The sequence below is a fragment of the Streptomyces sp. NPDC004134 genome, from assembly GCF_042874195.1.
Taxonomy (GTDB): domain Bacteria; phylum Actinomycetota; class Actinomycetes; order Streptomycetales; family Streptomycetaceae; genus Streptomyces.
In genome coordinates this window covers 57,672-115,342 of sequence record NZ_JBIAMS010000009.1, presented here as the reverse complement: position 1 = coordinate 115,342, position 57,671 = coordinate 57,672, and the positions used below count along the sequence as shown (strand labels likewise).

At 72.2% G+C, this 57,671-nt stretch carries 42 protein-coding genes, 1 tRNA gene and 1 pseudogene (2 of these 44 cut by a window edge); 21 read left to right on the top strand and 23 right to left on the bottom strand.

Annotated elements, in window-relative coordinates; genetic code table 11:
* The 6 genes from ACFYVJ_RS14490 to ACFYVJ_RS14465 form a co-directional block, all read left to right on the top strand.
* Window positions 1-582, top strand: the 3' portion of a protein-coding gene (locus tag ACFYVJ_RS14490) for a LacI family DNA-binding transcriptional regulator (protein WP_388890670.1). 429 nt of this gene lie to the left of the window's left edge; the window shows 582 of its 1,011 coding nt (coding positions 430-1,011); its start codon lies beyond the left edge, outside the window; it ends in the stop codon at window positions 580-582.
* A gap of 357 nt (window positions 583-939) precedes the next feature.
* On the top strand, window positions 940-2,091 hold the full coding sequence (locus tag ACFYVJ_RS14485) for a mandelate racemase/muconate lactonizing enzyme family protein (RefSeq protein ID WP_388890668.1): 1,152 nt from the start codon (window positions 940-942) through the stop codon (window positions 2,089-2,091).
* A 229-nt stretch (window positions 2,092-2,320) separates the two neighbouring features.
* Window positions 2,321-3,484 carry an aldose epimerase family protein gene (locus ACFYVJ_RS14480; RefSeq protein ID WP_388890666.1) on the top strand — a complete coding sequence of 388 codons (1,164 nt, stop codon included), beginning with the start codon at window positions 2,321-2,323 and terminating at the stop codon, window positions 3,482-3,484.
* Window positions 3,485-4,064: 580 nt separating this feature from the next.
* Window positions 4,065-5,489 carry an endo-1,4-beta-xylanase gene (locus tag ACFYVJ_RS14475; RefSeq protein ID WP_388890663.1) on the top strand — a complete coding sequence of 475 codons (1,425 nt, stop codon included), beginning with the start codon at window positions 4,065-4,067 and terminating at the stop codon, window positions 5,487-5,489.
* Between the two features lie 101 nt (window positions 5,490-5,590).
* Window positions 5,591-6,895, top strand: a complete 1,305-nt coding sequence (locus tag ACFYVJ_RS14470) for an RICIN domain-containing protein (protein WP_388890883.1) — start codon at window positions 5,591-5,593, stop codon at window positions 6,893-6,895.
* Window positions 6,896-7,084: 189 nt separating this feature from the next.
* A complete protein-coding gene (locus ACFYVJ_RS14465) occupies window positions 7,085-8,383 on the top strand; it encodes a sensor histidine kinase (protein ID WP_388890660.1) in 1,299 nt (432 codons plus the stop codon).
* Window positions 8,384-8,423: 40 nt separating this feature from the next.
* Here ACFYVJ_RS14465 and ACFYVJ_RS14460 read toward each other — a convergent pair whose 3' ends face one another.
* Window positions 8,424-9,098, bottom strand: a complete 675-nt coding sequence (locus ACFYVJ_RS14460) for a response regulator (protein WP_388890657.1) — start codon at window positions 9,096-9,098, stop codon at window positions 8,424-8,426.
* A gap of 376 nt (window positions 9,099-9,474) precedes the next feature.
* On the opposite strand from ACFYVJ_RS14460, the gene ACFYVJ_RS14455 reads away from it, so the two are divergent.
* The 3 genes from ACFYVJ_RS14455 (at window position 9,475) to ACFYVJ_RS14445 (ending at window position 12,861) form a co-directional block, all read left to right on the top strand.
* The gene (locus ACFYVJ_RS14455) at window positions 9,475-11,700 is read left to right on the top strand and encodes an MMPL family transporter (protein ID WP_388890654.1); all 2,226 of its coding nucleotides are present in this window, start codon (window positions 9,475-9,477) and stop codon (window positions 11,698-11,700) included.
* A 189-nt stretch (window positions 11,701-11,889) separates the two neighbouring features.
* Window positions 11,890-12,084, top strand: coding sequence for a hypothetical protein (locus ACFYVJ_RS14450; RefSeq protein WP_388890651.1), 195 nt, complete (start codon window positions 11,890-11,892; stop codon window positions 12,082-12,084).
* Window positions 12,085-12,564: 480 nt separating this feature from the next.
* Window positions 12,565-12,861, top strand: coding sequence for a hypothetical protein (locus ACFYVJ_RS14445; RefSeq protein ID WP_388890648.1), 297 nt, complete (start codon window positions 12,565-12,567; stop codon window positions 12,859-12,861).
* Here the strand turns inward: ACFYVJ_RS14445 and ACFYVJ_RS14440 are convergent.
* Together ACFYVJ_RS14440 and ACFYVJ_RS14435 are read right to left on the bottom strand one after the other, a co-directional pair.
* Window positions 12,848-13,930, bottom strand: coding sequence for a hypothetical protein (locus ACFYVJ_RS14440; protein WP_388890646.1), 1,083 nt, complete (start codon window positions 13,928-13,930; stop codon window positions 12,848-12,850). The two genes, ACFYVJ_RS14445 and ACFYVJ_RS14440, sit on opposite strands and share 14 nt — an antisense overlap.
* A gap of 537 nt (window positions 13,931-14,467) precedes the next feature.
* Complete coding sequence (locus ACFYVJ_RS14435; protein WP_388890644.1) at window positions 14,468-16,312, bottom strand: glycoside hydrolase family 15 protein; 1,845 nt, start codon at window positions 16,310-16,312, stop codon at window positions 14,468-14,470.
* A gap of 556 nt (window positions 16,313-16,868) precedes the next feature.
* Here ACFYVJ_RS14435 and ACFYVJ_RS14430 point away from each other — a divergent pair.
* The 4 genes from ACFYVJ_RS14430 (at window position 16,869) to ACFYVJ_RS14415 (ending at window position 24,132) form a co-directional block, all read left to right on the top strand.
* The gene (locus ACFYVJ_RS14430; RefSeq protein WP_388890642.1) at window positions 16,869-17,951 is read left to right on the top strand and encodes an FUSC family protein; all 1,083 of its coding nucleotides are present in this window, start codon (window positions 16,869-16,871) and stop codon (window positions 17,949-17,951) included.
* Window positions 17,952-18,189: 238 nt separating this feature from the next.
* Entirely contained in the window at window positions 18,190-20,694 is a 2,505-nt protein-coding gene (locus tag ACFYVJ_RS14425) for a glycoside hydrolase N-terminal domain-containing protein (RefSeq protein ID WP_388890639.1), read from the top strand.
* A gap of 470 nt (window positions 20,695-21,164) precedes the next feature.
* Window positions 21,165-22,574 (top strand): hypothetical protein, encoded by a 1,410-nt coding sequence (locus tag ACFYVJ_RS14420; RefSeq protein WP_388890636.1) that lies wholly within the window; start codon window positions 21,165-21,167, stop codon window positions 22,572-22,574.
* Window positions 22,575-22,818: 244 nt separating this feature from the next.
* The gene (locus tag ACFYVJ_RS14415) at window positions 22,819-24,132 is read left to right on the top strand and encodes a phytase (RefSeq protein WP_388890633.1); all 1,314 of its coding nucleotides are present in this window, start codon (window positions 22,819-22,821) and stop codon (window positions 24,130-24,132) included.
* A 248-nt stretch (window positions 24,133-24,380) separates the two neighbouring features.
* Here the strand turns inward: ACFYVJ_RS14415 and ACFYVJ_RS14410 are convergent, their stop codons facing one another.
* The 11 genes from ACFYVJ_RS14410 to selD all read right to left on the bottom strand — a co-directional run bounded on the left by ACFYVJ_RS14410 (window position 24,381) and on the right by selD (window position 35,198).
* Entirely contained in the window at window positions 24,381-25,595 is a 1,215-nt protein-coding gene (locus ACFYVJ_RS14410; protein ID WP_388890630.1) for an FAD-dependent monooxygenase, read from the bottom strand.
* Between the two features lie 151 nt (window positions 25,596-25,746).
* The gene (locus tag ACFYVJ_RS14405) at window positions 25,747-26,751 is read right to left on the bottom strand and encodes a UbiA family prenyltransferase (protein ID WP_388890628.1); all 1,005 of its coding nucleotides are present in this window, start codon (window positions 26,749-26,751) and stop codon (window positions 25,747-25,749) included.
* Between the two features lie 183 nt (window positions 26,752-26,934).
* Entirely contained in the window at window positions 26,935-28,557 is a 1,623-nt protein-coding gene (locus ACFYVJ_RS14400; protein WP_388890625.1) for a flavin-containing monooxygenase, read from the bottom strand.
* A gap of 283 nt (window positions 28,558-28,840) precedes the next feature.
* Window positions 28,841-30,010 (bottom strand): PhzF family phenazine biosynthesis protein, encoded by a 1,170-nt coding sequence (locus ACFYVJ_RS14395; protein ID WP_388890622.1) that lies wholly within the window; start codon window positions 30,008-30,010, stop codon window positions 28,841-28,843.
* A gap of 575 nt (window positions 30,011-30,585) precedes the next feature.
* Window positions 30,586-31,101, bottom strand: a complete 516-nt coding sequence (locus tag ACFYVJ_RS14390) for a hypothetical protein (RefSeq protein WP_388890619.1) — start codon at window positions 31,099-31,101, stop codon at window positions 30,586-30,588.
* 63 nt (window positions 31,102-31,164) lie between these two features.
* Window positions 31,165-31,341 carry a hypothetical protein gene (locus ACFYVJ_RS14385; protein WP_388890615.1) on the bottom strand — a complete coding sequence of 59 codons (177 nt, stop codon included), beginning with the start codon at window positions 31,339-31,341 and terminating at the stop codon, window positions 31,165-31,167.
* A 19-nt stretch (window positions 31,342-31,360) separates the two neighbouring features.
* Window positions 31,361-32,281, bottom strand: coding sequence for a peptidoglycan-binding protein (locus ACFYVJ_RS14380; protein WP_388890612.1), 921 nt, complete (start codon window positions 32,279-32,281; stop codon window positions 31,361-31,363).
* Entirely contained in the window at window positions 32,281-32,787 is a 507-nt protein-coding gene (locus ACFYVJ_RS14375) for a hypothetical protein (protein ID WP_388890609.1), read from the bottom strand. Before ACFYVJ_RS14375 ends, ACFYVJ_RS14380 begins: the two co-directional genes overlap by 1 nt.
* A gap of 2 nt (window positions 32,788-32,789) precedes the next feature.
* Window positions 32,790-33,374, bottom strand: a complete 585-nt coding sequence (locus tag ACFYVJ_RS14370) for a MauE/DoxX family redox-associated membrane protein (RefSeq protein WP_388890606.1) — start codon at window positions 33,372-33,374, stop codon at window positions 32,790-32,792.
* Window positions 33,371-34,075, bottom strand: coding sequence for a hypothetical protein (locus ACFYVJ_RS14365; protein WP_388890603.1), 705 nt, complete (start codon window positions 34,073-34,075; stop codon window positions 33,371-33,373). Before ACFYVJ_RS14365 ends, ACFYVJ_RS14370 begins: the two co-directional genes overlap by 4 nt.
* A 118-nt stretch (window positions 34,076-34,193) precedes the next feature.
* Window positions 34,194-35,198 carry a selenide, water dikinase SelD gene (gene selD, locus ACFYVJ_RS14360; protein WP_388890600.1) on the bottom strand — a complete coding sequence of 335 codons (1,005 nt, stop codon included), beginning with the start codon at window positions 35,196-35,198 and terminating at the stop codon, window positions 34,194-34,196.
* A 72-nt stretch (window positions 35,199-35,270) separates the two neighbouring features.
* Between selD and ACFYVJ_RS14355 the strand changes: the two genes are divergently transcribed.
* The 3 genes from ACFYVJ_RS14355 to ACFYVJ_RS14345 all read left to right on the top strand — a co-directional run bounded on the left by ACFYVJ_RS14355 (window position 35,271) and on the right by ACFYVJ_RS14345 (window position 38,512).
* Window positions 35,271-35,366: transfer RNA gene (locus ACFYVJ_RS14355), tRNA-Sec, on the top strand.
* A 42-nt stretch (window positions 35,367-35,408) separates the two neighbouring features.
* On the top strand, window positions 35,409-36,719 hold the full coding sequence (selA, locus tag ACFYVJ_RS14350) for an L-seryl-tRNA(Sec) selenium transferase (RefSeq protein WP_388890597.1): 1,311 nt from the start codon (window positions 35,409-35,411) through the stop codon (window positions 36,717-36,719).
* Window positions 36,716-38,512, top strand: coding sequence for a SelB C-terminal domain-containing protein (locus ACFYVJ_RS14345; protein WP_388890594.1), 1,797 nt, complete (start codon window positions 36,716-36,718; stop codon window positions 38,510-38,512). Before selA ends, ACFYVJ_RS14345 begins: the two co-directional genes overlap by 4 nt.
* A gap of 64 nt (window positions 38,513-38,576) precedes the next feature.
* On the opposite strand, the gene ACFYVJ_RS14340 is transcribed toward ACFYVJ_RS14345, so the two are convergent.
* The 4 genes from ACFYVJ_RS14340 to ACFYVJ_RS14325 form a co-directional block, all read right to left on the bottom strand.
* Complete coding sequence (locus ACFYVJ_RS14340) at window positions 38,577-39,305, bottom strand: MFS transporter (RefSeq protein WP_388890591.1); 729 nt, start codon at window positions 39,303-39,305, stop codon at window positions 38,577-38,579.
* Window positions 39,306-39,312: 7 nt separating this feature from the next.
* The gene (locus ACFYVJ_RS14335) at window positions 39,313-40,290 is read right to left on the bottom strand and encodes a hypothetical protein (RefSeq protein WP_388890588.1); all 978 of its coding nucleotides are present in this window, start codon (window positions 40,288-40,290) and stop codon (window positions 39,313-39,315) included.
* A gap of 88 nt (window positions 40,291-40,378) precedes the next feature.
* The gene (locus ACFYVJ_RS14330) at window positions 40,379-40,921 is read right to left on the bottom strand and encodes an RNA polymerase sigma factor (RefSeq protein WP_388890585.1); all 543 of its coding nucleotides are present in this window, start codon (window positions 40,919-40,921) and stop codon (window positions 40,379-40,381) included.
* Between the two features lie 196 nt (window positions 40,922-41,117).
* On the bottom strand, window positions 41,118-42,026 hold the full coding sequence (locus ACFYVJ_RS14325) for an NAD(P)-dependent oxidoreductase (protein WP_388890582.1): 909 nt from the start codon (window positions 42,024-42,026) through the stop codon (window positions 41,118-41,120).
* Window positions 42,027-42,085: 59 nt separating this feature from the next.
* Here ACFYVJ_RS14325 and ACFYVJ_RS14320 point away from each other — a divergent pair, with 59 nt between their 5' ends.
* A complete protein-coding gene (locus tag ACFYVJ_RS14320) occupies window positions 42,086-42,487 on the top strand; it encodes a MerR family transcriptional regulator (RefSeq protein ID WP_388890579.1) in 402 nt (133 codons plus the stop codon).
* A gap of 68 nt (window positions 42,488-42,555) precedes the next feature.
* On the opposite strand, the gene ACFYVJ_RS14315 is transcribed toward ACFYVJ_RS14320, so the two are convergent.
* Window positions 42,556-43,581: an AraC family transcriptional regulator gene (locus ACFYVJ_RS14315; protein ID WP_388890577.1), complete on the bottom strand. Its 1,026-nt coding sequence runs from the start codon at window positions 43,579-43,581 to the stop codon at window positions 42,556-42,558.
* Window positions 43,582-43,687: 106 nt separating this feature from the next.
* Window positions 43,688-44,020, bottom strand: a complete 333-nt coding sequence (locus ACFYVJ_RS14310) for a winged helix-turn-helix transcriptional regulator (protein ID WP_388890575.1) — start codon at window positions 44,018-44,020, stop codon at window positions 43,688-43,690.
* Window positions 44,021-44,175: 155 nt separating this feature from the next.
* On the opposite strand from ACFYVJ_RS14310, the gene ACFYVJ_RS14305 reads away from it, so the two are divergent.
* The gene (locus tag ACFYVJ_RS14305; RefSeq protein ID WP_388890571.1) at window positions 44,176-45,066 is read left to right on the top strand and encodes an NAD(P)-dependent oxidoreductase; all 891 of its coding nucleotides are present in this window, start codon (window positions 44,176-44,178) and stop codon (window positions 45,064-45,066) included.
* Here the strand turns inward: ACFYVJ_RS14305 and ACFYVJ_RS14300 are convergent.
* Entirely contained in the window at window positions 45,041-46,519 is a 1,479-nt protein-coding gene (locus ACFYVJ_RS14300; protein ID WP_388890568.1) for a PLP-dependent aminotransferase family protein, read from the bottom strand. The genes ACFYVJ_RS14305 and ACFYVJ_RS14300 overlap by 26 nt on opposite strands.
* A gap of 46 nt (window positions 46,520-46,565) precedes the next feature.
* On the opposite strand from ACFYVJ_RS14300, the gene ACFYVJ_RS14295 reads away from it, so the two are divergent.
* Window positions 46,566-47,972, top strand: a complete 1,407-nt coding sequence (locus ACFYVJ_RS14295) for an FAD-binding oxidoreductase (RefSeq protein ID WP_388890565.1) — start codon at window positions 46,566-46,568, stop codon at window positions 47,970-47,972.
* Window positions 47,973-48,064: 92 nt separating this feature from the next.
* On the opposite strand, the gene ACFYVJ_RS14290 is transcribed toward ACFYVJ_RS14295, so the two are convergent.
* The gene (locus ACFYVJ_RS14290; protein ID WP_388890562.1) at window positions 48,065-49,888 is read right to left on the bottom strand and encodes a SpoIIE family protein phosphatase; all 1,824 of its coding nucleotides are present in this window, start codon (window positions 49,886-49,888) and stop codon (window positions 48,065-48,067) included.
* A gap of 176 nt (window positions 49,889-50,064) precedes the next feature.
* Between ACFYVJ_RS14290 and ACFYVJ_RS14285 the strand changes: the two genes are divergently transcribed.
* On the top strand, window positions 50,065-54,393 hold the full coding sequence (locus ACFYVJ_RS14285; protein WP_388890559.1) for a HAMP domain-containing protein: 4,329 nt from the start codon (window positions 50,065-50,067) through the stop codon (window positions 54,391-54,393).
* A pseudogene (locus ACFYVJ_RS14280) lies at window positions 54,390-55,076 on the top strand (two-component system response regulator); the annotation flags it as partial. The gene ACFYVJ_RS14285 and the pseudogene ACFYVJ_RS14280, both read left to right, overlap by 4 nt.
* Window positions 55,077-56,376: 1,300 nt before the next feature.
* On the opposite strand, the gene ACFYVJ_RS14275 reads toward ACFYVJ_RS14280, so the two are convergent.
* On the bottom strand, window positions 56,377-57,671 hold the end of the coding sequence (locus tag ACFYVJ_RS14275; protein ID WP_388890556.1) for an FAD-binding and (Fe-S)-binding domain-containing protein. 1,651 nt of this gene lie beyond the right edge of the window; 1,295 of the gene's 2,946 nt are visible here — the last part of the coding sequence; the start codon falls outside the window, past its right edge; it ends in the stop codon at window positions 56,377-56,379.

The window sequence follows — 57,671 nt, the reverse complement described above, 5'->3', positions numbered from 1 at the left end:
ATCGCCCGTGAGGCAGAGGTCCCCGTTGTCTTCGGGGGACGTCCGGCGGGTTTCGAGGCGCCGTGGTACGCGGACGTCGACAACGCCGGTGGCGCCCGCCAGGCGACAGAGCACCTGCTCGCCCGCGGGCGGAGGCGCGTGGGCATGATCTGCGGACTGCCGGACACCGAGGCGAGCCGTGCGCGCCATCGCGGCTACCGGGAGGCCCTGATCCTCGCCGGCCTGCGGCCTTTCCCCCCGGAACACGGGGACTTCACCGAACCCAGCGGCGCGGCCGCCATGGCGGCGCTCCTGAAGCGGCAGCCGGATGTGGACGGAGTGTTCGCCGCCAACGACAACATGGCGGCCGGCGCCCTGCGTACTCTGCGCCGCGCGGGGCGAGCGGTGCCCCGTGACGTCGCGGTCGTGGGCTTCGACGACCTCGGCATCGCGCAGATCGCCGAACCGCCGCTGAGCACGGTGCACCAGCCGATCCAGGCACTCGGCAACGAGATGGCGCGCATTCTGGTCGCGCGTATCGCCGGCGAGGAGCCCAGCTTCCTGATCCTCCCCACCCGCCTTGTCGCACGCTCCAGCACCTGAAACGCGGCCGCACCGACGCGGCCCGATTCCGCGCGCTGGGCCTCCGAGGGCTTCCGGATCGGTCCCAGCGGACCGTACGGCTCGCGCGGTTGGCGGACTCGGCCTTCGTGCCGCCGCTCCGGACGGCCGGCCCGGCACCGTACGACCGGATCGCCGGCCCGTGCACCGCGGCAGGGTGCGCACCGCAGGAGGTTCGGCACGCGGTGGAGTGGCAGACCGTGTGGTCCGCCCGCGCTTTCGGCCGGTCTGCGAGTTCGCCGTGCGCCGACCGTTGACAGCCGACGCGCACCTCCTTACTGTCTCGCCCGTATTTCGAACATGTGCCGAAATTTCGAACGGACGAAGGAGTCATCAGCCGTGCGCATCACGGGAATCAGCACGCATGTCGTCGGTACCCCCTGGCGGAACCTGACCTACGTCCAGGTGCACACCGACGCCGGCCTGACCGGGGTCGGCGAGACCCGGATGCTGGGCCGCACCGACGCCCTGGTCGGCTATCTCCGCGAAGCGGAGGTGAACCACGTCGCGGGCTCCGACCCGTTCGCGATCGAGGATCTCGTCCGCCGGATGAAGTACGGCGACTTCGGCCGGGCCGGCGAGATCGTGATGTCGGGGATCGCGTGCGTGGAGACGGCCTGCTGGGACATCAAGGGCAAGGCGCTTGGCGTGCCGGTGTGGCAGTTGCTCGGCGGGGCGGTGACCGACCGGGTCAAGGCGTACGCCAACGGCTGGTACACCACCGAGCGCACGCCCGAGGCGTACCACGAGGCCGCCCGGCGGGTGGTCGAGCGCGGCTACCGGGCGCTGAAGATCGACCCGTTCGGCGCGGGCCGCTTCGAGCTGGACCACGCCGAGTCCCGCTACGCGGTCTCCCTGATCGAGGCCGTGCGCGACGCCGTCGGCGACGAGACGGAGCTGATGCTGGAGATGCACGGCCGCTTCTCCCCGGCCACGGCGGTGCGGCTGGCGCGGGAGCTGGCGCCGTTCCGGCCGGCGTGGCTGGAGGAGCCGGTGCCGCCGGAGAACCTCAAGGCGCTGTCGAAGGTGGCCGGGCGGGTGGACATACCGGTGGCGACCGGGGAGCGGATCCACGACCGGATCGAGTTCCGGGAACTCTTCGAGAGCCAGGCCGCGGACATCGTGCAGCCGGACGTGGGGCACGTCGGCGGCATCCTGGAGACGCGCAAACTCGCCGCCACCGCCGAGACCCACTACGTCCTGCTCGCGCCGCACAACGTCGGGGGCCCGGTGCTGACCGCGGCCTCCCTCCAAGTCGGTTTCTCCACCCCGAACTTCAAGGTCCTGGAGCACTTCAACGACTTCGCCGACGCGGAGATCAAGAAAGTGGTCAAGGGCGCGCCCGAGGTGGTCGACGGCTACTTCACGCGCTCCGAGGCGCCGGGCCTGGGAGTAGAGCTGGACACCGACGCGGCGGCGGAGTTCCCCCAGCAGCGGGCGCACTTCGACCTGTGGGCGGAGGGCTGGGAGAAGAGGAACCCCGAGGGCTGAGTCCCAGCGCGCCGTCGCCGCTGCCGGGTCCTGGCGGGGCCGGGAGTGAAGGACAGGCAAGTCGCCTTCCCCGTCCTCGTCACCACGGGCGTGCTCGACGCGCGCCCGAACGCGGGGCCGGTGCTGCCGGCGCCGGTGGGCCGCGGCATCCGGAACGAGCGCGCAGCGGGGCGCGGGCCCCGACACGTACGACCCGATCCCGAACGTTCACCGACGAGGAGTTGACCGCATGACCCCGACCACGAGCAGACGCTCCATGCTGGCGGCCACGGCCGGCGGCCTGGCCGCCGCCGGGCTCGCCGCCCCGGCGGCCGCGCACACCCCGGGCCGGCCGGCCCGGCCCTTCCGCGAGCCGTTCGGCCGGCTGGCCGACGGCACCCGGGTGGACCGCTGGACGTTCGCCAACGGCGGCACCCGGATACGGGTGCTGTCCTACGGCGGCATCGTGCAGTCCCTGGAACTGCCCGACCGCCGCGGCGGGTACGCGAACGTGTCGCTCGGCTTCGGCGACCTCGACGACTACGTCGCCCTCAGCCCGTACTTCGGCGCGCTCATCGGCCGCTACGGCAACCGCATCGACGGCGGCCGCTTCACCCTCGACGGCCGGACGTACCAGTTACCGCTCAACGACGGGGACCACAGTCTGCACGGCGGCCACAAGGGCTTCGACAAACGGGTGTGGGACGTCGAGCCGTTCACCTCCGCGGCGGGCGTGGGCCTGACCCTGCGCTACGTCAGCGGCGACGGCGAGATGGGCTACCCCGGCGCGCTGGCCACCCGGGTCGACTACACCCTCACCGCAGAGGGCGACTGGCGGATCGACTACGCCGCCACCACCTCCGCGCCGACGGTCGTGAACCTCACCAGCCACGTGTACTTCAACCTCGCGGGCGAGGGCAGCGGCGACGTCTACGGCCACGAAATGAGGATCGCCGCAGCCCACTACACCCCCGTCGACCAGGGCCTCATCCCCACCGGCGAGCCGGCCCCGGTCGCGCACACCCCCTTCGACTTCCGCCGGCCGAAGGAGGTCGGCGCGGACCTGCGCGACGACCACGAGCAACTGCTGTACGGGAAGGGCATCGACCACAACTTCGTCCTGGACAAGGGCATCACCCGCGCCCCGGAGCAGGCCGTCACGGTCCGGGAGCCGTCCTCGGGCCGCACGATGACCATCAGGACCACCGAACCCGGCCTGCAGTTCTACAGCGGCAACTTCCTCGACGGGTCCTTCGCGGGCACCTCGGGCCGGGTCTACCGTCAGGGCGACGGCTTCTGCCTGGAGACCCAGCACTTCCCCGACTCGCCGAACCAGCCCTCGTTCCCCAGCACGGTCCTCCGCCCCGGCGACACCTACCGCTCCACCACGGTCCACTCCTTCGCGACGGACTGACCGGCCCCGGCCCCGCCCCGCGGCACTTCACGTCCCGCGGGGCGGGGCTTCGAAATTTTCGAATCAGGAGCGGAAACTTTTTCTGCCGGAAGTGTTGACGATGCGCCGTCGTCCCTCAATCATCCTCGTCTGAGGGGCTGACCATAGTTCGAGATGTCGAACGAGGCGGAGCTGAGCAACCTGCGCTGAACGGCAGATCTCCGCGTACCGCTGCACGACAGATCCGCGCACCAAAGCATCTGCGCCACCCCGTTTCGTACCGGTGAGGCCCGCCCAGTGCGTCCTGGCTCTCCGAGCAGTCGGAGAGGTACGCGACGCCGCGTGCCGGTCTCCCGGCTGAGCCGCTTCGGAGCACCCCCATGCCTCTGTCGAAACACCGCCGCCACCCGCCGCACGTCCCTTGCCGGCCGGGCGGATGCCGTCCCCGCCGGCGGCGAGGGTCACGGTCACCTGACGGCGGTGTCCGGTGATTCCGTGCCGTCCGATCGCGGCCGGCCCCGTCCGTCTGCCGAGTGGGCGACGACGGCGCATTCCCCCTTCGCTTCAGTCCTTCCGTGATCTCTACCTTGGAGGAACAGCCATGGGCTCGTACGCCCTACCCGGACTCGTCATCCGCCGAAAGGTCCGCGGCCTGCTGCTGGCGCTGATCGCCTGCGTCCTCGGTGCGGTCGCCACGCTGGCCGCGCCCCCGCCCGCCCACGCCGCCGAGAGCACGCTCGGCGCCGCGGCGGCACAGAGCGGCCGTTACTTCGGCACCGCCATCGCCTCGGGCAGGCTGGGCGACTCGGCGTACACGTCGATCGCCAACCGCGAGTTCAACTCGGTGACGGCCGAGAACGAGATGAAGATCGACGCCACCGAGCCGCAGCGGGGCCAGTTCAACTTCTCCGCCGGTGACCGCGTCTACAACTGGGCGGTGCAGAACGGAAAGGAGGTGCGCGGCCACACCCTGGCGTGGCACGCCCAGCAGCCCGGCTGGATGCAGAGCCTCAGCGGCAGCACGCTGCGCCAGGCGATGACCGACCACATCAACGGCGTGATGGGCCACTACAAGGGCAAGATCACTCAGTGGGACGTCGTGAACGAGGCGTTCGCAGACGGCAACTCGGGAGCGCGGCGCGACTCCAACCTGCAGCGCACCGGCAACGACTGGATCGAGGTCGCCTTCCGCACCGCGCGCGCCGCCGACCCCGCCGCCAAGCTCTGCTACAACGACTACAACATCGAGAACTGGACCTGGGCCAAGACCCAGGCCGTGTACTCGATGGTCCGGGACTTCAAGCAGCGCGGCGTACCGATCGACTGCGTCGGCTTCCAGTCGCACTTCAACAGCGGCAGCCCCTACAACAGCAACTTCCGCACCACCCTGCAGAGCTTCGCCGCCCTCGGCGTCGACGTGGCCATCACCGAACTCGACATCCAGGGCGCCTCGCCCACGACGTACGCCAACGTGACCAACGACTGCCTGGCCGTCCCGCGCTGCCTCGGCATCACCGTCTGGGGTGTGCGCGACACCGACTCCTGGCGGGCGCAGGACACGCCGCTGCTCTTCAACGGCGACGGCAGCAAGAAGCCCGCCTACACGGCCGTCCTCAACGCCCTCAACGGCGGCTCCACCACACCGCCCGGGGACTCCGGACAGATCAAGGGCGTCGCTTCGGGCCGCTGCCTGGACGTGCCGAACGCCAGTACCACCGACGGCATCCAGCTCCAGCTATGGGACTGCCACGGCGGCACCAACCAGCAGTGGGCCCCCACCGACGCCGGCGAGCTGAGGGTCTACGGCAACAAGTGCCTGGACGCCGCCGGCACCGGCAACGGCACCAAAGTCCAGATCTATAGCTGCTGGGGCGGCGACAACCAGAAATGGCGCCTCAACTCCGACGGATCCATCGTCGGCGTCCAGTCCGGCCTCTGCCTCGACGCCTCCGGAACCGCCAACGGCTCCCCGATCCAGCTCTACTCCTGCTCGAACGGCAGCAACCAGCGATGGACCCGCACCTGAGGGGACCTGCTCGAAGGAAGGGTGAACCGATGAAGACCTACGGTGCGGCGGCTTCCTCCGCCCCCTTACGCAGACACCGCTGGTGGTCCCGGATCGCCGCCCTGGTGGCGGCGGCCCTCGCGATCGGCACGCTCGCCGTGGCGAATCCGGCGCCCGCCGAGGCGGCGACGGTGGACACCGGTGCCTGGTACGCCCTGGTCAATCGCCACAGCGGCAAGGCGCTGGACGTCTCCGGCGTGTCCACCGCCGACGGCGCGCGGGTCAGCCAGTGGACGCGCCACGACGGAGCCAACCAGCAGTGGCAGTTCGTGGACTCCGGCGGCGGCTTCTACCGGCTCAAGGCCCGGCATTCGGGCAAGGTCCTCGACGTGTCCGGCACCTCCACCGCCGACGGTGCCGCGATCCAGCAGTGGGCCGACCACAACGGAGCCAATCAGCAGTTCCGCCTGGCGGACTCCGACGCGGGCCATGTCCGGCTGATCAACCGCAACAGCGGCAAGGCGGTGGAGGTGCAGGGCAGTTCCACCGCCGACGGAGCCAACGTCGTCCAGTACGCCGACTGGGGCGGCGCCAACCAGCAATGGCAGATGATCAAGCTGTCGTCCGGTGGCGGCGACGGTGGATGCGGCAGCACCCCGACCCTGACCAGCGGTACGCACACGATACAAAGCGGCGGCAAGAGCCGCAGCTTCATCCTCAGGGTCCCCGCCGGCTACGACAACAGCCATCCCTACCGGCTGATCTTCGCGTTCCACTGGCGGGGCGGAACCGCCGGCGACGTCGCCTCGGGCGGAACGAGCGGGACCGCCTGGTCCTACTACGGCCAGCAGGAACAGTCGGACGACAGCGCGATCCTCGTCGCCCCCCAGGGCCTCGGAAACGGCTGGGCCAACTCGGGCGGTGAGGACGTCGCTTTCGTCGACGACATGATCCGGCGAATCGAGGGCGACCTCTGCGTCGACACGGCGCAGCGCTTCGCCACCGGGTTCAGTTGGGGCGGCGGGATGAGCTATGCACTCGCGTGCAGCCGGGCGAACGTCTTCAGGGCCGTCGCGGTCATCTCCGGCGCCCAGATCAGCGGGTGCAGCGGCGGCACCCAGCCGATCGCCTACTTCGGAATCCACGGCATCGGCGACTCCGTCCTCAACATCTCGCAAGGACGGTCCCTGCGCGACACCTTCGTCGGCACCAACGGCTGCACCTCCCAGAGCCCGCGCGAGCCCGCACCGGGCAGCCGAACGCACATCACCACCACCTACGCGGGCTGCCGAGCCGGGTACCCCGTCCAATGGGCCGCGTTCGATGGCGGCCACATACCCGGTCCGGTCGACGGCTCCACCAACGAAAGCGGCGTCACCACCTGGACCAAGGCAGAGATCTGGAGGTTCTTCGCACAGTTCCAGTGACACCCCCGTCACGGAGTGGAGCCAGCACCGTACTGGCTCCACTCCGCACCTGCGAGCACGTCCCCCGCGTCGAGGGGGACGGGTGCGACCAGAGGTGTACTGCCCGCCCCGCGTACAGCCCGCGATGCATGCGGTGAACACGACCGTGACCTGACGAACCGGCACTCTCCCTATGCGTAGCCTGAGGGCGTGTCCGGCAACGCTCAAGCACGGCAGGTTCAGCGATTTCTGACGAGGCGACCGCACCCCCTGGTCCTCCTCGACTTCGCGCTCGCCGCCCTGCTGTGCGTCGCTCTGCTCTGGGCCGACGCCCGGACCGGCGCCCCCCATGGCGCCGGCGGCGAGTCCGCGCTGCGGACCGTCGGCGTCGTGTTCGCCGCTCTCCCCATCGCCGCCCGCCGGCTCTTTCCGCGCCTGTCGTTCGCCGTGGCGTCGCTCAGTGCCTTCATGGTCGCCGCGCTCGGCGGCGCGCCGCAGGTGTCGGTCTGCGTCGCCGTCACCGGCTACACCGTCGCGAAAACGGCGGAGTACGTGTGGTGGTGGGTCCCCCCGGGTGCCGCCGGCCTGCTGATGGCCGCCGGGGTCGGCATCGGGCGGGTCTCCCCGAGCTGGCAGGCCGTGCTCATCGCCAACGTCGCGATCGTCTGCGTCGGCTGGTTCGCCGGCCTTGCCGCCCGGGAGCGCCGGAACAGGATCACCGCCGCTGCCGAGCAAGAGGCCGAGCGCGAACGTCAGCACGCCGCCCGCATCCGCCGGGCCGCCATCGACGAACGCCTGGTCATCGCCCGCGAACTGCACGACATCGTCGCGCACTCGATGAGCCTCATCGCGGTCCGCGCCGGTGTCGCGCGCATGGTCATGAACAGTGATCCGGCCCAGGTGGCGGAGACCCTCGGCATCGTCGAGACCACCACCCGCCAGGCCCTCCACGAGATGCGGCTGCTCGTCGAGGTACTGCGCCACGAGGACGCCGTCGACCCCGCGCTCACTCCCACCCCCGGACTGGCCGACACGCCCGCGCTGGCCGAGCAGATCCGCAGTGCCGGCGTCGACCTGCGCCTCGATGTCCGCGGTACGGCCCGCCCGCTCCCCGCCGCAGTGGACCTGTCGGCGTATCGCATCGTTCAGGAGGCCCTCACCAACGTCGTACGCCATGCCGGGCGGACCCGGGCCACCCTCCGCATCGAATACCGCGCCGAGGATGTGGTCGTCGACGTCACCGACAGCGGCCCCTCCGAGCCGCACCGCCGGAAGGAGCCCGCACTCCGCTCCGCCGCCGGGTCCGCCACCGCGGCTGGTCACGGGCTGATCGGCATGCGTGAGCGAGCAGCCCTGTTCGACGGCTGTCTGCGCGCCGGCCCGCACGGCGACGGTTTCCGGGTCCAGGCGCTGCTGCGAACGGGCGAGTCCGGCCCCGTGACCGGCACCGGGACGCCACCTGAGTCCGCGCCGCCCGCGCCCTCGCAAACGCATCCTGACCTGAACTGACGTTACCGAAGCCCGCCGCGGCCCGGCGCCGGGCCGCGCTTCACCGTCGCCGGGCCTGCTCGACGAGGCCGGTCTCGTAGGCCATGACGACGAGCTGGGCGCGGTCGTGCGCTTGCAGCTTGCTGAACAGGCGGCTGACGTGGGTCTTGACGGTGGCCACGCTGATATGGAGCTGTGCGCTGATGTCGGCGTTCGAGTGTCCCGCGGCCACGTGGACGAGGACCTCTCGCTCGCGCTCCGTGAGCGGATCGAGAAGGGTGGGCGAGACGCCGGAGTCGAGGGCCGGGCGGCTGACGAAGTCACGAATGAGACGCCGGGTCACGCTCGGCGCGAGGAGAGCCTCGCCGGCGGCGACGGTGCGGATTCCCGCGAGGAGCTGCTCGGGCGGGGTGTCTTTGAGGAGGAAGCCGCTGGCGCCGGCCTTGAGGGCGGCGAACACGTACTCGTCGAGGTCGAAGGTGGTGAGGATGACGATCCGGATGGCCTCGGTGGCCGGGTCGCCGAGTAGCTGCCTGGTGGCCTCGATGCCGTCCATGTCGGGCATCCGGACGTCCATCAGGATGATGTCGGGCAGGTGCCGGCGGCCGGCCGCCACGGTGTCGCGGCCGGTGCTGGTCTCGGCGACGACCTCCATCCCCTCCGCGGCGTTGACGAGCACGCTGAAGCCGGCCCGTACGAGGATGTGGTCGTCGGCCACGACCACCCGAATCGTCATCGCCGGCCTCCGGATGCGGACGTCGGTAGGGGCACCGCAGGCAGCCACCGTACAAGGCCGCGCGCCCGGCCGGGCCCGCCGACCCGTACGGCAGCCGCACGGCGGTGAGCGGCTGTCGGCTCAGGGTCGCACCCGCGCGTACATCCAGGACTGTATGGCGGCGGCCGGTACCCCCCTGGCCGGACGCCGGCACCAGACCCCGGCCTGACGACGCCGGGGCGTCCGCGGAGGCAGGCTTCGAGCTGCAGAAAAGTCCGCGGGTCACGGATGAGCGGACCGTGCAGCGTGCAGCGCGGTGAGGCGCTGAGCCCGACCTTCGTCACGAAAGCAGAGTTGTGCTCCATTTCGACACCCATCAGACCCCGGGCGGAAGCCGATGAGCGGGATCGCGCGGTGGTGCTTCCGGCACCGGTTCATCGTCATCGGCGGCTGGTTGCTGCTCCTGGCGATCCTGGCAGGAGGCGTGCAGGCCGCGGGCGGCTCCTCCTTCACGGAGAAGTACACCCTTCCCGGCACCGAATCGACGAAGGCCCTGGAACTGCTGGAGTCGCAGTCCAAGCGCACCTCCGGCGACACGAGCACCATCGTGCTGCATGCGACCGGCGGCAAGCTGACCGACCCGGCCGTCAAGGCCGACGTGAACAGGATGCTGGCCGAGGTGGCCGACGTGCCCGAGGTCGGCGCGGTGGCCGGCCCTTTCGATCCGAGGGGGGCGGCGCAGATCAGCCGTGACGGCGAGACCGCCTACGCCACGGTCACCTTCACCGAGCAGAGCCAGAGCCTGGACACCGGGAACATCCAGCAGGTCATGGACCTGGGCTCGGAGCTGCGCAGCGACGCGCTGCAGGTGGAGTTCGGCGGGAAGGCGGTCGGGGAGCTGGACAAGCCCTCGACGTCGAGCAGCGAACTGATCGGCATCCTGGCCGCGGCGATCGTCATGCTGTTGGCGTTCGGGTCCCTGCTGGCGACGGCCATCCCCCTCATCGCCGCCGTCCTCGCGCTGGGCAGCGCGATCTTCGCGATCGACCTCCTCACCCAGGTGATGAGCGTCCCCGGCACCGCCCCGATCATCGCCGCGTTCATCGGTCTCGGCGTCGGCATCGACTACGCGCTGTTCATCGTCGCCCGCTACCGCAACGGCATCCGGGCCGGGCTCAGCCCGCAGGAAGCGACCGTGGCGGCCATGAACACCTCCGGCCGGGCGGTCGTCTTCGCCGGCGGTACGGTCGCGGTCGCGATGCTCGGCCTGCTCATCCTCGGGTTCGGCATCCTGTCCGGGATCGGGCTGTCGGCGGGGATCATGGTGGCGTTCGCCATCGCGGTCACCGTGACCCTGCTGCCGGCCCTCTTCGGGGTGTTCGGAATGCGGGTGCTCAGCCGCCGCCAGCGCGCCCGGCTCGAGCGTGAGGGGCCGAGCGAGGCCCAGGTCTCCAGCGGGTGGGCCCGGTGGGCCGGATTCGTGCAGAAGCGGCCGGTGCCGCTGACGATCATGGCGACCGTGGTCATGGTGGTGCTGGTGATCCCGTTCTTCTCGCTGCGGCTCGGGTCCTCCGACGCCGGCAACAACCCGTCCGACACCACCACGCGTCAGGCATACGACCTGCTCGCCGACGGCTTCGGCCCCGGACACAACGGCCCGCTGCAACTCGTCGCGAAGGTACCGTCCCCGCAGGCGGCGACCGACTTCACCCGGCTGGGACAGGAGATCGAGACCGTTCCGGGTGTGTCGTCGGTACGGACCTCTCCGGCCACACCCGCCGCGACGGTGCGGACCATGCAGGTCATCCCCACGGAATCCCCGCAGTCGAAACAGACGTCGGACCTCATCGACACGCTGCGCGACCGCGTGATCCCCGCGCACGAGAAGGACGGGCTCACCGTCTACGTCGGCGGGCAGACCGCCGTGCACAAGGACTTCGCGTCCGAACTGAGCGGCAGGATGCCGCTCTTCGTCACCATCGTCGTCGTCCTGGGATGCCTGCTGCTGATGCTCGCCTTCCGCAGCGTCGTCATCCCGCTCACCGCGGCGGTGATGAACCTGCTCTCGGCCGGCGCCGGGTTCGGCATCGTGGTCGCGGTCTTCCAGTGGGGCTGGGGCTCGTCCGCCCTGGGCGCGGGCCCGGCCGGGCCGGTGGAGTCGTTCCTGCCGCCGATGATGCTGGCCGTCCTGTTCGGGCTGTCGATGGACTACGAGGTGTTCCTGGTCAGCCGCATCCACGAGGAATGGCTGCACACCGGCGACAACAACCTCGCCGTCCGGCGCGGCCAGGCCGCCACCGGGCAGATCATCACGGCTGTCGCGATCATCATGATCTGCGTGTTCACGGCCTTCGTGTTCGTCGGCATGCGCATCATCGCCGAGTTCGGGCTCGGCGTGGCCGTGGCCATCCTGCTCGATGCCCTGGTGGTGCGCACGATCCTCGTACCGGCGGCCATGCAGTTGTTCGGGAAGTGGAACTGGTATCTGCCCAAGTCGATCGACCGAATCCTGCCGTACGTCTCCGTCGAGGGCCCCGCCGGTGCGCCGGCGGGCGGCCGGGCCCACGCGGCGGCCCCGGCCGGTGACAGGACGCCGGTCCTCACCGACAAGCGTGGTGCCTGACACCGATGCCCGACGAAGGGCGGCCGAAGCCGTCCCGGCCATCGGGGACGGGTGCGGGTCGCGGAGACACCTTCCGGCGGGTCCCGGTACGACACACATCGAAAGCCGTACGACTTCGGATACGCCGCCGGGGTGCGCAGGCGGCGGGTGGCCCGGGCGGCGAAGAGGGAACTGAGGGGTGATGAGGGCGTGGCGATCTCACTGTCCGTGGTGCTGATGACGGGGATCATCCTGATCGTGCTGATGCGCAGCGGCTCGGTCAAGACGGGGCCCGCGATCGTCGCGGTGCTCTTCGGTTTCCTGCTGGCGTCCACGGGCTCGGGACCGGAGTTACAGAACTTCCTCGACGAGATGGCCGAGAGCATCAGCACGCTCGGCACCTGACGGCCGAACCAAGCCGTTCGAACTCGAGGATCCGATCGCCCGTACCCGCGCTGCGCAGCGCCGCACCTGCACCGGACGCTGCGTTCCTCCGCACCTTCGCCGACCTGACGATCGACGCGCACATCCATGAGGCGCGGTACCGGCGGTGTGACGGCCCCCGGCGGACACCCGGCAGCGGGTGATCGATGGGGTGGGTCGTCGTCGGGGGTGTTCTCAGATCGGGTCTTCGCGGGGGGTGTTGAGTGGGGGAGGATCCGGGTGCGGCCGACGTGGTCGGTCGTTGGACCGGGGCCGGGGGGCGACTGGAGGGCCGCGGTGGGTTGCTGCTTGCGGGCGAGCCTGTCCTGCAGTGTCGCGTGCCGGAACTGGTAGTGCGGCTCCTCGGCGCGGAGCACGCGGCGCCCTTCGTACGCGTCGTGGAGGAACCTCATGCCGAGCAGGGGGAACGTGCCGCGCAGCCGCAGTTGGAGGAAGAGCAGCGTGGTCCGCCAGTGGTCGGAGATGGTCACGTTGGCGGCGGCGCTGAACGGCACGAAGCTGCCGAGCGCGACGAAGGGAATGGTCGACGCGCTGACGTCCTTGGTGCGGAAGTTGCCCGCGCCGAAGGCGACCGCCAGCCCCAGGCCGAAGACCGACCCGCTCGCGAACGCGTACCGGCGCTCCCGCACCCATGACGTGTGGGGGTCGGTGACCGCCTTCTTGACGGAAGAGGGGCGGGCGGCCCCGATCATGATGACGACGACGATCGAGAAACCGAACCCGCTCAGTGCGCCGTAGCCGGGGTCCAGATCGCCGGGGTTCTCCAGCCAGGCGTTCGTGCCGACGCAGATCCCGCCGACAGCGCCCGCGGCCAGCACCGGCCAGCGGTACACGCCTTTCCACCGGGCCCAGAACGTCCACCCCGGCGCGGCCTCGACCCGCCCGGCGGCGAGGGCGGCCGCGGTTCCGTGAGCAGGCCGGATCCGACGGCCCCCGCCGCCCCGAACCGGTTGTTCCCGACCGTCGTCCCGATCACGATGGCGACCAGCGCCCCCGCGCCCCAGTTGGCCCGCCACCGTGATCCCGCCGTAGCGGAGCGGCGGCGCAGGCGCCGGCGGGGCACGGGGTCGCGCAGCTCGGAGACGAGGCCCGCCGTGAGACCGACCGACGTGCCCACCACGAGCCCGAGCACCGCCCCGAACCCCACGCCCGTCCGGCCGTCGAAGGCGATGTAGTGGCCGGGGCCGAAGGCCAGCAGGCCGCCGGGCACCGAGACGAGCAGGCCCAGCAGGCCCGCTGCGGCGATGCGCGGCCACGGGGACACCCGGTCCCAGACGTGGTGGAGGCGCCTCCAGTCGAAGCTGTACGTTCCGCTGCCCGCCATCGCGCGGGCGGGGTTGGTCAGCCACCGTTCGGCGTCGGGCGGTGGGTACGCGGCCGTCTCGTCCTCCTGGTAGCGGATCGTCACCAGGCGGTCGAGCAGGTACGCCTCGACGTCGCGCGGGGAGGAGAAGTGCCGGGCGAGCATGTCGTCGAGGCCGGCGAGGTGCCGCGGCGGGAAGGCGTCGCGCACCATCGTCAGGGTCAGTGGCTTGGTGAGCGCCGCCGAGACGGTGCTGTCAGGTTCGTTCGTCAGATGGGCGATCAGCCGTTCCGGCGGCTGATCCAGGCCGCGCAGGAAGTCGACCGCGTCGGGCGCCGCCACCGGCACCAGTTCGAGGGCGACGGCCTGGCTCAGGAGCCCGTCGGCGACCGCGTCCGCGAACTGGCCGGGGCGGGAGAAGACCAGGACGGGGTAGCGGGCGCGGTTGAGCTGTCTGATGGCCTCTCTGCGCAGTCCTTCGTCCATCTCGTCGAAGCCGTCCACGAACAGCGCGATCCAGCCCCCGTCGACCAGCTTGCCGGCATCCTCGCGCCCGACGGCGTAGTCGGCGGCGATCCCTGCGGGCCAGCCAGTGGTTCAACGGCTCGCCGCTCTGCCAGCCGACGATGCTCAGCAGCACCGGCACGGGGCAGCGGGAGCGCGTTTCTTCGGGCAGCGTGTCCCGTTCGTCCAGGGCGCGGATCACGGTGAGGAGCGCCGCGTCGGACTTGCCGCTGCCCGGGCCGCCGAGGACGACGACCCGGCCGGAGGCCACCCCGACATAGGCGTCGAACAAGTCGTGGATGCTGCCTTCGCTCGCGGTGCCCTGGGCCGCGGCGGTGCGGGGAACGGGCCAGAGGCGTACCTGCGAGTGGCCGTGGCCCTCCGGCGTGCCGGCTGCGTGCCGGCTGGCGACGGGCCGCTGCGACCGCCGCCACCGCACCGCGATCGGCCGGTCCAGCGACCGGTTCCGCCCGGCCTCCTCCCAGGTGTCGCGGACACCCTGCGCCAGCTTCGGACGGCGCGAGGTGCCGGACGGGGCTAGCCCAGGGTGCGGTCGAGGTTGAAGGCGGCGCTGATCAGGGCGAGGTGGGTGAACGCCTGGGGGAAGTTGCCGAGTTGCTCCCCGGTGTGGCCGATCTCCTCGGCGTAGAGACCGAGGTGGTTGGCGTACGTCAGCATCTTCTCGAACGCGAGCCGGCCCTCTTCCACGCGGCCCGCCCGGGTCAGGGCCTCGACGTACCAGAACGAGCAGATCGAGAACGTGCCTTCCTCGCCCGGCAGCCCGTCCGCGCTGATCATCGGGTCGTAGCGGTAGACCAGCGAGTCGGACACCAGGTCCTCGGTCAGGGCGTCGAGGGTGGAGAGCCACTTCGGGTCGGTGGGGGAGACGAACTTCGCGAGCGGCATCATCAGCAGGGATGCGTCGAGGAGGTGGCTGTCCTCGTACTGGACGAAGGCGTTCCGCTCGGTGGACCAGCCGTGGTGCATGATCCGGCGGTAGATCGCGTCCCGGGAGCGTCCCCACCGCACCAGGTCTGCGGGCAGTCCGCGGTGCTGGGCCATGCGCATGGCCCGTTCGATCGCCACCCAGCACATCAGCCGTGAGTAGAGGAAGTTCCTCGGTCCGCCGCGGCTCTCCCAGATCCCCTGGTCGGGCTGGTCCCAGTTGTCGCACACCCAGTCGGTCAGCGCGCTGATCCCGTCCCAGTAGGCGCTGGAGACGGGCTGCCCCCACTTGTCGTAGAGGTAGAGGGAGTCGACGAGCGCCCCGTAGATGTCGAGTTGGAGCTGGTCGACGGCGCCGTTGCCGACGCGTACGGGGGCCGAGCCCCGGTAGCCCTCCAGGTGCGGAAGCTCGCGTTCGGACAGGGCATGGCGCCCGTCGATGCCGTACATGATCTGCAGGGGTCCCGGCCCCTGGGCCGATTCGAGGCGGACGTGCTCGGAGAGGAAGCCCATGAACGCCTTGGCCTCGTCGGTGAAGCCGAGCCTGAGCAGTGCGTACACGCAGAACGCCGCGTCACGGATCCACACGTACCGGTAGTCCCAGTTGCGCTCTCCGCCGATGTGCTCGGGCAGGCTGGTGGTCGGCGCGGCGATGATGGCGCCGGTCGGGGCGTAGGTCAGCAGCTTCAGGGTGAGGGCGGAGCGGTGCACCACCTCCCGCCAGCGGCCCCGGTAGCGGGACTGGGACAGCCACCGCCGCCAGTAGCGCACGGTGGCGTTGAACTGCTCCTCGGCCTCGGTCACAGGGCAGTGGCGGGGCAGGACGTCGCCGCCGACCTGGTCGAGCGCGAAGACGGCTGACTCGCCTTCGTGCAGCTTGAACACCGACCACGCATCCGGGCCGGAGACTTCGAGCGGGACACTCGACGTCAGCGCCAGGGTCAGTGAGGGCGATTCGAAGACCACCTGACGGCGCTGCGCGTGCACCGTGTGCGGCTCCGTCCCGTACGCGAAGCGGGGTGCCACCCGGGCACGAAAAGGCAGCGACCCGCGGACGCACACCACGCGGCGGATGAGCCGATGCCGGTCGGCCTCGCGCGAGTCGTCGACGATGGGCATGAAATCCTGGATCTCGCCGACACCGTCGTCCGCCGAGAAGCGGGTGATCAGCACATTCGTATCGGGGAAGTAGAACTGCTTCCTCCGGGTCGGGACATCCGCCGCGAGTTCGAAGGACCCGCCGCGCTCGGCGTCGAGAAGCGAGGCGAATACACTCGGCGCGTCGAAGCGCGGACAGCAGTACCAGTCGATCGTGCCGTTCGTGCCCACCAGCGCGGCGCTGCGCAGATCACCGATCAGACCATGCTCGGCGACGGGCAGATAGCGGGACCCGTCGGCGCCGGAATCTCCCCAGGGTGCTCCGGCTTGACTCGTCATTTTCGGACCTCCCAGCGCCTGTCACCCGGGGACCCTTGGCGTGAGTCGCCGAAGAAGGGCGAGATTCCTCGACCGGCGGAAGAACCGGATATGGCCGCAGCGCTTCGCGGTATCCACACACCGTCGTCTACACCACGCTAATACGGCGTGCAGCCGGCAGCAACAGGAGGTTCACCCGTCCCGGATCGAGCATCGAAAGCGGCGGTCCCGGGCAGTCGGCGAGCGGGGCTGCGTGGTGGACGGAGCCGCGCTGTGGCCGCGGCCCCGGTGCCGGAGCCGCCGCGCCGAGCACCGGATGCAAGCCGCGACCCTGTGCTTCCGTGACAGCCCGTGGCCGGTGCGCCCGCTGCGCCCGCGCATCCGCCGTACGACTGGTAGACGTGCCCTATGTGGCCCTGGCCTGCGCGTCTCTTCGCCGCGGTCACGGCAGGGCCGGAGAATGCGGGACCGCAGCGGCATTTCCGGAGACCAGACGAGCGAGGCGGTCATGGCGGGTTCCAGTACTCCGAAAGCGGCCACGGTCCTCCGGGGGGAGGCCGCGAGAGAGCTGTCGAAGGTGTTCAGGCTCGACGCCGCGGGGCTCAACTGGCCACGGGCGATCGTGTTCCTGGACGCCGCGCTGGTGCCGATGCTGGTCCTCTGGGCGATCGGCCACGAGCAGTACCTGCTCAGCGCGCTGTTCGGGCTGCTGTTCGCCGCGCTGGACGACCCCGGCGGCAGCTACCGGCACCGCGCCGTGCATGTCTCCGCTTTCTCGCTGGTCGGCGCGGGGGTGACCGCGTTGGGCTTCGGCATCGGCGGAGACGCCTGGGGCTGGCTGGTGCTCGCGGCCTTCGGGGTCACACTCGTGGCCGGCCTGGCGGTCGCGTTCGAGGTACGCAGCCTCGCCACCGCCCTGCTTCTCAACATCTGGTTCATCGTCGCCCTCGCGCTCGCGTTCCAGCTCCACCACCACCACGCTCGCCTCACCAACCACATCTGGGCCCAGGTGCTCGCCTGGGCGGGAGGAGCGGCGCTTTGGATGGCGGTGACGTTCGTCGAGTGGCTGGTCCGCGGCCGCGGGGACCGGCCCCAGCCGGTCCCGGAGCTGCCGGGTGACACCTCGCAGCAGCGCCCGACCTGGCCGGTGATCACGTTTGCGGCGATCCGCGCGGCGGCCGTGGCCGGGGCCTGCGCGCTCGCCTTCGGGCCGGACCTCTCGTACGGCTACTGGATCCCGGTCGCGACTGTCATCGCGATGAAGCCGAGTCTGGAGCAGCCCACGCTCGTCGCCGCGCAGCGCCTCGTCGGCGCTCTGGTCGGCGCCGCCGCGGCTTCGCTGCTGATCCTGCTGCCCGCCGGTGAGACCGGGACCAAGCTGTTCGCGGTGACCCGCGGGCTCGAAGTGGTCGCGATCGTCCTGCTGATGCACGCCGTGGCGGTCCGGCTCTGGAACTACGCGCTCTACTGCGGGGCCGTCGCCGCGGGAGTGCTCATCCTGGTCAGCCTTCCGCAGCGTGCCAACTACCATGTCGAGGGCTACCGGGTGCTGTGGACGGTATGCGGTGTGGCGATCGGCCTGGGCCTCATGCTGCTGGCGAGCAGGTTCGCCGGCGAGGAAGGCGAAGAAAAAGACACAGACGAAGACGAAGAAACCTGACCCCGCCCGCCGCGGCGGCGGGAAACTCGCACCAGCCGCCGACACGTCCGCGAGCGAGGCCCTCCGGGAACCAGCCGTGCACGCGGCCGCCGGCCCCGGTCCATCCCCACGGGATCGGAGACGCCAGCCCAGAGGCGCAGACATCCGATCTCACCCCGTCGCCGGGGTATTCCGTTCCCCGTCCGCTGACTACACTCCCGAAACACCTCCGATGTATCCAGGTGTGGGGAGTAGCCAGATGGGCAGACGCACCGTGACCGGACTGAGCATGCTCGCGCTGTGCGCGGCACTCACCGTCCCCTCAGCCGCAGTCGATCCCTCACCGTTAGCCGGTGCCCCGGCCGCGCACACCGAGGCGCGCGGGTCCGACCCCGGGTCCGTTCTCTGGTACGACGAGCCCGCGCCGGATTCGCACGACGGCTGGGAGCAGCGGTCGTTGCCGATCGGCAACGGCGCCATGGGCGCGGCGGTGTTCGGCGGCGTCGAGGCCGAGCGCCTCCAGTTCAACGAGAAGACCCTGTGGACCGGCGGCCCTGGCGTCTCCGGCTACAACTTCGGCAACTGGGACGAGCCCCGGCCCGGCGCGCTGGAAGAGGTCAGGCAGCGGATCCGGGACGAGGGCCAGGTGTCCCCGGAGTACGTGCGCGACAAGCTCGGCCACGTGTCCGACTCGCCCCGGCACCGCCGCTTCGGGGCGTACCAGAGCTTCGGCGACCTGCGGCTCGACTTCCCCGAACAGACGGCGCCCGTCACCGACTACCGCCGGGAGCTGGACATCGGCCGGGGCGTCGCCGGGGTCTCCTACCGGTCGGGCGACGTGAGGTACACCCGCGAGTACTTCGCCACCGCGGCGGACGGCGTCATCGTCGCCCGCATCAGCGCCGACCGGCCGGGGCAGGTGGACCTCACCTCCCGGATCGGCGTCCCGGCCAACCGCACGAGCGCGGCCGGGGCCCACGACGGGCGGATCACGGTCAGCGGCGCCCTCGACAGCAACGGCCTGGCGTACGAGGCCCAGCTCCAGGTGCTCAACGAGGGCGGCTCGCGCACCGACGGGGCGGACGGCACGGTGAGCGTGCGGGACGCCGACGAGGTGACGCTCGTCCTGGCGGCCGGGACCGACTACGCCGCCGACTACCCCCGCTACCGCGGCGAGGACCCGCACGCCCGGGTGACCGCGCTGGCCGACGGCGCGGCGGCCAAGGGCTTCGGACCGCTGCTGCGCGATCACGAGGCCGACCACGCCGAGCTGTTCGACCGGGTCGCGCTCGACCTCGGCGGCGAGATGCCCGACGTGCCGACCGACGAGCTGCTGAGCCGGTACGGCGAGGGGCCCGAGACTGCCGACCGCGCGCTGGAGGAGCTGTTCTTCCGGTACGGCCGCTATCTGCTGGCCGCCTCCTCCCGCGCGGGCTCGCTGCCGGCGAACCTCCAGGGGGTGTGGAACGACATGGAGGCACCGCCCTGGCAGGCGGACTACCACCTCAACATCAACCTGCAGATGAACTACTGGCCGGCCGACGTCGCCAACCTGGCCGAGACGGCGGAGCCGTTGTCCACGTACGTCGACGGCCTGCGGGAGCCCGGACGGGTGACGGCGAAGCAGATGTTCGGGGTCGGGCAGGGGTGGGTCGCCCACCACGCCTCCAACATCTACGGGCAGACCGGCGCCTGGGACCACCCGGCGTACTTCTTCCCCGAGTCCGGCGCCTGGCTCGCCGACCAGCTCTACGACCGCTACCGCTTCACCCTCGACGAGGACTACCTCGCCGAGGTCGCCTACCCGGTGATGAAGGAGGCGGCGCAGTTCTGGATCGGCAACCTGCGCACCGACCCGTCCGACGGCACCCTGGTCGCCACCCCCAGCCGCTCCCCGGAGATCGGTCCCGCGACCGCCGGCACGTCGATGTCCCAGCAGATCCTCTGGCACCTCTTCACGGACACCGCGGAAGCCGCCGCCAAGACCGGCGACAGGGCATTCGCCAAGCGGGCAAAAGCCGTCCTGGACAAGCTGGACCCGGGTCTGCGGATCGGATCCTGGGGGCAGTTGCAGGAGTGGAAGGCCGATCTGGACGACCCGGACGAGCACCACCGGCACGTCTCGCACCTCTTCTCCGTCCACCCCGGCCGGCAGATCTCTCCGGTCACCACGCCGAAGCTCGCCGAAGCCGCCGAGGTCTCGCTGAACGCCCGCGGAGACGACGGCACGGGGTGGAGCAAGGCGTGGAAGATCAACTTCTGGGCGCGGCTGCTCGACGGCGACCGCGCGCACAAGCTGCTCACCCAGCAGCTCGCGCAGAGCACTCTCCCCAACCTCTGGGATACACATCCGCCGTACCAGATCGACGGGAACTTCGGCGCCACCGCCGGGGTCGCCGAGATGCTGCTCCAGAGCCACCTCGGGACGATCGACGTCCTGCCCGCGCTGCCGAGTGCCTGGGCGGACGGGAGCGTCGACGGGCTGAAGGCCCGGGGTGCGTTCACCGTGGGTACGACGTGGCGGGCGGGCAGCCCCACGGAGATCCGGCTCGCCTCGGCCGAGGGCGGGAAAGCGGTGCTGCGGCATGACGCGTTCCGCGGAAAGGTCCGGGTCTACCGCGACAACGGCAGGCCCGCCGGCTTCTCCACCGACGGCGACACCCTCAGGCTGCAGACGAGGGCGGGGGCGACGTACCGCATCGTCCCGCAGGCCGAGGCGAGGCCCGACGGCACCGACGAGGCGCAGCGCCGCGGTGCCCCGTAACACCCCTGCCCCCGGCAAGCAGGCGACGCGGTAGCCGGGGGAGTGCCGCGGGACCTGCACCCGGCCCGACACCGGCCACCGCCGCCCGCTCCCGGCGGGCGGCGGTGGCCGGCCGTCTTCCTGTACGGGTTTCCCACGGCGGTGTTCCGCCGCAAAGTGGGCATGGTGAATGGGCGCATCCGTAGCCCGATCCCATTCCTGAGGCGACACGTATGCCGATTGCCCGATAAGGCGCGCTAGTTCAGACATGGTTGCCGTGCCCGACCCGGGACGATTCGGTTTGCTCACGGTGAACGCATTCTCACCTGGCGTGATCAAGTCCCGGATGCACCACCGCCGATGCGTTTCCACACGCAAGAAATTGCGCGGGAAGTTTGGAGAAGTTGTCAACCCAGGGCTTTGCGCTCATTCGACGATTTGCTCAAGGGCCTCGCCAGGAGGCCGAAGCCTTCGAAGGGCAGGGCAGAGCCATGAGCGCAGTCAAGGTCAAGGTCAAGGTCCGGGCCGGAGCGGGCAGTTCCACGGATGACGGCCCGGAGGCCAGGGCGGTCCACAGGCGGTCGGCGGTGCCCTTGCTGCTGCAAGCGCTGCTGGTGCCGACCGCCGCGGCCCGTGACCGGCCGGCCGTCGCCGAGCCGGAGCCTGACGCGCCGCCGGGCGAGCCTGCGGCGCCGCCCGGCGAGTCCGCCCCGCTGCCCGGCGAGTCCGCGGCGACGCTCGCCGAACGCAGGGCGCTCGCCCACAGCTATGCCCTCTGCTACGCCCGGGCCGACAAGCAGGAGAAGACCCTCATCCTCGACAAGGTGTGTGCGGCGACCGGCTGGCACCGCAGCCATGCCCGCAACGCACTTCTGAACGCCGCACGTCCCAGGCTGGGCACGGGGACCCCGCAGCGCCGGAAGTACGACGCGGAGGTCGTCGCCGCGCTGACGCTGTGCTGGACCATCCTCGACCGGCCTGCGGGCAAGCGGCTGGCGCCGATGCTTCCCGAGCTGGTGCCGGTGCTGCGCCGCCACCGCGAGCTGGCCATCGACGACGAGTCCGCCGAGCTGCTGATGTCCATGTCGGCGGCGACGATCTCCCGCCGTCTCGCCCCGCACCGGCAGTCCTCCGGGACCGCCCCGCGGCTGCGGCCCGGCTCCCGGCTGCGCGGTGAACTGCCGCTCGTCACCTGGACGGAGTGGGACCACGGCCACCCCGGCTTCTTCGAGATCGCGGTCGTACGCCACGACGGCGGTACGCCGAGCGGCAGTTGCCTGCTGACCGTGGCCGCCACCGACATCGCCACCGGCTGGACCGAGATCCGGACGGTCCGCGGTACCGGCCAGATACCCCTCGCCCTCGACGGGGTCGCCAGGAACCTGCCCTTCCCGGTGCTCGGGCTCGACTGCGGGAGCCACGGTGCCGAGATCGACGAGGCCCTGCTCCGCTGGTGCCGGCAGCGGCGGGTGACGTTCACCCACGCCCGCCCGGTCGGCCGGGGCAGCAACCACGTCGGCCAGCAGAGCTGGCGGATGCTGCACGAACTCGCGGGGGACTACCTCTACGTCTCCCCGGGTGAACAGGCACTGCTCAACGAGATCTGGGCCGCGCTCTCCCGGCTGACGAACTACTTCTACCCGCAGCAGCGCTCGCTCTCCGCCGGCGGCCAGGGCGGCGGCCGCAAGGAGTTCGAGACGGCGACCCCGTACCGCCGCACCGAGCGCCACCGCTGCGTGACCCGGGAGGACCAGGCGATCCTCGCCGACGTCTATCCGTCCCTCAACCCGGCCGCACTGCACCGGGACGTCGAGCGCCTGGTGAGCAGGCTGCATCTCATCGCCCAGAGCCGGGCGGCGCTGAGACGCTGCCGCACCTTCGACCCGGGCTTCGCCTTATAAGCCATCTCGGCGATGGCGGTGAAGGGTGGGAAGCGTTCGGGCTCGCGTTCGCGGGCGGCGGTGGCGATGTCGGCATCCTGAGAGCCAGGACATTCCCCGTTCTACGACCCGGTGGTGTCTGGTCGGCGAGAGGAGTCCGGGGCCTCAGTGTTCACGATGTCCTCACGGTGTGGCCATGTGTCTGCATGCACTTGTCGCTTGTCGTCTACAGCATGCTCGATAACCATCCCCCGGAAAGGCATCCATGTCTCTCGCACACAAGGCATTCCGCAGGCGCTGCCTGACGCTGTCGGCAGCCGCGGTCGTGACGGCCGTCGTGGCGGTGCCCGCTCATGCGAAGCCCGCGGTCGCCGAGGTCGGCGCCAAGGCCGAAACGCCCACCCTGTTCGATGACGCGGCGGGCGGCGAGGCCACCGCGGACGACCCGGCGATCTGGCGCAACCCCGACGACCCGGCAAAGAGTCTGGTGCTCGGCACCGCGAAGGTCGGCGGCCTGCGGGTGTACGACTTCTCGGCGCGCGAGGTCCAGTCGCTGCCCGCTCCGAAGGCGCCCAGCGCCGAGGACGAGCCGGGCCGCATCAACAACGTGGACGTCATCGACGGCGCCGACCTCGCCGTCGCCACCGACCGGGGCCGGGACAAGCTGGTCATCTACAGCATTGACCACGACCGCGCGGAGGGCCCCGTCAAGGACGTCACCGCCGACCAGGCCGCCCCGTACGTTTTCTCGGCCGACCAGGACGAGGTGAACGAGCAGGCCACCGCCTACGGACTGGCCTCCTGGAAGGACTCCAGGACCGGCCGGATCTACGCCGCCGTCACCCAGGAGCTGACCAACCAGGTAGCGCTGCTGGAGCTGACGAAGGAAGCGGGCGGCACCTACGGCTACCGCAAGATCCGCACCATCGGCTTCCCCACCAGCTTCAAGTTGCCTGACGGCAAGACCTGGACCCCGTGCGAGGAGCCGGGCGAGCAGCCCTACCTTGAAGGAATGCGCGTCGACTCCGCGAACGGCATGCTCTACGCGGGCCAGGAAGACGTGGGTGTCTGGCGCATGCGCGCCGATCTCACCGGCGAGCCCACGTTGATCGACAAGGTCAGGGACTACGGGGTCCCCTCCACCTGGGATCCCGACACCGAAGAGTGTGTCCCCGGCGAGGACCCCGGCTTCGGCGGGGACCACCTCACCGCGGACGTCGAGGGAATCACGCTGATCGGCCGGCCGGGTGGCCGTGGCTATGTCGTCGTCTCCAGCCAGGGCGACAGCACCTTCGCGCTGTACGACCGCGATCCGGCCAGGGACAACGCGTACGTCAAGAGCTTCCGGGTCGTCGCGGGCCAGGGCGAGGGCGCGATCGACGGCGCCGAGGGCACCGACAGCCTGGAGATCGTCAACCAGTCGTTCGGTTCGGCGTACCCGCACGGGCTCGCCGTGATCCAGGACGAGACGGACACCCCCACGGTGACCGGCGACGACGGTGAACCCCGCGAGGGCACCAACTACAAGTACGTAGACCTCCGGGATATCGCCACCGCCACCGGGCTCAAGTTCCGCTGACGCCGGGCGAAGCGACGGGCGCCGCCCCGCGGTCCGCAGCCTCGGACCGAGGGGCGCCCGTGGTCGCCGGACGACGATCGTGCCGTCCACCTCGGAAGCCCTTTCGCTGGTGTGATCTTGCGGCGGTCTTGAACGGTGACCACCTCGCTGTGACGGAACGGCGAACGGCTCGCCCCCCGCGGCGATGCCGTGGGGACGAGCCGTTCCGTCGAGCCGGCGGGGGCCGCAGGCGCCCGCCGCGTACGCGGTCAGTGCCGGGTGGCCGACGCGCGGTCGACGACATCCTGGTAGTCGGTCGTGATGGTCTCCAGACCCGCGGCCATCTCGTCGACGGAGCTTTCCGCCAGGGTGCGTTCGGAGTGGTCCATGCTGCGGTTGGCCTCGACGATCGCGTTGGCGGCCGGGAGCCGGACGCTCTCGTAGCGCTTGAGCGCGCCCGGCACGTCGTCGCCTGCGTCGGCGAGTTCGGCCGCCAGGGCGACGCCGTCGAGGATCGCCTGGGTGCCGCCGTTGGCCCCGATCGGGTACATCGGGTGGGCGGCGTCGCCGAGGAGGGTGACCCGGTTCTCGCCCCAGGAGGGCAGCGGGTCGCGGTCGGCCATCACGTGGTGCATGAGCTGCCCGCTCGACTCCAGCGCCGCGCGGACGTCGAGCCAGCCGAAGTCCCACTCGGCGAAGTGCGGCAGCAGGTCCTCGAACGAGCCCGGGCCGAGCTGCACTTCGCCCTGCCAGTCCGGGTCCGCGGCCAGGCACACCCAGTTCAGGAGCACCTTGCCGCGCTCGGCGTGCGGCCGCGAGCACGGGTACGCGACCATCCGGTTGGACCGGTCGTCGGAGGCGATGATCATCGTCCGGCCGTCGATGAACTCGGGTATCTCGGTCAGGCCGCGCCACATCCGTACGGCGGTCCGGCGCAGCGGGGACCCGCCGGGGTGCAGTTGCGCGCGGATGACCGAGTGCATGCCGTCCCCGGCGATCAGTACGTCGGCGTCGAGAGTGGACTCGCCCCCGGAGCGCGAACCGACGTGGACGCGTACGCCGTCCGCGTCCTGCTCGAAGCCCCGCACCCGGGTCGCCGTACGGATGGCGTCGACTCCGAGACGCGAGTGCACCGCGTCGAGCAGCATCATCTGCAACTCGCCGCGGTGGATCGAGTACTGCGGAAAGTCGTTGCCCGCGGCGATGCCGCGTGCCTCGGTCCACACGGTCGTGCCCTTGTGGTCGAGGTAGCGGTGCTCGCGGGTGGCGATGCCCGTGGCCGCCAGCTTCTCGCCCAGCCCGAGGGCGGTCAGTTCGCCGATCGCCGCGGGCTGGATGTTGATGCCGACGCCGAGCGGCCGGATCTCCCCGGCCTCCTCCACCAGGGTGACGCGCAGGCCGCGGGCGTGCAGAGCCAGCGCGGCGGCCAGTCCTCCGATCCCGGCCCCGGCGATGACGATGCCCGGAGAATCTGTACCGGTCATGACGGCTGCCACCTTTCTCTACGGATGAGCGTCTGTGCGTGGGTTTCTGTGGGGGAGGTCGGGGAGCGGTGAGGACCGGGACGGTGGCCTGGACGTCCGCAGGGCTGCGCCACTGCGGGTAGCTCACGACATGTGGGGGGTTGCCGGGTGGTCACCGCCCGATGAGGACGAAGACCGCCAGGAGCACCGTGACCCAGCCCATCAGCGCGGCGTGGTAGGGACCGATGAGCGACTTCTTGTGCAGCGCCTCGATCGCCGCCTCGTGCGTGTTGTCGCTGACGTCCCGGATGACGGTGTACAGGAGCCGCTGGCTCACCAGCCACGCGGCGATCCACGGCACGAACGCCCAGGTGAACCCGAAGGTCACCCACACCGAGCCGATGAGCAGCGGGGAGCCCACGAGCAGCATCGAGGACTGGATGTACATCGTCTTGGTGAGTCCCCAGGCGACGGTGTAGGTCCTGATCCCGAACTTCTCGTCCTCGATGTAGTCCTCGGCGTGGCTGGTGACGAAGAGGGACACCAGGAGCAGCGCGAAACCGGCCAGGGCCACGACGCTGCCCCATTCCACGGCGTACTCGGAGGAGCGCAGGACGAACAGGCCCGGCAGGAAGACGAGGCTGAGCTGCAGGGTGGGGAGCTGCCAGGCGCCGGCGCCCTTCAGCTTCAGCGGGGGAACCGAGTACTGGAAGCCGAGGAGCCCGACGAAGACGGCCAGCGGCAGCAGGTCCCAGTGCCCTGTCCTGACGGCGAGGAAGACCGCAAGCGCGCAGTTGATCGCCGTCGATACGCCGATGTGGGCGACGACCCGCGAGACCCCCAGCCCGTAGATCGCCTCGGACTGCCGGGACTTGTACAGCGCGTCCTGCTCGCGGTCCGCCAGGGCATTGGTCATGTTCCCGATCTGCATGCCGGAGACCGAGAAGAGCACGCCCAGCAGCGTGTTGAGCGAGTAGACGTCCGACCACTGGTGTGCGCCCAGCAGGGCCGGGGCGAAGGAGACGGTGAGGATGACCGGCAGGAACTCGAATCGCCGGATGACACATGCGTACCGCACGCGAGTGGCCAGCGGCAGGCGTTGGCCGGATGCGCCGTCGGAGTCGGTGAGCAGGGCGTCGAGTTGTGCCCTCAGCGGAGGAGCGTCGGCTTTCGGCATGGTCTGTTTCTCTCGTTCTCGGAGTGGGTCTTGCGGGTGTGTGCGGTGGGCGTGACCGGGGGGTGGGGCCGGGTGGGGCGCTCCGGCGAGCGGAGCGCCCGTTGACTCGCGTACGCCGCGCGGAGGCGGGTCAGCGCCGGGCGCCCACCCCGGAACCCGGTCGGCTGACGGGCGGCCCGCCCGTCAGGGCGCGGTCAGCGAGACTTCGCCGTCGAGCGTGAAGCCCTCGTAGTCCGCGGCGACGATCTCTCCCAGCTTCTCCCGGTACGCGGCGATGCCGCCGAAGTAGAAGAGCGTGCGCCGCTTCTTTCCGGGGATGTTGGAGCCGAAGATCCAGGAATCCGTCTGTGCGAACAGGCTGTGCTCCGCCATCTCCCGGCACATGGCGGTCCACTCCTTCTCCGCGGCGGCGGTGGCCTCGACCGTGCCGGCCCCGCGCCCCCGGGCGGCGTCGATGGTCTCCGCGATCCACTCGACCTGGGTCTGGAGGGCGGGCGGCAGGTTGGAGAAGACGCTGTTGGGGCCGAAGACCGTGAAGAGGTTGGGGAATCCGTTCACGGCCATGCCGAGGTAGCTGCTCGGCTCCTCGCCCCAGTACTCCTTGAGCGAGACGCCGTTGCGGCCCCGGATGTCGATCCGGTTGTAACTGCCCTGCATGGCCTCGTAACCCGTCGCGAAGACCAGCACGTCCAGCTCGTGCTCGGTGCCGTCCTCGGTCACCACGCCGGCCGGGGTGATGCGGACGATCGGGTTCTCCTTGGTGGAGACCAGCGTGACGTTGTCGCGGTTGTAGGTCTCGTAGTAGTCGGTGTTGCAGATCGGCCGCTTCGCGTAGAAGTCGGTCGGCATGAGCTTGCGCGCGGTCTCCGGGTCCCGCACGATCTCCTTGATCTTCGACCTGATGAACGAGGCCGCGGCGTCGTTGGACTCCGGGTTGAACGCGATGTCGGCGAAGGTGCCGAACATGAAATAGAACCCGTTGCCCGCATCCCAGCTCTCCTGGAACCTGCGCTCGCGCTCCTCGGCGGAGACGCTCATCGCGGAGATCTGGCTCTCCTGGAAACCGCAGGCGACACGGGAGTTGAAAGCCTTCTTCCAGAACTCCGCGTGGTTCTCCCGGTAGTCCTCGATGAACTCGTCGCTGAGCGGCCCGTCGGCGGCCGGGACGACGTACTGCGCGGAGCGCTGGAAGACCGTGAGGTGTTCGGCGATCTTGGCGGCGGCGCCGATGAACTGGGTTCCGGTCGAGCCGGTGCCGATGACGCCGACCTTCTTGCCGGTGATGTCCAGGTCCTCCGGCCAGGCGCCGGTGTGCACCTGGGTGCCCGTGAAGCGGTCCCGGCCCTCGATGTCGGGGAAGGCCGCGGTCGACAGCGGGCCGAGGGCGCCGACGACGTAGCGGGCGGTGAACTCCTCGCCGCCGTCGGTCCGTACGGTCCACAGCCCGGAGGTCTCGTCGTAGGCCAGCGACTGGACGGTGGTGTCGAGCTGGATGTCCCCGCGCAGGTCGTACCGGTCGACCACGTGCTCCAGATAGGCCAGGATCTCCGGCTGGGGCGCGTAGCGGGTCTTCCAGTTCCACTCCCGCAGCAGGTCGGAGTCGAAGGAATAGCGGTACGCGATGCTGTCGACGTCGGCGGCCGCGCCCGGATAGCGGTTCCAGTGCCAGGTGCCCCCGATACCGCTGCCCCGCTCGAAGGCCCGCACCTTCAGGCCGAGCGTGTTGCGGAGTTTGTGCAGCATGTAGATACCGGCGAATCCGGCGCCTATGACGATCGAGTCGAGGTGGGTCGGTTTCCTGGGCATGTTGGCCTTTCGGCTCGTGCTGGACAACGGGGACAAGGAGACAGGGGAACGGCGTGATTCACGGGTGGAGCTGGAAGGACTGCCGGCCGGCGGCGGTCGTCCCGTACCGCGCCCGGCGGTGTGGTCCCGTCCCGGCGGCGGACCGTGATGCGGCGGTCTCCGGTGTGCACCGGTGTCCGGCGAATCGCCGAGGGCGGGGTAAGGGAGCGCGCTCCGCCGGGACGCCGGGGTCGGGACCGGCCGGTCCTGGCAGGCTTTCGCGGATGCTGCTCATGGTGCTCCCTCAGACGTGGATGGTGCCTTCGGCGGCGACCGTGGCGTGCCCGCTCACCCGCACGCGGTCGATCTCGCCGCTGCCCGCGACGGTGGCCTCGGCGTACATGACCGAGTGGCGGCCGCCGGGCCTGCTGCCTTCGTGGATCTCCACCGTCTTCCCGTACGCCACGAGGCCGTAGCGCGCGAGGTGGACGGCGAGCGCGCCGGCGGCGGAACCCGTGGCCGTGTCCTCGGCGGCGCCGTGGGCGGGCGAGAACATCCGCGTGTGCCACCGCTCGCCCTCGGGGGCGAAGCACGTGGCGGCCACGCCGGGGAAGGCGGCGAGCGCCGGGTGGCTGGGGCGGAGCCCGGCCAGCGCCGCCGCGTCGGGCAGCCCGACGAACACGTGCCGGCCACCGCCGCGGTAGAGGTCCACCGGGAGGGTGGAGGCGGTGCCGCCGAGCGCCTTGAGCAGCGCCTCGGCGTGCTCGTACGGCTCCCAGACCGGGATCGGCTGCTCCATGGAGACGTACGCGACGCCCCCGCCGGACTGGGCCGCGGGGGTGCGGTCGACGGTGCACGGCACGACACCCGTCTGCGTCTGGCAGCGCAGCCGGTCCGTACGCAGGTCGAGCGCGAGGGCGGCTGCCGTGGCGAGCAGCGGGTGCCCGGCGAAGGGGATCTCGTCGGCGGGCGTGAAGATCCGTACCCGGACGTCCGCGTCCGGGGCGCTCGGCGGGAGCAGGAACACCACTGCGGACAGGTTCATCGCCTGGGCGATGCGCCGCATCTGCTCGTCCGTCAGGTCCGCGGCGTCGAAGAACACGGCGACCGGATTGCCGGAGAGCGGCCGGGTGGTGAAGGCGCCGACGACGACGTACCGGTGCGAGGAGTCACGGATACGGACGGGGCCCGCGCCCCGGGCCGTGGCCTGGACCTCGAAGCGGTCCCGGTGGGTGATCGGGGAGCCGACCAGGGAGGCGGCCAGGTTCTCGGGGAGCGAGGCGGGCTGCTCACCGTCCCACACCATGACCGCACCCCAGCGCTGGCCGTCCGGGTCGGCGATCCAGAACTTCTCCCGCAGCCCCTCGACGGCCTGCCAGTTGTGGACGACGCCGTCCTCGTTCAGATGCCGCCTGAGGCTTTCGACCGTGGCCGGGGAACCCTCGAGGTCCCACCACGCGATCTCCATCTTCATCGTGTCAGAACCCCTTCGCACGCGTCGGAGAGGGATGCGCGGCCCGAGACGATGTGCCCTGCCGGAGTGCGAGTACCTCTGCGGGGGGCTGTCAGGGAATGGGTGACCGAGGGGACATTGCGGACCCGGGCGGGTTGGCGGGGGTTATCCCATTTCGGCTGCCGGGCCGCCGGAAGCCGCAGGTCCGGAAAGCCTGAATCGTTCACGTAAAATCTCCCCCGTGGATTTACGAATGATGGACCGCTCAACTACCGGCCCGGCTCATGCCTCCCCACGGGTGTTCCTGTACCGCGTTGCGCTCATATCCGTTACCCCGACAGCTCTTGGAACAAGTTGCAATGTACGCACGTTCAGCCACGGATGGGTTGGGTGAGGTGCCGAGAATTTACCGACGGGGCCCGGCGGTTGCAAACGTCTGTTGCCTCATGAAGATCCGCGCGTTGCCGTCGCGGCGGAGTCTTCCGGATGGAATGATTCCGATTCTCGTCACGGGCTGCGACGGTGCAATTGCGCGCGGTGCAAGTGCGGTTGCGACTCGTCTCGGAGAATAAGCGAACGGCACAATGCGGCCGTGCCTATCCGCGCAGGGCCAGCACCGCCCAGGCCGCCGTCGCGACCGTCGCGGCACCGGGTTTGAGGAGGGAGAGGCGGGTCAGCAGCCGGTCGTCCCACTCCTCGCCGGTGCCGGAGGCGAACCGCAGCGTGGGGGTGGCCGCGCGGCCGAGCGCGAAGCCCAGGCCGGCCGCCAGCGCCACGCCCGCGTCGTTGGCCAGCAGCACTCCCAGCACGAGGGCGTACGGCAGGCTCGCCGACACGTAGGTCCGTACCCCGGTGCCCATCTCGAACCCGAACTGCAGTGCGCCGCGCGCCAGATGGCGTTGCAGCACGTCCTGCGGCACCTGCCGCGCGTTCTGCGGCAGCCGCAGGCGCAGCACCCCGGCGTCGCGTGCGACGGCGAGCAGCCCGAGGGCGGCCGTCGCCCCCGCGCGCCAGTCCGCCGGGAGAGGCGCGACCAGCCCGGAGGCAAGCCACAGCACGGTGGCGGAGAGCAGGGCGCCGAGCAGCAGCCCGGTGGAGAAGACCCCCAGCACGGTGGTCTGTCGGTGAACGGCCCGCCAACCTGGCGAGGCAAGCGCATGCGCGCTGTTCCGCGTTCAAACGGAGCCGGAGAGCGAGTAGCCGGCCAGGCCGCCGAGGATCGTCCAGGTGAGGAGGGGGGCGTACCAGCAGGCCGCCGCCGCACCGCCGCTGAGCACGAGCATCGGCACCGCCGGGTCGGTCAGCCGGCCGCGCCACGCCGGTCCGGCCGGTCCCGCGCCGACCCGTCCCACGTCACGCCCCCGGCCCAAGTCACGCCCCGCCGACGAGGGTGCGCCAGGTCTGCTGGCCGACGATCCCGTCGGCGGTCAGCCCGGCGCCGCGCTGGAACTCCCGGGTCGCGGTCGCCGTGAGCGCGCCGAACTTGCCGTCGACCGTCAGCGGATAGCCGTGCTTCACGAGCTGGCGCTGGGCGGCGCTGACGGCGGCGCCGGAGTCGCCCTGCCGGACGGTGACCACCAGGTGGGTCCAGGTGGTCGCGGTGACCGTGCCGGTCGCCCGCAGCCCCTTGGCCTCCTGGAAGCCGGAGACCGCGGTCGCGGTGTCGGGCCCGAAGATCCCGTCCGGCTCGGTGGCGAACTGGTGGAAGCCCAGGAGGTGCTGGGCCGTGTACACGTCCGGGCCGCGCGAACCGTCCCGCAGCGTGGGCCAGGCGAGGGCGCCCTCGCAGCCGCAGTCGGTGGTCCAGCGGCAGATGGAGCGCACCCAGCCGGAGCCGGAGTTGAAGTAGCCGTCGTGGCAGCGCCGTTCGATGCCGCAGCCGCAGGCGCCGCACGCGCCGCTGAACGCCCACAGCCAGCCGTCGTACGAGCCGGAGTAGCACTGGTTCGGCCGCAGGGTCCAGGTCACGCCGTCGTTGCGGTGGAAGCCCTCGTGCGGGCCGCTCGTCTCACAGGCCGCGGCGTGCACGGTGCTCGGGCCGCAGCCGGGGGAGCAGTCGTGCGTGGAGGCGTAGGAGGGGCACGCGCCCTCCCAGATGTCGTACCCGTCCGCGTACGCCTCCCTGGCCGCCCCGAAGACGCCGAGGGCGGCGAAGCCCACGACCGTCGCCGATTGGAGCACGGTGCGCCGCCGGGGTGCCAGGCTCGGCAGCGAGGCGGTGCTACGGCGCCGGGTGGGCCGGTCGGCGGCGCCGGAGCGGCGCAGTTGGGGAACCTCGTCGAGGGTGGTCATCACGCGCTCCTCGGCTGACTGGTGTGGTGGGGGGCTGCGGCGACCAGGTCGCCCAGCGCGTCGGCGGAGCCGAGCGGCTCGCTGCGCACGACGCGCCCGGAGGTGCCGACGAGCACGGCGAAGGGGGTCGCGATCGCGTCGTAGGCGGTGAAGAGGTCGGGCCGGTTCCCGGTGACCGGCACGCCGGCCGCCGCGGTGGAAGGTGCGTCGCCGGCGTAGACGGCGCGCACCGCCGCCGGCCCGTCGAGGCGGCCGGCCGCCGCCAGCACCTCGGCGCAGGTGCGGCAGTCGGCGCTGAGGAAGAGCAGCAGCGTCTCGCGGTCCGCGGCCAGCAGCTCGTCCGCGTGCGGCGCGGCGCTGCCCGGCGTGACGCCCAGCCGCCCGGGGGAGCGGACCACCGCGCCCCGGGAGAGCTGGTGGACCTGCCGTACCAGCCCGGACACCACGAGGGCGAGCAGGGCGATGGCGGCCCAGGACAGGATCAGGGCGCTGGTGGTGAAGTCCACGGTCAGTGGCCTCCTTCGACGGCGGGGGCGGTGCCGCTGCGGGCCGGTGTACGCGCGGTCGCGTCGGGTCGGTCCATGGCGGCCGGCAGCACCCAGAGCAGGGCCGCCAGGGTGACGGACGCGAGCGCCGCCGTGGTCCACTCGGCCGCGCCCCCGGGCGGGTCCCCGGTCCCGGCGGCCAGCGCGGCACCGGCGGCGGCCAGTCCCGCGAACGCCCAGGCCCGGCCGGCGACCCAGGAACTCAAGGGGACGTCCGAGCGGGAGCAGCCGCAGGGGCCGCCGCGCCCGGCCGCCAGGGCGTACCCGGTGTAGAGGGCGTAGCAGGCGAAGACCGGCGCGGCGGCGCCGAGCACGGCGGTGAGCGCGGCGCGGTGGCCGGCGAGCAGGGCGGTGACGCCGGCGACGGCGAGCAGGCTCTCGGCCGCCGTCGCCGCCCGCGCGGCCGGCACCACGGCGCGCCGCGGCAGCAGCCGGTGGGCGGTCAGCGCGCCGGGCAGCGCGGCCGGCCGGCTCAGGTGCGCGGCGGCGCCGGCGAGCAGGGCCAGCAGCACCACGCCCGTCGCCGTGGCGGCGATCAGGGACGTCACCCCACGGCCCGCAGATCGAGCGCTTCGACCAGGGTGGGAACGCGGTCGGCGGTGGTGTCGGCCAGCGGCACGATGGTCGCCCACACCTCCTCGCCGGAGAGGACGAAGAACGGGCGCCCGTCGGAGAGCGAGTCGCGGAACAGCTCGCCCGAGGTCACCGACGCGCCTTGCCAGGGCGGGAGTTGCACGGTGTGCTCGCGGGTGGGCCGGCTCATCTCGACCAGGCCGAGCGTCGGCACCTCCTTGAGCACCGTGGCCGGCCGGGCCAGGCGGGTGCCGGCGGAGGCGTCCGGGGTGAGCGTGATGCCGTCGGAGTGCTCGGCGATGCCGAGGGTGCGCAGGAGCAGCAGCACGTCGCTGAGCGCGGCCCGGTAGAGCCGGGTGATCAGGCTGAACCGCCGGCCCTGCCAGACCACCAGCGTCGGGTTCTCCACCTGCTGCGACTGCGCGTCGTACTCGCTGGTGGTGGCGGTACGCAGCGTGCCGCCCTGGAAGGAGAGCTCGCTGTCGAACTCGGTGATCCCCAGCGACGCGGCCACCGCCTCGGCCAAGTCGGCGGGGCCTGCGGTGAGTTCGTGGAGGCGGCCGTCGGCGATCACCTCGACCACCGAGGTCGCGGGCCGCGTCAGGTCGAGGTCGGCGGCGAGGCGGTACGCGGTACCGTCCAACGCGCGGTGCTCGACGGCAGTGGATGACGCCACGTGGTCCTCCCGTAGAACGGTGTCCCGAACCTGCTGCGCTGACCGGTGGTCGACTCTACCCGGGTAGAATGACGGTGTACATACAAGCCAGGCCGATCGCTTCCCGGGCCCGCGCCTTTCAGCCGCGTACCACCACAGGCGTCTCGCCGGCCGGCAGCACCTCGCCGATCACCGGGTGCCCCGGCACCTCGCCGGCCAGCAGCAGCCCTCCCGAGGTCTGCGCGTCGGCCAGCAACAGCCGTTCCACCTCGGGGAGTTCGCCGAAGTCCACCCGGGGCCCGACCCACGCCAGATTCCGCCGGGTGCCGCCGCTGACGAAGCCGTCCGCCGCCGCCGGCCCGGCCGCCGCGAGCAGCGGAACGGCCGCGGCGTCGATCGCCAGCGTCACACCGGAGGCCCGCGCCAGCTTGTACGCGTGGCCCAGCAGCCCGAACCCCGTGACATCCGTGCCCGCCCGGACGCCCGCGGCCACCGCCGCGGTCGCCGCGTCCCGGTTCAGCGCGGCCATCACGGCCACCGCCTCGGGAAAGACCTCGCCGGTCGCCTTGTGCCGGGCGTTGAGCACCCCGCTGCCCAGCGGCTTCGTGAGGGTCAGCGCCCGCCCCGGCTCGGCCGCGTCCAGCCGCAGCATCCGCCCGGGGTGGACCATTCCCACCACCGACATCCCGTACTTGGGCTCCGGATCGGTCACGCTGTGGCCGCCCGAGACCTGGCAGCCCGCCGCGTGCGCCACGTCGCGGCCGCCCCGCAGCACCTCGGCGGCCAGCTCCATCGGCAGCGTGTCCCTGGGCCAGGCGAGGAGGTTGACCGCCGCCCACGGGGTGCCGCCCATGGCGTAGACGTCGGAGAGCGCGTTGGCCGCCGCGATCCGGCCCCAGTCGTAGGCGTCGTCCACCACCGGCGTGAAGAAGTCGGCCGTGGTGACGATGGCCCGTTCACCGTCGAGGCGGACCACGGCGGCGTCGTCCCCGCCGCCCTCCAGGCCCACCAGCAGTTCGGCGGCCGGATCCTCCGGGCGGCTGCCCGTCCGGTTCAGGGAGGAGACGAGGGCGTCGAGTTCGCCGGGCGGAATCTTGCAGGCGCAGCCCCCGCCGCCCGCGTACTGGGTCAGTCGAACGGTCATCCGCCGGACGTTACGCCCCAACGCCCCTGCCCGGACAGGGGATCGGGGCGTACGGGACGTAGACTCCCTGCCGGAGGCGGGCGGGTGCCTGGTGGCCCTCACGGTCTTCAACACCGATGCGGCCGGGTACCCCGGCCGGGTGGGTTCGATTCCCATACGCCTCCGCCAGGAAGCTCCGACGCTGTCGGGACGCCACCGGGGAGGCCGGCGTTGACGGACACCAGACGCCGCGTGCCGCGTACCGACGCCCTGCTCGCCGACCCCCGGCTCGCCGGTGCCGTACGGCGGCTGGGGCGCACCCTGGTCCGCCGCGCGGTCGCGGAGGCCCAGCAGCGGGTGCGCAACGGCGCACTGGCCCCCGAAGAGGCCGCCGACGCGGCCTTCGCCGCCCTGCCCAGCAACGCCACCTCGCTGCGCCCGGTGGTGAACGCCACCGGCGTCGTCGTGCACACCAACCTCGGCCGCGCGCCGCTCTCCCCGGCCGCCACCGAGGCGCTACGGGCCGCGTCCGGCCCCACCGACGTCGAGTTCGACCTGGGCGACGGGCGCCGCGCCCGGCGGGGGAGGGGCGCGCTGGCCGCCCTCGCCGAGGCCGTCCCGAACGCGGAGGCCGTCCATCTGGTCAACAACAACGCTGCCGCACTGGTGCTGGCCGCCACCGCACTCGCCGCGGGCCGCGAGATCGTCATCAGCCGGGGTGAGCTGGTCGAGATCGGCGACGGCTTCCGCCTCCCCGAGCTGCTGGAGAGCACCGGCGCCCGGCTGGTCGAGGTCGGCACCACCAACCGCACCCACTTCGACGACTACGCGCGCGCCGTCGGCCCCGGCACCGGGCTCGTCCTCAAGGTGCACCCGTCCAACTTCCAGACCACCGGCTTCGTCTCCTCCGTTCCCGTCGCCCGGCTCGCCACGCTGGGCGTACCGCTGGTCCACGACATCGGCTCCGGGCTGCTGCGGCCCCACCCCGCGCTGCCGGACGAGCCCGACGCCGCGACCTCCCTCGACCAGGGCGCGGGGCTGGTCACCGCCAGCGCGGACAAGCTGCTCGGCGGTCCCCAGGCGGGCCTGCTGCTCGGCCGGCGCGACCTTGTCGAACGGCTCCGCACCCATCCGCTGGCCCGCGCGCTGCGCGTCGACAAACTGACCCTCGCCGCGCTGGAGGCCACCGTTCTCGGCCCCCGGCCCCCTGTCGTCCGGGCCCTGGCCGCCCGCGAGGCCGAACTCGGTGCCCGCGCCGCGACGTTGGCGGCCGGGCTCGCCGAACGGGGCGTCGCCGCCGAGGCGGTGCCCAGCAAGGCGCGGGTCGGCGGCGGTGGCGCGCCCGGCGTCACCCTGCCGAGCGCCGCCGTCGCGCTGCCCGCCGCCCTCGCCGTGCCGCTGCGCGCCGGCGACCCGGCCGTCGTCGGCCGCGTCCACGGCGACCGGCTGCTGCTCGACCTGCGGACCGTTCCCGAGGAGGACGACGCCCGCCTGCTCGCCGCCGTTCTCGCCGCGGCGGCCCCGCCGCCGGAGGCGGCGTGACCGCGGCCCCCGGCCTGGTGATCGCGACGGCCGGCCACGTCGACCACGGCAAGTCGGCGCTGGTACGCGCCCTCACCGGCACCGACCCCGACCGGCTCGCCGAGGAGCGGCGGCGCGGCCTCACCCTCGACCTCGGCTTCACCTGGGCCGCCGCACCCGGCGGGCGCGCCCTCGCCTTCGTCGACGTACCCGGCCACCACCGCTACCTGGCCACCACCTTCGCCGGGATCGCCACCGCGCCCGCCGCGCTGCTGGTGGTCTCGGCCGACGAGGGCTGGCGCCCGCAGACCGCGGAACACCTCGCCGCGCTCGACGCGTTCGGCGTACGCGCCGGGCTGCTGGCCGTCACCCGGGCCGACCTCGCCGACCCCGCGCCGGCCCTCGCGGAGGCGGCGGAACGGACCGCCGGCACCGGGCTCGCCGGCGCGCCCGCCGTCGCCGTCAGCGTCCGTACCGGCGACGGGCTCGACCGGCTTCTCCGCGAACTCGACGCGCTGGCCGCCGCCCTGCCGCCGCCCGATCCGGCGGCCCCCGTACGCCTGTGGCTGGACCGGGCGTTCACCATGGCGGGCGCCGGCACGGTCGTCACCGGCACCCTCGCCGCCGGCACCCTCGCCGAGGGCGACACCCTGCACCTCGCCCCCGCCGGCCGTGACGTGCAGGTACGCGGCCTGCACAGCCTCGGCCAGGCCGTTCCCCGCGTGACCGGCCCCGCCCGCGTTGCCGTCAACCTCCGCCGCATCGCCGCCGACCGGGTCCGCAGGGGCAACGCGCTGCTCACTCCCGGACGCTGGTGGACCACGGACCTCGTGGACATCCGTTACGAACCTGCGGCCGGTACGGACGGCGGCGGTCCACCTCCCCGGCTGCCCGCAGAACCCCTGGTCCACTGCGGCACCGCCGCGACCAGCGCGCGGCTGCGGCCGCTCGGCCCGCACGCCGCCCGCCTCGCCCTGCGCACTCCGCTGCCGCTCCACGTCGGCGACCGGCTGCTGCTACGCGACCCGGGCTCCCGGCTGCTCGTCGGCGCCACGGTGCTGGACCCGGAGCCGCCCCCGCTGACCGGCAGGGGAGCCGCCGCCACCCGCGCGCGCCTGCTGGCCGGCATCGCCGATCCCGCGGACCCCGCGGGCCGGCTGGCCGCCGTCGGCCTGGCCGCACGCGACCGGCTCGCCGCGCAGGGCTACGCCGTGGCCGCGAGCGGCGATCGCTGGCTGTTCGACCGCGGGCACGCGGAACGGCTGGCCGCCGCCCTGGCCGCGGCGGTGCGGGCACACGCCGAGGCCCATCCCGCCGACCCGGGACTGCCGGTCGCCCGGGCCCGCCGGCTCCTCGCGCTGCCGCCGGACACCGCATGGGACGGCCTGGCCGCCGTGTCCGGCGCCGGACTGACCCTGCGCGACGGCAGGCTGTACCGCGCGGACGAGGCGGACCGGCTGCCCGCGGCGGTCGCAGCCGGGCTGCGGGGGCTGCTCGACGAGCTGCGGTCCGCCCCGTTCCGGGCCCCCACCCGCCGGCGCCTGGACGAACTGGGCCTCGACGCCGAGGCGCTGGGCCTGCTGGTGCGCCGCGGCGAGCTGGAGCGCGTGGGCGCGGTCTACCTCCCCGCCGGGTCCGTGGGCCGTGCGGCCCGCGAACTCGCCGGACTGCCCCAGCCGTTCACCGCCGGGGAGGCCGCCCGCGCGCTCGCCGTCAGCCGCCGCGTGGCGATCCCCCTCCTGGAGACCCTCGACGAGACGGGCCGCACCCGCCGCCGCCCGGACGGCCGCCGGGTCCTCACCGACGGCGGCTGAGGGTCGCCGCCGCGCCGCTGCGCCGAAGCCCCCTCACCGAGCACAGGCCGACCATCCTGCCCGGCTAGGTCGCGGGGGCGGTCTCCTTGTCCAGCCGGGGGCCTTCCCCGACGAAGGACAGCTCCCGGCCGTCCCGGAGGCCGGACACCCCGATGAGCGAGAGCACGCACAGGAAGATCATCAGCGTGGACGGCGCCCAGGTGCCGCCCGTGACCGCGGTCAGTGCGGCCGCGATGAACGGCAGGGTGCCGCCCGCGATCGCGGCGGCGAACTCCCTGCTCGCCGCGACGCCCGTGTACCGGACGTGGCTGCCGAACTGCTCCGGGAGCATCGCCGCCTGGGCGCCGAGCATCAGGTCGTTGGCGAAGGTGAGCATCAGGGTCATCGCGCTCCACACCACCCAGGAGTGGCCGGTGTCGAGCAGCCAGAAGAAGAGGAACGCGAGGAGGGCGCACAGCACGGCCCCCGACGCGAACACCGGCTTCCGGCCCCATCTGTCCGAGAGCGCCCCGGACAGCGGAAGAGTGACCACCTTGAGGGAGTTGGCGATCAGGAGCCCGATGGTGCCGACGCCGGCTGCCATGCCCAGGTCGTCCTCGATGTAGGTGAGGGCGTAGACGGTGGGCACGTAGGCCGCGACGTTCGGACCGATGTCGGTGAGCAGACACCGCAGCAGCGTCCTCGGCTCGTTCCGGACCAGGTCCGGAGCCGGCGTCGACGTCCGCTCGCCCTGCTCCTGGTCTGGTCGAACGCGGGTGTCCACGGCGGCCCTGCCGGCTTGCGCACCGGTCACGACGGCGTCAGTCGGTGCCGGTCTTGTCCGGGGCCTGGACCGGGCCGTTGAAGAGGTAGGTTTCGCTCTGGATGACGTCGCCGGTCTCGTACCCGGGGAAGCACTCGTCGTCGACGCCCTCCGACGGCTTGCAGTCCTGCTGTCCCGGGAAGTCCTCCTTCGCGATTTCCGCCGTCTCGAGGATCCGGCCGCTGTCCTCGTCGACGATCCACTGGCTCTGCGCCGGCGGAAGGTTGGTGTACGTGGGGGTCTTGAAGACGATCTTCATGCCGGTGCGGCCCTCGCTGTCCTTCGCCGGGCCCGCCAGCTCCAGTCCGGGCGAGTCCGCCAGGACCTGGTAGAGCGCGGCGCGCAGTTCGGCGGGCGCGGGCGAGAACGTCAGCAGGTGGTCCACCTGGTCGCGGACCTGCCTCTCGGCCTTCGCGCCCTCGGCGCCCTCGGCGAGGGCGGCACGCAGCGCCTTCGGGTCCGTGGGCAGGTCGTCGAGGCCCGACCAGCCGACCTCCTCCTCTCCGACCAGCCAGGTCATCCGGTGGGGCTTCTCGCCCACGTGGGTGGGGCTGAGGACCACGGACTGCTCGCCGCGCGAGCCGTCCGAGCGGACGTACTTCGTGTCGATCTTCCAGTACTCGCCGGCGCCGGACCCGTCGGCCGCGGCCTGGTCGGCCACGCTGTTGAGGAACCCGGCGGCCGAGGCGTCCGCCGGAGGTGCGCCGCCGTCGAGCGCGACGACCGGGAGGACCACGGCCGCCGCGGTCGCGGCGGCGACGGCGCCGGCCGCGAGGAGGATCTTCCGGCGCCGGGGGGCGCGGGGCCTGCCGCCCGCGGGGGACGCCGCCGCCCGCGGGCCGGTGTCCTGCCGTACGGCCTCGCGGAGCGCCGCCCGCGCCGCGGCGACGACCTCGGCGCCGGGCGGGTCCACCCGGCCGGCGTCCGCCAGTTCGTCGGCGCCGGGGAAGTCGAGCTGTTCGTCGTGGGTGTTCATGTGAGGTCTCCTGTTCGTCGTCCCGTACCGGGTCCTGATCGCCGTCGGGTGCCGGGCGGGCCCGCGTACCGCGTGCCGGCCGCGGGCGTCACGGCGAGTTGCTGAGCGTGCCGCGCATCCGGGCCCGGGCGCGGTGCAGCCGGGAGCGGGCCGTGCCCGCGGGTATCCCGACGACGGCCGCGGCCTCCATCGGGGTGAGCTCCTCCCAGGCGACGAGGAGCAGCAACTCGCGCTCCACCGGCGGCAGGGCGGCCAGCCGGGCGCGCAGCGACCAGGCGACGGCGATGGCGTCGAGGCGCTGGTCCACCGCGTGCCAGGGGTCGATCGCGGTGTCCCCGGCCAGCGCCGCCTGGGCGGCCTGCGACCGGTGCGCCCCCGGCGCCCGCCAGTGGTGCGCCAGTACGTGCCTGGCGACCCCGAACAGCCACCCCCGGGCGCTGCCCCGGGCGGCGTCGAAGCCGGCCCGCGCGGAGTACGCCCGCAGCCACGTCTCGGCGAGCAGGTCGTCCGCGGCGTCGGACGCCCGCCGGGCGAAGTAGCCGTGCAGCGCCTTCGCGTGCCGGGCGACGAGCGGCTCGAAAGCCTCTGGGTCCTCCGCCGCCCGGCTCAGCAGCTCTTCATCGGATTCCACGTCGCCTCCCTGTTTGGCGTTCTCACCCGGTACTTGCGCCCGCCGGCGGGAAGCGTTCGTGGTGAGGCGCGGGGGAGTGCTCCGCAGGACGGTTACGGGTGACGCGATCCGGGTCGGCAGGGAGACGTGCGTAGCGGCCGGACGACCACCCACCGGCTGTCCCGCGTCATCGACGAGCGAGACGCCCGCAGGCGGGTCACCGCGCCTGTGCCGCCTTCTTGAAGACCTCGAACACGGCCAGGTAGCTGTTGTCTCCGTACCCCTCCGCCACCGCCCGTGCGGCGATCTCCCGCATCAGCCGCGGCTGTTCAGTGTGCACGCCCTGCTCTTCCGAGGTGCGGGTGATGTGCGTGAGCGCGTTCACGTTCATCTCCAGGGTGCCGAGATCGCCGGGGTACGCGCCCTCGTCCAGGCCGGCGGCGTCTTCGCCGATCATCGGGTTCAGCACCGTGGGTACGAACCACCCGGCGGCCAGTTCGGCGAACTCCACCGCCGTGACCCCCGCCGAGCCGACGAGGGCGGTGGCGTGGAGATAGCCGTTCATGGTGGCGTACATCATCTCCAGCAGCGCGGTGTTGTAGAGCACCGCCAGCTCGGGCCCGGCGCCGAGGTACCGGGGATCGCCCATGCTCGCCAGCGTCGCCCGGTGCTCGTCGAAGACATCCCGCGAACCGCTGTAGAGGAAGACGGCCCCGGGGTGCCCGACCAGTGGTGGCGGCACCATGATCGCGCCGTCCAGGTACGAGAGGCCGCGCCCGGCCGCCCAGGCGACGGCCGCGCGGGCCTCCTGCGGGGTGCCCGAGTTGAGGTTCACCAGCACGCGGTCCTTCAGGGCGTCCCCGGCGGGGTCGAAGACCTCGTACATGGTCGCGTAGTCCTTGAGGCACATGATCGTCACGGGGCTGGCGGCGACCGCTTCGGCGACCGTCTCCGCACGGTGGACGCCCTTGGCGACGAGGCTGCCGGCCTTTCCCGGGGTGCGGTTCCAGACGGTCGTGGCGTGGCCGCGGTCCGCCAGGGTCCCGGCGAGGGCGAGGCCCATGGGGCCGAGGCCGACGACGGTGACGGGCGCGTGCCGCATGGTCGTTGATCGGTTGTTCGTCATGCGGATTAGACTGCGGTCTCACATCGGTGTGAGAGTCAATCGAACGTGGTGGTCGTCACATGCGCATGGGAGAGTTCTCCCGGCGGACCGGGGTCAGCCAGCGACTGCTTCGCTATTACGAGGAGCAGGGGCTGCTCAGGCCGGCACGGCGGCCGAGCGGCTATCGCGACTTCACGGAAGAGGACGTGGCCACCGTCCGCGGCATCCGCATCCTGCTCGGCGCCGGCCTCAACACCGCCACGATCGCCGAACTGCTGCCGTGCATGGTCGACGACGGGCAGGTCCTCGCGCCGGGTTGTCCCGGTCTGCTGGCGGACCTGCACCGGGAGCGTGACCGCATCGACGAGGCCGTGGCGGGCCTGCTGGCCGCACGGGACACGCTGGACGCCGTCATCGCCGCCACCGTGCCGACCACGACCGAAGAGGATCCGGCCGCCTGCTACGCGGCCGGTTCCGCATGACCCGCCGCTGCGGCCGGCCTGATCGGAGACGCGGCGAGCAGTTCCCCGGCTGACGGGCCGCGATGCCCTCAGCCGGAGCCGGCCCCGGTTGCGGGCTTGGCCGTTGGCGCGGGGGTGGTCCTGGTGAGAGCCGTGTGCCGGTAGTCGCGGGGCGTCAGGCCGTAGGCGGCGCAGAACGCGCGGGTGAAGACCTCGTGGTGCCCGAACCCGCAGCGGCTCGCCACCCGGTGGACGGGGACGGACCGCTGCGCCGGATCGCCGAGTATCAGGCGGGCCCGTTCCAGGCGCTGCCGGCGGATCCAGCCGCCGACCGTGGCTCCGGGCATGTGCGTCCGGAAGAGGCGGTGCAGGTAGCTCAGCGAGATGTGGTGCGCGGCGGCGACGGTGCGCGGAGTCAGCCCGGGGTCGTGCAACTGCCGCCGGATGAAGGACTGGACCTCCAGGGCCAGGGTCCGGGAGCGGGTCTCCGGCGGAAGCCGGTCCTCGGCCTCGGTCTCGTGCGCCAGGAGCGCGGACAGCAGGTCGACGAGGACCGTTTCGAGCCGGGGGAGATCCGCTGCCGTGTACGAACCCGTCTCCTCGGTCAGGCTGGTGAGGAAACCGGCGAGTAAGGAGCCGATCCCCGCGTGCCCGGTCATCCTGCGGCCCAGCACCCGGTCGACCCGGTCGGGGGACAGCGCCAGCCGGGCGCTGGGCACGTCGACGCTGACGGCCCGCACCACCTCCCCGCGGATGCCGGTACGGACCTCGCAGGGGCGGGAGGAGTGGTTGGTGCGGAACTCGTACGGTCCGAACACCGAGTCCCCCCTGTCCATGAAGGAACCCACGGTCCCGTTGACGATCATGGAGAGGTGGAACACCTCCGGGTCGGACCGCCGGATGAGCCGCGGCGTCCGCCGGACTTCGACGGGAGCGAAGACCGACGGCCAGACGAACGCGTTCCCCAGCCTCAGCAGGCGCAGTTCGGCGTAGTAGTCGGCGACGGGACGGCCGCCCAGGTCGAGTGGCGCGTGCATCCGCGACAGGTGTTCGCGCAACGCCTCCCCCCGGTCCTCTGCCGGCAAGTCCTCGGTACGGAACAGCGTCTCGATCACCGCGTCACCCCCGTTGAGTGACGCAGATGCTAACGGCCCGCCCGGCACCCCCGGTTCGGCGCCCCGAGGCACCGACCCGCCGGCCCCCGGCGGTGCTCGGCGCCGGCTAGGGGATGGCCTCGATACGTTCCATGTGCTCCTCGCCCCACTCGCCGAGCGGTGCGAGCGCCGCGTTGAGCGAACTGCCGAACTCCGTCAGCGAGTACTCCACCTTGGGCGGAACCTGGTGATAAACCTCGCGGTGCACCAGGGAACTGGCTTCCATCTCCCGGAGCTGGAGTATCAGGATCCGCTCGCTTATGCCCGGCACCGATCGCCTCAGCTCGCCGAAGCGCAGCGGCCCGTCCTCGCCGAGGGCGAACAGGATCAGCCCTTTCCACTTCCCGCCCATGACCGCGATGGCGGCGTCGAGCCCACAGATATACGTCCGCTTGGCCATCGCTGCTCCCTGACAAAAGTGTGGGTACCCAACAGAATTGTAGGTACTTGATCAGATGTGCGTGGCCGCCCAGTATGGAAGGTGCCGCGCCGGAAACGGATTCGAGGCGCGATTCGGTGATTTCTCACCCACCCGACCACTGAGGGGAGTTACGCATGCCCGCGGAAAGCCGCACGCCCGTGACGATCGTAGGACTGGGGGCGATGGGCCGTGCGCTGGCCGAAGCGTTCGTCGACGCGGGAAACCCGACGACGGTGTGGAACCGCACCCCCGCCAAGGCGGCACCGCTGGTGGCCAGGGGCGCTGTCCACGCCCGGGAGGTGGCGAGCGCGGTCGAGGCGAGCCCGCTGGTCATCGCCTGCCTGACCACCTTCGAGGACACCCGCTCCGCCCTTGGGCCGGCCGCGGCGGCGCTCTCCGGACGCGCCCTCGTCACGCTGAACAGCGGCTCACCCGCCGGCGCCCGCGCCCTGCACTCCTGGACGACCGCCCGCGGCGCCAGGTTCCTGGCCGGGGCGGTCAAGAACGTGCCCGCCGCGGTAGGAGCGCCGGACACCTTGCTGTATTACAGCGGCGACAGGACGGTCTTCGACGAGTACGAGAAGACGCTGAAAGTGCTGGGCGGAGATACCGTCCACCTCGGGGACGAGACCGACCTCGCCGCGCTGTACGAGATGGCCGTGGGCGCCATGCTGCTGCCCGCGCTCACGGGCTTCTTCCAGGGCGCCGCCGCCGTCCAGGCCCGCGGGCTGGAGGCGGCGAGCATGGTGCGGTTCAGCGAGAAGTGGCTGGACATGATCAAGTCCCTGCTGCCCGTGTACGCCAGGGAAATCGACAGCGGTGACTACAGCGACGCCGCCTCCTCGGTCGGCCTCTTCGTCGCGGGCGCGGCCCACGACGAGGAACTGACCAAGGAGACAAACGTCGACACCTCCTGGGCCGCCCCGCTGCACGACCTGGTGGAGAGGGCGGCCGCGGCCGGCCACGCCGGGCACAGCATCTCGGCCCTGACCGAAGTGCTCAGGGGCCCGGTGCGGCAGGCGTAGCACGGCGGCCCGTTCCGCGGACGTCCGCGACCGCGCGGGCCAGGCCGGCGATGCCGCCCGCGATGGCGCGCTCGGAGAGCGTCGCGTAGCCGAAGATCAGGCCGCCGGGGCCGGCCGGGTCGAGGCGGTAGCGGGCGACGCCGCGCAGCGCGACGCCGCGGCGGGCGGCCGCGGCGACGACCGCCGCCTCGTCGAGGTCCGGCGGCAGCCACGCCACCACGTGCTGCCCCGCCGCGACCCCGGTGGGGGTCAGCTCCGGCAGACGGGCGTCGAGCGCAGCCAGCAGGGCGTCGCGGCGGCGGCGGTAGACGGGCCGCATACGGCGCAGATGGCGGTCGAACTCGCCGCGGCCGAGGAAGTCCGCGAACGTCAACTGGTCGATCACCGACGAGCCGCGGTCGGCGAGCAGCTTGGCCCGTGCCACGTCGTCCACGAGGTGCGGCGGCACCAGCATCCAGCCGAGGCGCAGCCCGGGTACGAGGGTCTTGCTGGCCGTGCCGCAGTAGACGACGTGGTCGGGCGCGAGGCCCTGGATGGCGCCGACGGGCGCGCGGTCGTAGCGGTACTCGGCGTCGTAGTCGTCCTCGATCACCAGCGCCCCGCGGCGCTGCGCCCAGCGGATCACCCGCGCGCGGGCCGCCGCCGACAGCACCCCGCCGGTCGGCCACTGGTGCGAGGGCGTCAGCACCACGGCGTCGGCGTCGGCCTTCTCCAGCTCCTCGACGCGGATGCCGTCGGGACCGACCGGGATGCCCACGACGTCCAGTCCGGCCGCGGCGGCGAGCGGGCGGGCGTCGTCGTCCGGCGACGGGTCCTCGACGGCCAGCCTGCGGGCGCCCCTGGCGGCGAGGACCTGGACGAGCAGCGAGACGCCCTGGCCGAACCCGCTGCAGATCACGGTGTGCCGGGGGTCGGCCGAGGTGCCGCGGACGCGGTTGAGGTAGTCGGCCAGGGCCTGGTGCAGCTCGGGGACGCCGCGGCCGTCGAGGTAGGCGAACCGCTCGTTGGGCGTGGCGGCGAAGACGGTACGGACCGAGCGCAGCCACGCGGCGCGGGGGAACGTGGAGACGTCGGTGTGCCCGTACCCGAAGTCGACGGCCGGCGCCGCGTCTTGCGCCCGCGCCGGGGCGGCGGGCGTCGCGGCGCGTCCCCCGCCCGCGGTCCCGCCCTGCTCCAGCGCGACCTGGGTGTAGCCGCCGGCGCGGCTGGTCAGATAGCCCTCGGCGACGAGCTGCTGGTACGCCTCGACCACCACCCCGCGCGACACCCCGAGGCCGGCGGCCAGCGTGCGGGTGGGCGGCAGCGACGCGCCGTGCCGCAGCCGGCCGGCCCGTACGCTCTCCCGGATCGACGCCGCGACCTGCCGGTGCAGCGGCTCGGCGCGGGTGCGGTCCCGGTCCAGCTCGATGAGCAGGTCCTCGGCGGTGCTGGAATTGGTCCGTATGCGGGGCATGGAATCGGACCTTACCGTGGGTACCGATCCGCGTCAGGCTCGGAGCATGACGACAGCGACACGCACCCTTGCCGGCACCGGACACTCCCTCTCCCGTCTCGCCGCCCGCCTCGACGGCCGGCTCCTCACCCCCGGCGACGCCGGGTACGACTCCGCCCGTACCGTCTGGAACGCCATGGTGGACCGCCGCCCCCGGATGATCGTCCAGGCCGCGAGCGCCGCCGACGTGCAGGCCGCGGTGCGCTTCGCCCGCGACCACGACCTGGAGATCGGCGTCCGCTGCGGCGGGCACAACGTGGCCGGCTTCGCCGTGCCCGGCGACGGCCTGATGATCGACCTGACCCCCATGGGCGGCGTGCGCGTCGACCCCGTGCGGCGGCGCGCCCGCGTCCAGGGCGGCGCGCTGCTCGGCGCGCTGGACCGGGCCACCCAGCCGTACGGCCTCGCCACCACCGCGGGGAACGTCTCGCACACGGGTGTCGGCGGGCTCACCCTCGGCGGCGGGATGGGGTGGCTGGCCAGGCAGTACGGGCTCGCGTGCGACAACGTCGAGTCGTACACCGTGGTCACCGCGGACGGCGGGATCGTGACGGCGAGCAGGACCGAGCATCCGGAGCTGTTCTGGGGGCTGCGCGGGGGCGGCGGCAACTTCGGCATCGTGACCGAGTTCGAGTTCCGGCTGCACCGGACGGGCACGCGGACGCTGGTCGCCGAGTTCGACTTCCCCGCAGCGGACGCCGTGCCGGTGCTGGCGGGCTGGCGGGACCTGAACGCCGTGGCGCCGCGCGAGGCGAGTTTCTCGGCCTCCGTCGCCGACGGCCCGGCGGGCGGTGGTCCGGTGGCCACGGTCGGGTTCGTGTGGGTCGGCGACCCGGAGCGGGGGCGGGCGCTGCTCCCGGCGCTGCGGGCGCTCGGCCGGCCGGTCGCGACGCGGATCACCACGCCTTCGTACCTGGAGTTGCAGACCAGCATGGACTCCAGCGGCGGCCACGCCTACCGCCGCTACTCCTCCGCCCACTACCTGCGCGACTTCCCCACCCCGGCCATCGAGCGGTTCCTGCTGCGCGGCGCGGCGGACCTGCGGGGCGCCGGCTCCGGTGCGGGGCTGCCCGGGGTCGGGCTGCAGGCGCACGGCGGGGCCATCGCCGACGTCCCCGACGCGGACGCGGCGTTCAGCCACCGGGGCACGATGTTCGAGTTCGGCGCCGGGTCGCGCTGGACGGACGAGGCCGAGGACGACGCCCGGATGGCCGCGGCCCGCGCCGCGGGCTCCGCGCTCGCTCCGTACGCGAACGGCGTCTACGTCAACTCCCTCACCGCCGACGACGGCCACCGCGGCATCCGGCGCGCCTTCCCGGCCGCCAAGCTGGCCCGGCTGACCGCGCTGAAGGCCGTCTGGGACCCGCAGAACGTCTTCCACCTCAACCAGAACATCCCGCCGGCCACCCCGTGAGCCGGCGCCGGGCCGCCTCGCGGGACGGCAAGGGCGGCGAGGACGGGGCAGGCCCCGGCGGGGAGCGCGGCGCGGGAGCGCGCGGCCGCGGCTCACCGCGCCGGGGCCTCCGCGTGCAGCACGACCACGGCGAGGTCGTCCTCGACCGGCTCGGGGCTGAAGTCGTGGGTGGCCTGGCGGACCCGTTCGGCCACCGCCATCGCGCCCATGCCGGCGCAGTCGCGCAGGATCGCGGCGAGGCCGTTGCCGTCGTCGAGGAGACGCTGGCCGTCGCGGCGCTCGGTGACCCCGTCCGTGACGCACAGCAGGGTCTCGCCGGGGGCGAGCCGGAAGGTGTCGGCGCTGAACTCGGCGTCCTCGTCGATGCCGAGCAGCAGTTGGGAGCGGACCACGGAGCCCACCTCCCCCTCGGCGGTCATCCGCAGCGGCAGCGGGTGCCCGGCGCTGGCGAGCCGGCACTGCGCGCCGCCCGCGCTGGGGTCGGGGGTCAGCTCCCCGTAGACCATGCTGAGGAAGCGGGGCCGGGCCGCCTCGCCCCTGGCGCTCACCGCCTCCGCGGCGTCCTCGGCCATCATCGCGTTCAGCCAGCGCAGCACGGACTCCACGCCGTGGCCCTCGCGGGCCAGCAGCCGCACCAGGTGGCGCGTCAGGCCGGTGACCGACATCGCCTCGACGTCCTTGCCCTGCACGTCGCCCAGGAGGAAGCACCAGCGGCCGTCGCCGGTGGGGAAGAGGTCGTAGAAGTCGCCGCCGACGGTCTGCCCGCTGGCGTGGGGCTCGTAGACGATCGCCGACTCCATGCCGGGCAGCCTGCCCAGCGTGGACGGGAGCTGGCGGCGCTGGAGCGCCCGGCTGATGCTCGTCTGGCGGGTGTACTGGCGGGCGGTGGCCAGAGCCTGGGCGACCTGGCGGGAGACGTCCTCCACGATGTGGGCCACGGAGTCGGTGATCTCGGGCGGTCCCGCCTGCCCGATCAGCAGGGTGCCGCGGTACGTCCCGCCGGAGACCAGGGAGAACGCCAGCGCCGACCCGCCGTCCTCCGTACCGGCGCTCTGCGGCCAGGGCCAGGGGGTGCCCGTGGTCCACAGTTTCGGCGGCGGCGCCTCCGGCTCCAGGTCGCCGCGGAGCGGGGCGATGCGCTGCTCGTCCGCGTGCCAGACGCTGGTGAGCCGCATCCCGCCGTCCTCCCCGAGCAGCCACACGGCGCACCAGTCGGCGAGCCGGGGCACCATGAGCTGGGTCGCCAGGGCGGCGACCATGTTCTCGTCGAGCTGCCCGGCCAGCAGTTCGCTGGCCTCGGCGAGCAGCGTCCCGCCGCGGCCGCCCCCGCCGCCCCCTGCCTGGCCGCGGTATTCGGTACGGGCGAGGGGGTGGGCCAGCTCCGTGGCCTGGAGCTGCTGGTAGAGCACCGGGCTGAGCGGGCCGACCGGCACCGTCGTCTCGCCCGCGGTGGGGAGGGCGAGCCGGCACCACACCGCCTTCCCGGTGTGCCGGTAGGTGACCCCCCACGCGTCCGAGAGGGTGGAAACGATCTGGAGTCCCAGGCCGCGGCCGCTGCCCGTGCCGTCGGTGGCGCCCGGCACGGTGGCGGTCGGCTGCCGGTCGTACACGTCGATCCGGGCGCCGGTCAGCGCGTCGTCCGACTCCGGGTCCGTCTCCACCCGGCAGCGCAGTTCCATCGGGGTGCCGGCGTGGATCAGCGCGTTGGTGACCAGCTCGCCGACGAGCAGCGCGGCGTCGTCCGCCAGCTCCTCGGTGCGCGGGCCGAGCGAGGAGGTCGCCAGCGCCCGCTCGGTGATCACGGCGCGCACGAATGCCCGGGCCCGGGCCGGCGACCGCCGGTCGGCCGGGAGTTCCGTACGTACGCCGGACCCGTCCTGCGCGCCGGGCCCGTCGCCAGAAGAGACGGCCTGCACGAATGGCTCCTGCCTGTGTGACTGCCGGTGCCGTGGGGGAGGCGGTCTGCTGTGCCTTCACCATCCCTATTCCGACAAAATCTAATATAGTAGACAAAAGCCTCTTGAGGTGAGGAGCGGATCCGGAGCGTCCGCCCGGCCGCAGGCCACGCAGGGAGCGCGCAGGGATGGGCGTGATGGAGGATCGAGAGAAGCAGTCGGCGCCCACCGCCGACCTGCGCCCGCTGCTGGTCGCGCTCAGATCGCTGCGCGACGGCGACTTCTCGGCGCGGGTGCCGGAGGACGGCGAGGGCGTGCTGGGCGAGGTGGCCGAGGCGTTCAACCGGGTGGCCGCCCGCAACGAGCATCTGGCGTCCGAGGTACGCCGGGTGCGGGGGGTGGTGGCCCGGAAGGGCGTGCTCGACGAGCGGATCTCCGCCAGCACCGGGCAGGGCGACTGGGCCCAGATCGTGCACGACGCGAACGACCTGCTCGACGCGCTGGCCATGCCGATGACGAACGCCACCCGGGTGCTGGAGGCGGTGGCCGAGGGGGACCTGAACCAGCACATGGAGCTACGGGTCGGTACCCGCCAGCTCCACGGCGACCTGCGCAGCCTGGGGATGGGGCTCAACCGGGTGGTGGACCACCTGTCCACCTTCACCGGCGAAGTGATGCGCGTCGCGCACGAGGTGGGCACCGAGGGCCGGCTCGGCGGCCGCGCCAGCGTGCGCGGGCTGTCCGGCTCGTGGCGCGCGGTGACCGAGGCGGTCAACACCATGGCCTCCCGGCTGACCCAGCAGGTGCGCGACATCGCCGCCGTGACCACCGCGGTGGCCAGCGGCGACCTGACCCGCAAGGTGACGGTGGAGACCGCGGGTGAGCTGCTGGAGCTGAAGCTCACGGTGAACACCATGGTGGACCAGTTGTCGGCGTTCGCCGACGAGGTGACCCGCGTGGCCCGCGAGGTCGGCACCGACGGCATGCTCGGCGGTCAGGCGCACGTCAGGGACGTGTCGGGGGTGTGGAAGGACCTGACGAACAACGTCAACCTGATGGCGTCCAACCTGACCTCCCAGGTCCGCAACATCGCGCAGGTGACCACGGCGGTGGTGCGCGGCGACCTCAGCCAGAAGATCACCGCGGACGCCCGCGGCGAGATCCGCCAGCTCATGAGCACGGTGAACGCGATGGTGGACCAGTTGTCGGCGTTCGCCGACGAGGTCACGCGCGTGGCCCGCGAGGTCGGCACCGACGGCCAGCTCGGCGGTCAGGCGCAGGTGAAGGACGTGTCGGGGGTGTGGAAGGACCTGACGGACAACGTCAACTTCATGGCGTCGAACCTGACGTCGCAGGTGCGGAACATCGCCCAGGTCGCCACGGCGGTCGCGAACGGTGACCTGTCGAAGAAGATCGACGTGGACGCCCGCGGCGAGATCCTCGAACTCAAGACGACCCTCAACACCATGGTCGACCAGTTGTCGGCCTTCTCATCCGAGGTCACGCGCGTGGCCCGCGAGGTCGGCACCGACGGGAACCTCGGTGGCCAGGCGCAGGTCAGGGACGTGTCGGGGGTGTGGAAGGACCTGACGGACAACGTCAACTTCATGGCGTCGAACCTGACGTCGCAGGTGCGGAACATCGCCCTGGTGACCACGGCGGTCGCGAACGGTGACCTGTCGAAGAAGATCGACGTGGACGCCCGCGGCGAGATCCTCGAACTCAAGACCACCGTGAACAGCATGGTGCAGCAGTTGCGCGACTTCGCGGACGAGGTCACCCGGGTGGCCCGCGAGGTCGGCACCGAGGGAAAGCTCGGCGGACGGGCCCAGGTGCACGGGGTGTCGGGGGTGTGGAAGGACCTGACGGACAACGTCAACTTCATGGCGTCGAACCTGACGTCGCAGGTGCGGAACATCGCCCAGGTCGCCACGGCGGTCGCGAACGGTGACCTGTCGAAGAAGATCGACGTGGACGCCCGCGGCGAGATCCTCGAACTCAAGACGACCCTCAACACCATGGTGGACACGCTGTCGTCGTTCTCCTCCGAGGTGACCCGCGTGGCGCGTGAGGTCGGCAGCGAGGGCCGCCTCGGCGGTCAGGCGCGCGTCGAGGGCGTGTCCGGCAACTGGAAGCGGCTCACGAGGAGCGTCAACGAACTGGCCCTGAACCTCACCACGCAGGTGCGCGCCATCGGCGAGGTGGCCAGTTCGGTCGCCAAGGGCGACATGTCGCGCTCCATCACCGTGGAGGCGCAGGGCGAGGTCGCCGACCTGAAGAACAACGTCAACCGCATGGTGTCCAACCTGCGCGAGACCACCCGTACCAAGGACTGGCTGGAGTCCAACCTGACCCGCATCGCGGGACTGATGCAGGGCCACCGCGACATGGTGGAGGTCGCCGACCTGATCCTGCGCGAGCTGGCGCCGCTGGTGAACGCGCACTCCGAGCTGTTCTTCCGGGTCGACACCGCGGCCGCGGACGGCGAGGGCCTGGAGCTCATCGCGGACTACGGGGTCGGCGGCCGCGGCCGGGAGGACCTCCAGTCGGAGTCCCCGATCCGCGGGCTGATCGCCCAGGCCGTACAGCAGAAGAAGCGGATCCTGATCGAGGACGCCCCGAAGCAGTACGTGACCGTCGAGTCCGGCCTGGGCTCGGCCCCGGCCTCCAGCATCCTCATCCTGCCGATCCTCTTCGAGGACCGGCTGCTGGGCGTCATCGAGCTGGCGTCGTTCAGCAAGTTCAACGAGATCCAACTGACGTTCGTCGACCAGTTCGCGCACACCATCGGCGTCTCGTTCAACACCATCCTCGCCAACGCCCGCACCGAGGCGCTGCTGTCGCAGTCGCAGCGGCTGACCTCCGAGCTGCGCACCCGCTCCGAGGAACTGCAGCGGTCCAACGCGGAGCTGGAGGAGAAGGCGTCGCTGCTGGCCACGTCGTCCCAGTACAAGTCGGACTTCCTGGCGAACATGTCGCACGAGCTGCGCACCCCGCTGAACTCCCTGCTGATCCTGGCCCAGTTGCTCGCCGACAACGCCGACGGGCGGCTGTCCGACCAGGAGGTGGAGTTCGCGGGCACCATCTACCAGGCGGGCTCCGACCTGCTCCAGCTCATCAACGACATCCTGGACCTGTCCAAGGTGGAGGCGGGCCGGATCGACGTACGGCCGCAGCGCATCCCGCTGGCCAAACTGCTCGACTACGTACGCGCCACGTTCCGGCCGCTGACGGTCGACCGCGGGCTGGGCTTCGAGGTGACCGTCGGCGACGACGTGCCGGCCGAGCTCCACACCGACCAGCAGCGCATCCAGCAGGTGCTGCGCAACCTCCTGTCCAACGCGGTGAAGTTCACCAGCAGGGGCGGGGTCGAACTGCGGGTGGAGCGGGTCCCGTCGGAGGAGTTCACGGAGGACACGCTGCGCGACGCGGAGACGGTGCTCGCCTTCTCCGTGAAGGACACCGGCATCGGCATCCCGGCGGAGAAGCTGGACGTGGTCTTCGAGGCGTTCCAGCAGTCCGACGGCACCACCAACCGCAAGTACGGCGGCACCGGGCTCGGCCTGTCCATCAGCCGGGAGATCGCCGGCCTCCTCGGCGGGCGGATCGACGCGGAGAGCGAGGAGGGCGTGGGCTCGCGCTTCACCCTGTACGTACCGGCGCACCTGCCAGGCAAGGCACTTGCGGCGGCCTCGGGGAGCGCGACGCCGGCCCTCGAACCGGCGGAGCCGCGCCGCCCGGGGAAGCGGCAGGAAGGCGAGGACCGCCGCGAACCGCGGGGCGGCCGGGGCGAGAGGCCGCGCGGGGGCGAGCCGCGGCCCGCGACGCCCGCCCGCCGCGCCCCCGCCGCGGAGGGCGAGGCGGCCCGTACCGCGAAGCGGACCCCCGGCGCCGAAGCCGCTGGTGCCGAGGCGGTGGCTCCCGAAGTGGCGGGTACGGAGGCCCCCGCGGACCGGGAACGGGCCGACACCTGGCCGGAGACGACGCGGCTGCGGCAGTGGCTCAGCGGCCGCCCCGGGCGGGTGCTGACCGGACGGCACGTGCTCATCGTCGACGACGACATCCGCAACGTGTTCGCCCTGACGCACATGCTGGGCCGGGTCGGGATCTCCGTGAAGTACGCCGAGAACGGCCGCGAGGGCTTCGACGTCCTGGACCGCTCCCCGGAGATCTCGCTGGTGCTGATGGACATCATGATGCCGGAGGTCGACGGCTACGAGGTGATCAGGACCATCCGCGCCACGCCGCGCCTCGCCGGTCTGCCGATCATCGCCCTCACCGCCAAGGCCATGCCCGGCGACCGGGAGAAGGCCATCGAGTCCGGTGCGGACGGCTACGTCCCCAAGCCGGTCAACGTCGACCGGCTGCTGACGGAGATCTACGAACAACTGGAGTCGCACGACCAGCGGGCGGGCGGCCGGGCCGAGGACGGCGGCCCGGCCGGCGACTCGACCGGCGATGCGGCCGGTGACTCGGCCGGAGACTCGCGGGGTGACGACCCGGCGGCACCGGGACGGGCCGCATGACGACCGCCGCCACCCCTCCCACCCCGCCGCCCGCCCCGGACCCGGCGAGCATCCTCGTCGTCGACGACATGGAGGAGAACCTGGTCGCGCTGGCCGCCGTGCTCGGTCCGCTCGGCCAGCGCGTGGTGTTCGCCCACTCCGGCGAGGAGGCCCTGAAGGCGATGCTGCGCCAGCAGTTCGCCGTCGTCCTGCTCGACATACTGATGCCGGGGATGGACGGCTTCGAGACCGCCGCGAACATCAAGCGCCTCGACCAGACCAAGGACGTCCCGATCATCCTGCTCACCGGCCAGGGCATCGACCCCGACTACGCCTACCGCGGCTACGCGGTGGGCGCCGCCGACTTCCTGGCCAAGCCCATCGAGCCCTGGATCCTGCGCACCAAGGTCAACGTCTTCCTGGAACTGCACCGCAAGAATCGGCAGCTCGCCGTGCAGGCGGACCAGTTGCAGCGGCTGCTGCTCGCCGAGAAGGGCGGCGACGCGGGGTTCGGGGAACGGCTCAGCGATGTCACCTGGCGACTGGTGCAGGTCGAGTCGCTGCTGCGGGAGAGGACGAGCCCCGCCGGGCCCGCCCTCGCCGACCAGGTACGGAGCCTGGAGACGTCGGTACGCAACCTCACGAGGCACGACGGCACGGACCCCCGCGAAGGCGCCGCACCGGACCCGGGCGGACGGCCCCCGGATGCCGCGCCGCCACCGGACCCCGACGGCGCCCGCGACCGCACGGAAGAGGACGGCGGCACCGCCCGGCAGGACCGGTCATAACGGCCGGCCCGGGGAGGGATGCCATGTACGCCGGCCCTGCTGCCCTGCGGCGTCGGGCCGCCGGGCGCTAGGCCGCGGGGCGGTAGCGGGAGAAGAACGGCACCGCCTTGGCCACCTGGACGCGGGTGTTCTCCCGCACGTCCGCGAAGCCCCGCACCTCGTTCTCCCCGTCCACGTACGCCCACGGAAACTCCCGTACGTCCGTCCCGATCAGCTCGAACTGCCGCAGCCGCCTCCTCCCAGCGCCCGCAGCGGGTCAGCGCCAGGGCCAGGTGGTTGCGGACGCCGGCGGCCGCCGGGTCGCCCGGCTCGTAGCCGGCGCAGACCTCCAGCGCCCGGTCCACGGCCGCGTGCACCCGCTGCCGGGGCAACGGGCCGCGGCCGAGCGGGTGTTCGGTGAGGTACTCGGTCACCGCTTCCACCGGCAGCGCGGCCAGCAGCCGGCCCGGCCGGGCCCGGGCCGCCGCGGTCTCGGCGAAGTCGAACATCTCCTCGTGCGAGCCGTACCACTTGGCGCAGAGGAACTGCAGGGCGTTGGCGTGGCAGCGGTAGTTGTCGGGGTCGGTGTCCATGACGTTCAGCAGCAGCCGGTCGAAGACCGCGCGGGGGGCCTGCGCGCCGCGGGCGTGCTGGAGGGCGACGCGCCAGGGCACCGGATCACCGGGGTTGAGCTCCGCCGCCCTGTCGATGACCGGGCTGGCCTCGTTCAGGATCCGGAAGAACTCGGCGAACCGCTCGCGGGAGACGTGCTTGGCCCGCGCGCCGGTCCGCGCCTCCCAGGCGCGGCAGATCTGCAGGTCCGCCGAGACCAGGGCGGCGTCCGGGTCGTCGCCCTCCTTCTCCAGCCAGATCTCCAGCCACCGGGGCCGCGCCAGGGCGACGTCGGCGAGTTTGCCCACGCACATGTCCCGCCGCTCCCACGCCCGGCGCCGACGGGTGTCGGCCAGCAGTTCGCGCGCCGGGCCGTGGTCGCCCTCCCACGCGGCGGCCAGTACCGGCCGCAGTACGGGATCGGGGCGACCCAGGCTCAGTCGGGTCACCGGCGGCAGCGAGGCGCCGACGGAGCGCAGGTGGCGGAGCACACGGGGAAAGGCAAGCACCATGGGGAGACGCGACATGCACATATGACCGCGCGAATACGGTCAGGGTTGTCCGTAACAGATCACGGCTGTACAACGCCTGCCCCCGGACCGGTCACGAGCGGTCGTGGCCCCGGTCACGCGTCCGGGGCCAGTGCCTCGCGGATGAGCTGAACCGGGTGCCAGGTGGTGCGCCCGGTGCCGTGGACGATCTGCTGGCGGCACGAGGTGCCCGTGGCGACGACGACGGTGTCCTCCGGCTCCGCGGCGACGGCGGGGAAGAGCCGGTCGTCGCCGACCGTCATGGACAGCTCGTAGTGCTCGGACTCGTAGCCGAACGAGCCCGCCATCCCGCAGCAGCCGGCGTCGAGTTCCGCCACCCGGACACCGGGGATACGGCTCAGCAGTTCCACCGTCGCGGCCGTGCCCACCTCGGCCTTCTGGTGGCAGTGCCCGTGGTAGAGCAGTCTGCGCCCGGCGAGCCAGGAGTTCCCCGCGAGCGTCAGCCGGCCCTCGTCGACCGCTTCCAGCAGCAGCTCTTCCACCTGGCGCACGCGGTCCGCGACATCCCGCACCCGGGCGTCGTCGGGCAGCATCGCGCGGTGTTCGTCGCGCAGGGTCATCAGGCACGACGGCTCGCAGCCGACGATCGGCGAACCGGGCCCGGCCGTCTCGCCGATCGCGTCGAGCAGCGCCCGCGCCTGGCTCTTGGCCTGGTCCAGCAGGCCCTTGGACAGGCTCGACCTGCCGCAGCAGCCGCCGCTCGCCAGCTCGACCCGCCAGCCGGCGCGCTCCAGCAGCTCGATGGCCGCCCGGCCGATGTCCGGTTCCGTGTACGTGGTGAAGGAGTCGGCGAGGAAGGTGAGGCGCCCCCGGGTGCCCGGCGGGACCGCCGCCCTCCGGCGGCGGAACCACCGGACGAGGTTCTGCCGCCGGAACGCGGGCACAGGCCGCTGCGGCGCGATGCCCAGCAGGCGGCCGGCGAGCAGGCGCAGCGGACGCAGCCTGCCCGGCAGGTTGGACAGCGGCGCGGTCGCGGAACCCAGCTTGTTCAGCAGCCTGATGGAGCCGAAGATCCGGGAGCGCAGCGGCACTCCGTGGAGATCGTGGTGGTGGGCGAGGGCTTCGCTCTTGAGGGTGGCCATGTCCACCCCGAGGGGGCACTCGCTCTTGCACGCCTTGCACATCAGGCACAGGTCGAGCACCTCGTGGAGCCGTTCGTCGCCGAGCGCACGGCGCGGGTCCGGCTCGGAGAGGGCCTTGACGAGAGCGTTGGCCCGGCCGCGGGTGGAGTGCTCCTCCTCCCGTGTCGCCATGTAGGACGGGCACATGGCCCCGGTGTCGCTCTTGCGGCACAGGCCGATGTTCATGCAGCGGTCGGCCGCGCCGCGCATGCCGCCGACGACCTCGAAGTCCAGGTGCGTGCGCAGGG

Bases quoted from the DNA above. Each gene is read 5' to 3' on its own strand.
- ACFYVJ_RS14480 (WP_388890666.1), top strand. From the start codon at position 2,321: ATGACCCCGACCACGAGCAGACGCTCCATGCTGGCGGCCACGGCCGGC.
- ACFYVJ_RS14475 (WP_388890663.1), top strand. From the start codon at position 4,065: ATGGGCTCGTACGCCCTACCCGGACTCGTCATCCGCCGAAAGGTCCGC.
- ACFYVJ_RS14460 (WP_388890657.1), bottom strand. From the start codon at position 9,098: ATGACGATTCGGGTGGTCGTGGCCGACGACCACATCCTCGTACGGGCC.
- ACFYVJ_RS14455 (WP_388890654.1), top strand. From the start codon at position 9,475: ATGAGCGGGATCGCGCGGTGGTGCTTCCGGCACCGGTTCATCGTCATC.
- ACFYVJ_RS14435 (WP_388890644.1), bottom strand. From the start codon at position 16,312: ATGACGAGTCAAGCCGGAGCACCCTGGGGAGATTCCGGCGCCGACGGG.
- ACFYVJ_RS14425 (WP_388890639.1), top strand. From the start codon at position 18,190: ATGGGCAGACGCACCGTGACCGGACTGAGCATGCTCGCGCTGTGCGCG.
- ACFYVJ_RS14420 (WP_388890636.1), top strand. From the start codon at position 21,165: ATGAGCGCAGTCAAGGTCAAGGTCAAGGTCCGGGCCGGAGCGGGCAGT.
- ACFYVJ_RS14415 (WP_388890633.1), top strand. From the start codon at position 22,819: ATGTCTCTCGCACACAAGGCATTCCGCAGGCGCTGCCTGACGCTGTCG.
- ACFYVJ_RS14410 (WP_388890630.1), bottom strand. From the start codon at position 25,595: ATGACCGGTACAGATTCTCCGGGCATCGTCATCGCCGGGGCCGGGATC.
- ACFYVJ_RS14405 (WP_388890628.1), bottom strand. From the start codon at position 26,751: ATGCCGAAAGCCGACGCTCCTCCGCTGAGGGCACAACTCGACGCCCTG.
- ACFYVJ_RS14400 (WP_388890625.1), bottom strand. From the start codon at position 28,557: ATGCCCAGGAAACCGACCCACCTCGACTCGATCGTCATAGGCGCCGGA.
- ACFYVJ_RS14395 (WP_388890622.1), bottom strand. From the start codon at position 30,010: ATGAAGATGGAGATCGCGTGGTGGGACCTCGAGGGTTCCCCGGCCACG.
- ACFYVJ_RS14380 (WP_388890612.1), bottom strand. From the start codon at position 32,281: ATGACCACCCTCGACGAGGTTCCCCAACTGCGCCGCTCCGGCGCCGCC.
- selD (WP_388890600.1), bottom strand. From the start codon at position 35,198: ATGACCGTTCGACTGACCCAGTACGCGGGCGGCGGGGGCTGCGCCTGC.
- ACFYVJ_RS14335 (WP_388890588.1), bottom strand. From the start codon at position 40,290: ATGAACACCCACGACGAACAGCTCGACTTCCCCGGCGCCGACGAACTG.
- ACFYVJ_RS14325 (WP_388890582.1), bottom strand. From the start codon at position 42,026: ATGACGAACAACCGATCAACGACCATGCGGCACGCGCCCGTCACCGTC.
- ACFYVJ_RS14320 (WP_388890579.1), top strand. From the start codon at position 42,086: ATGCGCATGGGAGAGTTCTCCCGGCGGACCGGGGTCAGCCAGCGACTG.
- ACFYVJ_RS14310 (WP_388890575.1), bottom strand. From the start codon at position 44,020: ATGGCCAAGCGGACGTATATCTGTGGGCTCGACGCCGCCATCGCGGTC.
- ACFYVJ_RS14305 (WP_388890571.1), top strand. From the start codon at position 44,176: ATGCCCGCGGAAAGCCGCACGCCCGTGACGATCGTAGGACTGGGGGCG.
- ACFYVJ_RS14300 (WP_388890568.1), bottom strand. From the start codon at position 46,519: ATGCCCCGCATACGGACCAATTCCAGCACCGCCGAGGACCTGCTCATC.
- ACFYVJ_RS14295 (WP_388890565.1), top strand. From the start codon at position 46,566: ATGACGACAGCGACACGCACCCTTGCCGGCACCGGACACTCCCTCTCC.
- ACFYVJ_RS14285 (WP_388890559.1), top strand. From the start codon at position 50,065: ATGGAGGATCGAGAGAAGCAGTCGGCGCCCACCGCCGACCTGCGCCCG.